The organism is uncultured Mobiluncus sp., from assembly GCF_963511525.1.
GTDB lineage: Bacteria > Actinomycetota > Actinomycetes > Actinomycetales > Actinomycetaceae > Mobiluncus.
The window spans coordinates 1-53,123 of the sequence record NZ_CAUPIY010000014.1; the positions used below are offsets into that span (position 1 = coordinate 1).

A 53,123-nucleotide genomic window follows, 5' to 3' on the forward strand; every position below is an offset into this window, starting at 1 on the left:
AAACTATATGAGGCACCACATCACCTACGCGCTCAAAATACATAAGGTACGCCGTGTGGTTGCACATGTCGGCTAAAAGCGTACAATTGCAACGTGATCTATTCGAATCACATAGCAGCCCTCAACGAGCTTTCCGCCTCGGAGGGCGTCTTCACCACGGCCCAAGCCGCACGGCTCGGAATCACGCGCAATGCCCTGTCCCAAGCCGTGACCTCCGGCCGAGCCGAGCGAATAGCGCACGGCGCATACCGGCTTGCCGGATCACAAGGCGATTTCACAGACGAGCTAGCGGCTGTCTGGAAGCTGACCAATCCAGCCGCATTCACCCACGAGCGCATAGAGGTCGGCGCCTGGGACGGAATCGCCATCGGCGGTTCGACTGCGGCATGTCTGCAGAACCTCGGCGACTTTTATCTGTCACCGTATCGCATTTACGCACCGCGTAGAATTAACTCCCGCATGAAATCAGCGAGTTTCGCCATCAGAAGAGTCGACCCGGACGACGTGAGCTGGATCAAGGGGCTGCCTGTGACGCGACCCGAGAGAACGCTCGTCGACCTTTGCCTGGACAACGAAGAATGGTCTTTGGTGGAAGACTCCTTCAACTCCGCGGGCAATCTCGACTACGACCGCCTGGTGAAGATAATCGCCGACCAGTCGGAGAGGAAGAGCGTGCAGGAATCGCTATCGGTGATTCGCGGACTCATGGAACGGCACCTCGAAAAGGAGTGCGCCAGATGAGATACCAGACTCCAGCGGCACTCGAGATGGCTGCAAAGGCGGCAACCAGACAATCGGCGCTCGACACGGGTCGAGCCATGACCGGGTTCTATTTCCACAGGCTCCTTTGCCGTATTTTCAGCGACCCGCATCACGCTTTCGTGCTTAAAGGCGGTCAGAGTATGCTCGCCAGAACCGTGGACGCGCGTGCGACGAAGGATATCGATCTGCTCTGCAAGGAGCGTTCTCTGGAGCGTGCCCTCGAAGAGCTGAAGAGGCTTGCCTCTGCGGACCTTGGCGATTACATGCGGTTCACGTTTGCATCCGCTGACCCGATAAAGGTTGAGGACAAATATCGGAGCGGATTGCGCGTTGTTTTCCAGCCCATGCTCGGCGCGAAGAGCCTGCAGCCCATTGCCATCGACCTCGTTGTCGATGAGGTTCCCATAGAACGTGCGGAGCTCATCACCCCTGCGGACAGGATTGAGGTCGAAGGGCTGCCGGTATGCGACTATCTGGTCTATCCCGTCGAGAGCGCGTTGGCGGATAAGCTCTGTGCACTGGTTGAAAGGCACGACAGGAGAGCCTCCTCCCGTGTGAAGGATCTTGTTGATATTGCAATCTACGCGGTGACATGCTCCATAGAAGGAGAAAAGCTGCGGGAGCGTGTGCTGCAGGAAGGCGCCGTGCGCGGCATCGCCCTGCCTGAGACGTTCTGCATCCCAGATGAATGGGGCGCGCCTCATGAGCGGCAGTACGAAAGGCTGTGCTCCCAGACCGGCCTGCCCCATTCGCTTCGGAGCATTGAAGCGGCAGTCGAACTCGCAAGCAGACTCTTCAATCCTGTGCATGTCGGTTTTGCAGATGGTATGACATGGAATCCGGTAACGTGCGAATGGGAGTAAGCATCCACGTCCTCAAATGGGCAGTGTTTGAATGTCGTTGCCCGTGGCGCGCAGCGTCTCGTCCAGCTCGTCTTTCCTGACACGTAGAAGTCTCCCGATCCTTATTGCGGGGATCTTCTGCCGTTCGATGAGCTTGTAGACCGATGACCGTGAAATGCGCAGGTACTCGGCAACCTGAGAGACGTCGAGCAGGGTGTCTACCTGGTCGCTCGCGTCTGAGGTTGAGAAGGCAGCAAATCCCCGATTCTCCGCCTCGGCATTCTCGCGGTTTACGCAACCATTGTTGGACAAGTCGGTATTCGCGGCATCAGCCTCTTGCACTGTGGTCCGCTCCAGTTTGAAAATCTCGTCTGCCATGCGTCACCTCTCGTTTGGCATTTACTCGAATCAAATGCTCTTTCATGCCAAGGAGACCTTTTCCTTGGACGGTATTGAGAGGTGTACTAGCTCTGGATTGCCAGTGCAAATTGATATGCGGCACTAAGCCGCCGTAAGCCACCCTAAGACCCAAATGGCGAAACCCTGTTGTAAGCTTGACCGGGTTGGGCCAATCTGCCCGACTGTTCGCTGTCGCCCGAGTGACTATAATGATTCCAAGCAACCCGCCGGTGCCTTTGGCAAGCGTCGGCACGAGAAAGGCCCCAGTGCATGAGGAACTAGCGATGTTCATATCCACCCGAAAGCCAAGCGACATCGCTGGTGGCCATGCCTGCGGGTGCAGCATCGCATGCTCGAGCATCGTTCCAAAGCCACATACCCAAACTGGCAAAGCGCAGAGCTGCCCCCATGGTCTCCCGCAGGACTGGAGGCGACATGCAGCTCAACCTCTCCAACATCGAATACACCTATCCGTCGACGGCAGAGCCCGCCCTACGCGCCGTGACCGCTACGTTTCCCCGTGGGTGGACCGGCATCATCGGCGACAACGGCGGGGGGCAAAACCACGTTGGCGCTGATGGCTTGCGGGCTTTTGCGGCCCGACGCTGGCACGGTCTCTCCATCCCTCTTCTCCGCCTACTGCGCCCAAGATGCGAAGGAGCCGCCGGAAAACGCGGTCGATTTCGCACTTGCCCATGACGGCCTAGCCGTGAGGCTCCGTCGCGAGCTCGCCATCGAGGACGACTGGCCCTGGCGCTATGCCACGCTCTCGGGCGGGCAGCAGAAGCGACTACAGGTGGCCTGCGCCCTGTGGGCCGCTCCGGACGTCCTTGCCATGGACGAGCCCACCAACCACGTCGATGCGTCGACCCGCCGCGCCATATCCGATGCGCTGTCGCGCTTCGATGGGATCGGCCTTCTCGTCTCGCACGACCGGGAGCTGCTCGACGCCCTCTGCGCGCAGTGCCTGTTCGTCTCTAGGGGTGCCGCCGTCATGAGGCCAGGCGGATACTCGCGGGCATCCTCGCAGGCGGCCCTGGAGCGCTCGGGCGCCGTCCACGCTCGCGACGAGGCCCGCAAGGAGAAGGCCCGCATCGAGCGGGAGGCTCGACGACGTCGCGAGGAGGCGTCGCGTGCCGCTGGCAAGAGGAGCCTTAGGGGCATAGACAAGCACGATGCGGACGCGCGTCGCAGGGTGCGCGTCGCGGTGGTGACCGGCAAGGACGGGCAGGCGGGCAGGCTCTCGTCACGCATGGCCGGAAGGCTGGAGGACGCGGAGGCGGGGCTTGCGGCGACGCGGGTCGAGAAGCGCTACGAGGCGGACGTGTGGCTCGATGCCGAGCCCAGCAGGCGCAGGCTCCTTTTCAGGATGGGGCCCGGCAGCATCCCCTTCGGTGACGTCTCCCTGGTCGTTCCCGCCCTGCACATCGGGAACACCGATCATATCGGGCTCGTCGGGGACAACGGTTCCGGCAAGACGACCCTTGTCAGGCGAATCGTGGAGGGCCTTGCCGAAGCGACGAGATTTCTCTACATCCCCCAGGAGCCCGATCGGGCTCAGGAGCGGGCTGCCTTGGGTGTATTGCACGATCTTCCGGCCAGCCGGCGCGGCCGCGTCCTCTCCGTCGTGGCGCAGCTCAACTCCGATCCGAACCGCATGCTCGAGGGAGATGCCGTCAGTCCGGGGGAGATGCGTAAGCTCATGCTGGCCCTCGGGATTGTCGAACGGCCTCAGCTCGTCATCATGGACTAGCCCACTAACCATCTCGACATAGGATCCATCGAGGCCCTGGAGCGCGTGCTGGCCGCCTATCCCGGCGCGCTCCTCTTGGTCTCACATGACGCGGCTATGGTGGAGGCGGCCACCAGTGTGGTTTGGAAGACAAGGCCTGTGGCGGGCGGCTATGAGCTCGTGGTAGGCTAGATGCCCTTTCTTATCAACGCCCAGCGGCTATTCCATGCAATACTGGCTCAGTTTGAACTTGGCTGCATGAAGAATATGCATGCCTTCGCAAATTGGGTTATTTGTCTTCCGACGATCTGGGTCCATTCCCCACTGTTGCATGCTAAACTGGAATTCAGTGCCGAGTTCCAGCTGAGCTCTAGCTTTGAGACGATTTAGCGCTGCCGAGAATAAACATACACACAGTCCAGTATGTACGTTGAGTTCATTCAATCTCGAATACTGGCGGTTAGGCGGGAATGGAAGAGCTTCTGAACTAGACTTTACAGAGTTCCATCCACCGCTATCTATTACCATTCCGTTTGTCCGACAAATTCAAATTTGCGAGGGTGCTGAAATATGATGTTTCATGAATTCGGCGATAAAAACCTCCCCCATATACTGTTGATACACGGTGGGGGTAATTCCTGGTGGAACTACCTCCGGCAAGCCCGCATGCTCTCGGATGCATACCATGTAATCTTGCCGACGCTTGATGGCCATGGAGAAGAATGTCAAAAAGATTATATTTCAACCGAGGATTCCGCACAGCAGATCATGGGCTATGTAAAAAGCAATTGCGACGGGAAACTGTTTGCTGTAGGCGGCGTTTCCCTGGGTGGTCAAATTGCAATCGAGTTATTATCGCTGGATAGCGGTATAGCCGAAAAAGCAATAATCGATGGGAGCATCTGCATTCCTCAGCCCAAACTGGCACGAATCAGTGCAATCACTGTAAAGCTATTTGGGAAGCTTATGTTTAGCAGATCGGCTAGCAGGATTCAGTTAAGCCTAATGAAGAAAATGTATCCCAACATGGCTTATCCCGCAGAAATAGAAAACTACTATATGGAAGATATGCCAAAGCTTCCTATCAAAACACTAGTGACGATGTATCGAACATATATGGGAGAGTACAGGCTCAAAGACGCTATCACAGAAAGCAAAGCGCAGGTTTTATATATCTATGGTGAAAGGGAAATGGGCTGCGTCAAGGAATCGGCCAGGCTGTTTCAAAAAATGCATCCTGATTGCACCCTCCATGAAGCTAAAGGGTACAACCACGGATATCTGTCTGCTTACCTGCCTTTAGAGTGGATGGATCTGGTTAATCCGTTTTTGGAAAACTGCGTTTGACTTGACAGTAAGTTGAACTATAGAGTTATCGAACGAGTCAAGGTTTATCTGCATAAATGATAGCTCGATAAACGATTGGCGTAATTACTTGCCTGTACACTCGCATTAAAATCGTAAGCCTTTTCATAGAAGGCTAATTGTGAAACTCAGTCATGTGTCGCAATCCGGTATATTCACAGGTCAGGCTCACTCCTCATTAGGTTGCGCTTATTTTCCACTATCAAGTGTTAGAGTCGAACTCAGTCCTGAGTTCCGGTTGAGTACTAGTTTTGAGATGATTTCGCATACTGGAAAATAAATAAATCCGCTAGTCAAGTTAGTCATTGAGTTCAAGTCCCTCTGTTTTGCAATCATAGAGTGGGAATAACCGTGTGACCCTCCCGATGCGGATTACCATGTCAAGCCGTACGATGGTTTAGGGGTGGTTTGGAATGCAACGGTTTGAAAACAACGTCTTTGACACAGCTTTATTGTTTGAAGGCGGAGCCATGCGCGGCAGTTACAGCGGGGGAGCAGTAAACGCCCTGTTGGAGGCCGAAGTTTATGTGGACTATGTGACAGGGATTTCCGCGGGGGCAACCTGCTTGGTGAACTATCTGGCTCGGTTGCCGCAACGCTCCCGGCGCTGTTTTATTGATGTTTCTACCGATCCGGCTTTTGGCGGCTGGAAGACTGCCATCAAAGGTAAAGGGATTTTTGACACTCACCACATGTACTACGACATGACTGAGCCAGGGGGAATGCTGGAACTGGATTATGAACGGTTTGCGGCCAATCCGGCGCGGTGGCGTGTTGGAGTGTACAACGCTGAGCGTGGCAAAAATGTCTATTTCAGTTCAGACCAGGTGGACACGGTACAAAAGCTGACCCATGTGTGCAAGGCTTCGGGATCCATGCCGATTGCCACCCCGGTCACCTACATCGCCGGGGAGGCCTGCATGGACGGTGCCATAGGCCCCAGCGGCGGGATTCCCCTGGACGTGGCGCAGGCAGATGGTTACGAAAAGTTCCTGGTCATCCTGACGCGACCGCGGGATTATGTGAAGGAAAACCGTCTGCCCGATTGGACTTATCGGTCTTTGCTGGCACGCTATCCGCGGGCCGCCCAGGCCTTGGTAGACCGTCCCGCGAACTACAACCGGACCCGGGCGGAACTGGAGCGCTTGGAGGCTGAGGGCAAGGCCTACGTGTTTTATCCCGAACATATGGGGGTTGCGAATTTCGAAGATGATCCCGCCAAACTGGAAGAAAATTTTGCGGCCGGATACGAACAGATGCAACGTGAACTCCCAAAGGTCAAAGAGTTCTTAGGGCTGTAAAGCCGTTGGTAGATTGCGTGAACTGCCAGAATCCCAACACGCGGTTATGATTGGGGAGTGAAAGATAGCTGGCGGGTGTTCACCCGTGATGTGAAGCGGATTATTGCGGTTCCGCGGTCCCTGATTATTATCATCGGCATCTTAGTCACCCCAGCCCTCTACACTTGGCTGAATATTGCGGCCTTTTGGAACCCCTATAAGGCGACGGAAAACCTGCCCATAGCGGTGGTGAATAACGATGTGGGGGCGGCATCTGCACTGACTGGTCAGCTCAATATTGGCGACCTCATAGTCGAGCAACTGTCAGGGAATAAACAGCTCGGCTGGCAGTTCACGGACCAGGACACGGCCAACCACAAGATCAGAGCCGGGGAAGTCTATGCGACTTTCGTTATCCCCAAGAACTTTAGTAAAGATTTGGTCGATATCTTCAGCGGTCAACGCCACCAGCCGACCATCGAATACTATGTGAACGAAAAGAAAGGCGCTATTGCGCCAAAAATTACCGATGCGGGAGCAAATGAACTTGATATTCAAATCACATCTACTTTCCGAGGCCAGGTCGGCGAGGTCATCGCGCAGGCTTTGCGCGATGGTGGGTTAGAGATTGACGCGAATGTTGTCGGTGCTCAGGGTAGTGCTTTAGATGCTTTGGGCGGTATCAACCGGGACCTGGCTGATACGCAAGTCGCCTTGGATTCCGCCAGTGCGTCTCTGAAGGGTTCCTTACAGACTATGAAAAAAGTCCGGGCTGCGCTGGCTGCAGCTGACCCGGCATTGGCTGATGTTTCCGCGGCTTTGAGCGATTCCCAAGACATTTTAGTAACGGTCGTTTCTGATGCTTCCGAATTCGCGGCCACGGCGGGGCAAGCCAGTATTGACGCCCAAAAAGCGCTCAATGAGTCCTCGGCGGCCGCGGGTTCGGCGGTATCGAACGCGACGAGCAAACTCACCGAAATGAACTTGCAGCTGCAATCCGGTATTCAGCGGGCGAATGCTTCGACTACGAAAATGCGCGAGCAGATTGGGGTTTTGAAAGGTTACCCGCAGACCCAAAAGCTCGCTGCGAAGTTGAATTCCCAGTTGAACGACATGCAGAATCTGCTCGCTAAGGTCGGGAAAACCGGATCGGATGCGGAAAAGGCCAGCGAGGATTTGCAGGCGCTAATGAAAGCCTTTGATCAGGCTCAGACCGATGCGCAAAGAGTTACCACTGGTCTGCGTGAACAGTCCAATCAGACAGCATCCACGTTAAACGCCCGAGTGACGCAGCTGTCGGCACAGCTGGGAGCCATCAAATCCGCGGTGGGCGTTGCAAGAATCTCCCTTACGGAAATTTCAGCACTGACCCGCGGAATTGATGACCAGATTGTGGACATGCAAAACGTGCTTGGCCAGGTGCAGGGCAACCTGAATGGGCTGGCCAGTACGGCTCGCGGGGCGCAAACCGATGTGGCGACTCTGGCCACCGCGCTACGGACGGGACCCTTGGAAAAAGTCATTGGCTTGGACCCGACCAATATCGGAAGCTATCTGACCTCACCTGTGGAATTTGACCAGCAAACGCTCTTTCCCATCAACTCTTATGGTTCGGGAATGGCGGCCATGTTTATCAATCTTTCCCTGTGGATTGGTGCGCTTATCCTGGTCATTATTTTCCGGGTGGAAGTCGATAAAGAGGGATTTGGCTGGTTGAGTTTGCGCTCGGCTTATCTGGGACGATTTATGCTCTCCGGTGTGCTGTCTATAGGGCAGGGGTTGATTGTCAGCGTGGGCAGCTTGCTGATGGGAGTTCAGGCGGTCAATGCTCCCGCTTTCATTGCTACATCCATGCTGATTGGGCCGTGTTATTTGGCAATTATCTATGCCTTAGCGGCCGCTCTCAGTCACGTGGGTCGAGCCCTGGCAATCTTACTGGTGGTGTTGCAGATTCCCGGCGCCTCGGGCATCTATCCGATTGAGCTCATGCCCGGATTTTTCCGCCAGCTTTCCCCGATACTCCCGTTTTCCTACGGCATTGACGCGATGCGAGAAACTATCGGCGGGTTCTATGACGGGCGTTTCTGGCATGTTATGGCGGTTTTATTGATTATGAGCGTCACGGTGTTCCTGCTGGGGTTTGTGGGGAGGCGTCGCTTGGGTTACTCCACCCAGCTGTTCTATGACGATCTGGCCCGCACTGAACTGGTCGTGAATGAAGACGTGCAGCTGCAAAGCCCCAGTTACCGATTGAGTAACATCATTGCGCTGCTGGGCAACCGGAAAGAATTTTCCACCCGCATCAGTCGACGTCAAGAAAAGTTCAATACCCGTTATCACGCTTTGATTAATGGACTGAGCAGCGTAGGGATTTTGGGACTGGTTGTGCTGGGGATGATTTCCCGGCTCACCTCCGCCAGTAAGCCAGTGCTCCTGGGCATAGTAGCGATTTGGGGACTGGTCATTATTGGGGCGCTGGTTAACGTGGTCGTGCTAAAGAGCTCACTAGAACGGGCCGAAAGGCTGTCGCATCTGACGGAAGATGAACTTTTCGAGAGCCTCGCCCGCCAGCGAGAAGCAAAAGCAACCAAAACCACTAACCGGTCGGAGAGCCTGAACAGCGGACATAACTCGAGCCGCAGTGAACGCCGCCTTATTACCGCGTCAGAGCAGGAAGACGACGCGGTGGAAAGTGCCGCAGTGGAATCCGTTCTGGGGACTGCCGTCGAAACATTGGAAGAACCCCGGGACGAAAATGCGGGGAACAACCCCGAGGATACTCAGAAGGAAACCGTGGACCAATCGGCTGATGAAATCCCGGCCGAACCCCAGGATCTAGACAGAACCGACGCCGCGGATCAAAGCACCGAGAAGCCTACGGGCGAAACCGATGCCTCAGCAACCGGGGAGGCAGCACGATGAACAAAGTACTTTTTATCACTCGTGACGACTTTCGCCAGATTCGCAGCAGCGTCATGGTTCGGATTTTCATGGTTCTATTGATTGCCGTGCCCTTGTTTTTCACCTGGTTCAACGTACTGGCGACCTGGGATCCCTTCTCGAATTCGGGACGGTTGCAGATTGCCGTGGCCAGCACCGATGAGGGCTACACCAGCAAGCTCCTGAACGTCAAAGTCAATGTGGGGGATACGGTACTCAAGGAACTGGCCGTGAATGACCAGTTCGATTGGGTGCTGACCAGCAAAGATCAGGCTTTGGAAGGTGCGCGCTCAGGGGAGTATTACGCGGCAATCGTGTTGCCGGAGGATTTTTCGCAGTCCATGTTCACGTTCTATGCCGGCGGGGCTGCTCCGGCGGATATCACGCTGTACACCAACGAAAAGAAGAACCCGCTGTCCGCCAATCTCACCACGCAAGGCGCTCAGGGTGTCACCGCGCAAATCAACACGACTTTTTCGCGAACCTTGGCCGAAGTCGCCGTGGGTATTGCCGAGGACGTGTCCTCCTACCTGGACACTGCCGACACTCAGGCGGCCCTGGATCGGCTGAGCAACCGCCTCGAATCCCTCTGTGCACAACTGAATTCCGGGGCGAATACAGTCAGTTCTCTGTCTACCGTGATAGGTTCGGCGGTGCCGCTGGCCACAGGGGCAAAACAGCTGGCTGCGGGGGTGCAGGACTCTTTCGATGGGGCTGTTGGCGACGCATTTGGTTCCGGGGTCAAAAGTCCGGGGGGGACAGATAATCCTTTCGCGGCCGTTTCCTCTGGGCTCGATGATGCTGTGAGCCTGGCCGCAGGCAATATTTCCAACCTTCAAAATCAGTTGGACAATTTGCTGGATTCGGCCAACAGCACCACCCAAAGCAGTGCTGCCGCAGTCGAACAGCTGCAGACATTGTTGGACAAACAAATCATTGGCTTCCAAAAGACTCGGGACGAAATCGAGCAGTCATTGGGCTCGGACGGGGCGGATTTGCTGGGGAAGGATCCGACCGTAGACCGGTTCCTGGCCGATATGGATGCGGCGATTGCTCGCCAACAAAGCCTGTCAGAGCGACTGGGCAGTATCGCTGCTGACCTGCACCGGGGGGTATCTCTCGATTCTGACCTGAGGGAGTCGGCCCACCTTGCCATGGCGGACGCGCAACAGGCTATTGACACAGCCCGGTCCAACTACGAGAAAAACTTGCAGCCAAAGATTGAAAGCCTGCGCGAAAACCTGGATTCAGCCGGCAAGAATGTGGAAGTTTTCCGTTCATATCTGGAGGCGATGCAAGCCGACCTGTCGGAAAGTTCAGGCGGGATGATTGAGAGTATGCGCCGCTCCCAAAAGACCCTGGCCGATACCGCGCAAAAGATGCGTGACGGGGCTAGCCGCCTAGACCGGGCTCGTGAACAGATAACGTCCACTCGGGGGGAAGTGGACTTGGACCAAATCGCAACGACGTTGGGAGCTGACCCCAAGGGATTTGCTCGCCTGATTTCTTCCCCCGTAGCAGTACAACGTAATGCTGTGTTCCCAGTCGCTACTTTCGGGGTGGGCATGGCTCCGCTTTTCACCGTCATAGCCCTGTGGGTGGGGGCGCTCCTGGCGGGGGTTTTCCTGCGCACTGACGTTTCTCCGAATGTGGGCCAACGCTACCTGGACAGCGTTGCAGCCCGCAAACATCCTGATGTAGCTGCTGCGGCGGATACGAACGCCGCGGAATCGTCTCGGTCAGGTGAACCAGGCACGAAACCTGGCGAAACAGCACCGACTCCAGCTGCGAAATCAGCCGTGAAAGCCGCAGAGAAAAAGCCTGTCTTCACCGGGGCTCAGGAGTACCTGGGACGTTACTTCATGTTCTGGGCAATTGGGATGGCTCAATCCACATTGCTGATGGTCGGGCTGATTGTGTTCGTGGAGATTGAACCGGCTCACCCCTTCCTGCTGATTTTGGCGGGATGGGTCATTTCCACGGTCTTTACCAATATCGTTTATACGCTGGTCGTGGCGCTTTCGAATGCGGGCAAAGCCTTAGCGGTGGTGTTGCTGGTGCTACAGATTTCTGCCGCTGGCGGGGCCTATCCGCTGGAACTGCTACCGCAGTGGTTCCAAAACATCAGTCCTTGGCTGCCGGCCACGTATGCGATTAACTTGATGCGTTCGGCTATTGCCGGGATTTATGCGGGGGACTTTGCTTATAACCTGGTGATAATCCTGGTGTTCCTGATTCCGAACCTGGTGCTCGGGCTGGTTTTGCGGCATACGATTGCCGGGCGGATTCACGATATGACCAAAGCGATTGAAAAAACGAAGGTCATGTAGTCGGGACTAACTAAACTGCGGTGAACCAGGTGTCATTGCGCATCGCGATCGGAGAACATCGGGAAATGAAAAACCGCATCGAATGCAATTGCTTTCGCCCATTGGATGTGGTTTTTTACAGTGATGCAGTTCCTTGCCGGCCAGTGAGCCAGTCAATGACGTGGAGTACGCGGATGCCGTCGGGGCGGATTCCGGTATGTAAATAATCAGTGGTCAACAGTAATTTGGGAAAAGCATCTTCAATAGCCTGTAGTGGTGTGAGCTCCCGGATCATGACTTTTTCGTTGCTAACGTCATCGGCTACTTGGAAATAAACGCGTTCGCCATTCTTTTCCGCCACGAAGTCCACTTCCCCTTTGGGCAGCGCACCCACGGTGACAGTGAAGCCACGGCGGCGCAGCTCTAGATAAACCAGGTTTTCTAACTGGTAGCCGACATCAGTCGGAGCGAAACCGGTGGTCAGGTTCCGTAATCCCGTGTCGACGGGATAGAACTTGCGTAACGGTCGCAGAATTTCTTTGCCGCGCAGCCCAATCTGTTCGACCGGATATATCAATAGCGCTCGGGATAGGGCATCAAGATAGGAGTCGAGGGTAACCCCAGATACGCGATAGCCCGAGCTTTTCAGCGTGTTCACGATGGAACGAGTGGAAAACAGGGACCCGGAAGTGGAAAACACATAACGGACCAACTTTTCTAAGACGTTTAATTCGCGCACCTGGAGTCGGGCTGCCACGTCGCGCAGGATTACGGAATCAAAAATGGTTGTGAGCTCTCTAGTCACGGTTTCCGTGTCTAATCCGGGAAGTTGGAACAGCCCTGGCATGCCTCCAAAGCGCAGGTAATCGGCAAACAGGGCTTCTTCACTGCGGGAGGTTTCCTGGCTGGTGGCTACGAAATCTAGATATTCCTGGAAAGACAGTGGGTAAATCTCAAGGATTACATAGCGTCCACTGAGTAGAGTTGCTAAATCACCGCTCAAAACATAAGCGTTGGAGCCGGTGAGATACACGTCCACTCCGGGACGGGTATGTAATCCACGGACGATTTTTTCCCAACCAGTAACATCTTGGACTTCATCTAGCAGCACGTAGAAGGGCTTGTTGGGGTCGGCGGCATCGAAAGCTTGCCGTAAATCTGCTTGCAGCCATTGTGCATTCAAATCAAGCGGCAGGGAAAAATCGTCAAAACTCCGCAGGTAAATGTGGCTTTCCGGTACTCCGGAATGCAGCAGTTCCTGTTTCCACAGTCGCAGCAGAGTCGACTTTCCGCAGCGACGCACTCCAGAGAGTACCTTTATCGATTCGGTATCACGGTAGCGTCGCAGCAGGTCAAGGTATTGAGGGCGTGCCAAGTCGCGAGAATACGAATGCGGTATGGTGGAATTGCTAATCATACTTTACATTTTAGCTTTTTTACACATAAATGAAAAGTATAATTTGCATTTGAAAGGGTCTGGCAGGAAGCCCTTTATGCTTGCTCGTGGACTTGACTTCTCATTGTTGTAGGTCAAGCATCAAACAAGTTCAGTCTTCGCTCGCGTCAGATAGTCGTCGTCCTCCAGCCTGCCCGTCTTTGTTGTCTAAAGGAGGTTTTTCAAAAGGGATTTAGTTCACCAATGCCGGGGTGGTGGTGTTTTCTGCAGTAGTGCCCGACATCGGGTTTGTTGTGTCCGTTACGGTGTTCGCCGGGGTTTGGCTCGCAGCTTGGCGAGCGGCTTCGCGTTCAGCCAGGCGGCGGTAGATGACCGAGAGCAGCGCTCCGGACAGGTTGTGCCAGATGGAGAAGATGGCACCGGGAAGTGCGGTTTCAGGGGTCATAGCAAAGTGGGTCTTGGCCAGGGTGGCGGCCATACCAGAGTTCTGCATTCCGACTTCAATCGAAACCGTGCGAGCCACCCGGTTATCCGCCCTAAGCAACTTCGAGAAGCCGTACCCCACGCCGTAACCCAGGATATTGTGCAGGATAACCGCGACCAAAACCATCAGACCTGCTGCCTTGATAGCGTCTACGGACGCACTGACAACTCCGGCTACCACCCCGGAAATGCCGAGGGTAGAAACCCAGGGGAGGGCCGGAAGAATCCGGTTGATGAATTTGGGGAAAGCCAGGCGCAACACCAAGCCCGCTACGACGGGGACCAGCACCATCTTGACGATGCTCAGCGCCATCGCCCCGCCGTCCAGCGGCATGTACTTACCGGCCAGCCACTGGGTCAGCATTGGGGTCATCAAGGGGGCGAGGAGGGTAGAAATCGCGGTCATAGTGACGGACAGCGCCACATCGGCCTTGGCCAGATACGAAATCACGTTCGAAGACGTGCCGCCGGGGGCGCAGCCGACCAGAATCACGCCCACGGCTACGGCGTCCGAGAGGTGTAAAACGTTGACAATCAGCACCGCCAGCCCTGGCATGATGACGTATTGGGCGACGACACCCAGCAAGATGGGCCACGGCCTTGTGAATACCAGACGAAAATCCGGCAACGTTAGGGTCAGACCCATGCCGAACATAATGACACCCAAAAGGATAGCAACGTGCGGAGTGAGCGTCCCAGCCGTAGCGGGGGAAAAGAATCCCCACAGGGCGGCCGCGATAATGAGAACCGGGAAAATCGTCACAGCCCGCAGGGCACTGCGATCTTCGGGGGTAAGCGCCTTCGGCGCTGGTGAATTGTTGTCTGTTTTTGTATCAGTTGTTTGTGCAGCCATGCCCCGACTATAGTCGTTTTGTCCACATACCGGATAATCGTTTCAGATTATGAGACTAAAATGGTGTTACCAGTCCAAATACAGGCTTGAATTTGATTAAATGGCGTTCCTTAGCTCGTTGGCCGCGTCAGGCTGCGACTATATCGTCAAAGAAGTCGATAATGCCCCAGGCCACCTTTTCTTTGATATCCGTGTAGTTGTGGATTTCGTGGCGATATCCGAAATAGAGCTGCGCCTGGGTGTGGTGACCCGTATCTTCCAGCCAGTTCACGACCTCCATGAACCCGGTGCCGTACATGCCGATGGGATCCTCAGAGCCGGCAATCAGGTAAACAGGCAGGTCTTGGGGGACCGCCTCGGCCCACTGGGGACCTTCGACCTGTTTCAGCATTTGTGCAAAGTCGAGCAGACTGCGGTTCGTCGTGGGCTTGGTAAATGCATCAAAAGGATCCTCGGCATGGTCCTTTTGCACGTAAGGATCCTCACAAATCCACTCGTTGCCAATCTTTACGCCCTCGGGAATGCGCGAAAATGCAAATCCCAGCAGCTGTTGCAGATACTGAGGGTCGCTGTCCTCACCCCGACCTGCATCGACTACGCCACGCAGCTGCTCAATGACCTGATCGGTTTCGGGGAAACGCCCCGTCACGCCGCACAGGGTGATTCCTGCGAGTTCGTCGCCGTATTTCACCATGTAGTCTCGGCCAATCATCGACCCCATCGAGTGGCCGAAAAAGAACAGGGGCAGGTCCGGGTATTTTTCTTTCACAAGTACGGATAGGCGGTGTTCGTCCTCCATCATCGTGTGTGGGCCCTTATCGCCCCAGTCGCCCCAACGGTCGTTTTCGACAGCGGTTTTCCCGTGACCAACGTGGTCGTCAGCAGCCACGATGTAGCCTGCCTCCAGCAGATTGACGATGAGGTGCAAATAGCGGCGGGAATGTTCGCCGAAACCGTGAACAAGCTGGACAATGCCTTTCGGCTGCGCCGCCGGAACGTAAATCCAGCCGTAAACAGTGTCTCGTTCGTTGAAAGAGGGGAAGGTGATTTCGTGCAGCATGGCGCGTCCTTTCGTGGGTTCCGTATCGGGTGGACGCTTCCATCCTCACACATTTCGGGTCGGTCTACGCCGGGTTTGCGGGCATTCGATACCGCAGTGAGAACAATCCTCGCAAAAAATAGCGTTACTTAACTGGGCCGCGTGAACTACTGTGAGTAGTATTTAGAAACCTCTGATTACCTGCGGTAATGCGCGAAATACTACTTAAATACTGATTTTTCTAAAATTAGTATTTAGCGTTGCGGACCAGTCCGACCTTTGTACCCAAACCCGAAGGAGCCGTGGTATCGGCCTTCGGAAAGGGACAAAAGTTAGGGGAGTTCCACCATCTTGTGCAGGGAGCGGGCCGCCTCCGTAATGGTGCCGGAGATAGAGGGGTAAATCGTGAAAGTATTGGCAAACTGATCGACCGTCAGGCGGTTCTTGACCGCGAGGGTCAAGGGGAAAATGAACTCCCCGGCGTATTGCAGGCAAATGACCGCTCCGGCTATGGTCCGGGTGCGCCGGCGGGCAAACAGTTTCACGAAGCCCTCGTCAATGCCGCGCATCCGGGCGCGAGCGTTGCGGGCAATCGGGAGGGTCACGCTGACGCAATCGACCTCACCGGAATCGACTTGCTTCTGGGTCACTCCCACGGCCGCAATCTCGGGGTTAGTGAAAATATTGGATGATACCTGGTCCAGGTTCAGCGGCTCGACCGCATCGCCCAAAGTGTGCGCAATCGCAATCCGCCCTTGTGCAGAAGCCACCGAAGCCAGCAAGAACACGCCGGTGCAGTCCCCGGCGGCATAGATGCGGTTCGCAGTCGTGCGCGAGACTCGGTCAATCTTAACGAAGCCGCGCTCGTCGAGCTCCACGCCGGCTTCCTCCAGCCCCATCTTGTCCGTGTTTGGAATCGCTCCGACCGCCATCAACACGTGAGAACCTTCCAGTTCCCTGCCATCGCTCAACGTGACGACTACTCCGTCACCGACCACGCGGGCAGCTTCGGCTCGTGAGTTGGCGCAGATATTGACCCCGTTCTTGGCGAAGACTTCCTCAATGAGCCGCGCCGCATCCGGGTCGTCATTGGGCAGCACGTGCTCACGAGAACTCACCAAGGTGACTTTTACGCCTACAGAGTTGAACGCTGAGGCAAACTCGGCGCCGGTAACGCCCGAACCGACCACGATGAGGTGCGACGGAACGGTATTAAGAGAATAAATCTGTTTCCAAGTCAGGATGCGTTTGCCGTCCGGCATGGCTTTGGGAAGTTTACGCGGGCGCGCCCCGGTAGAAACAATGACCGCGTCGGCTTCGAAGCTACGTTCGCCCACCGTTACGATTCGCCGTCCATTCTCGGCGGTTTCCGGCAAGATAGAGCCACGTCCGCGAATCAGCTCCACCCCGGATTCGCTCAGGCGGTGAGTAATTTCGGCACTTTGCGCACCCGCCATGCGTCCCACCCGGTCAAAAATGCCCAGCACGTCAGCTGTGTAGGAACTTCCTTCCTCTACAATGTTGAGCTGTCCGGCACGTCTGATGTTATCCATCCACACCGAGGAGGCAATCAATGTTTTCGAAGGGATCACATCGGTGAGAACCGCGGAACCACCGGGGCCCTGCTCCTCAATGAGAATCGTGCGAGCCCCGTGAACACGAGCCTGAGCTGCTGCTTCGTAGCCGCCAGGGCCGCCGCCAATGATAACTACTGTTTGATCTTTACTGGACATGGTTTCATTGTCTCAAAAAATAGGTGTTTGGCACTAGCCCGGGAGGCAAGAGTTTAGGGGACACCAGGGTTTGCCCCATTGGCCTTAGCGATTTCTACTAATCAGTTCGATTATTTTCGGGTCACCGTATTTCCGCGGGTGAGTGATGCCTTGACGGAAAATTTCAAAGTCCGCAAACATAGGCATTATTGCCGTTTGCAGCCAGTTCATATACAGCCCAGAGTTTTTCAAGATGATGTCTAAAGCAACGAGGATTTTAAACACGGACATTTCTTCAAAAGCGCCCCATTGCTGCTTGGCCCGCCGGGACGTGTTACGCAGCAGACCAGGGGTATCCAAGACGGAGTGATTCCAAAGCCTGGCTTGATGAGCAATCCGATTGCGTAGGTACACAAACGAACGAACTTGGCTGGGCAAGACGCGCGGAGAAACGTCCAGCGACTCAGCCACCGCTTGCGCTGTTCCAGATTTGGTAGATGCCGCCAAAAATCGCGACAGCGTGCCAAAAGAAAATGCTTCAACCGCCACCCATATTGGCATTTCGCTAAACAATTCAGCAGGGTACGCACCCTCTACTCGCGAGCCGGGCTTTCGGTAGTGTTTCACGAAAGCTTCCTTGCTTCGTGATAAATCCATCAAAATGTGATTCTGTACGTAGGTGCGCGGGTTTGCTTCCATGTCTAAGCCAATTCCCTCAGCAAAACCACCTTTTTCTGTGACGAGCGAGCCATAAGCGTGCGCTATTCGTGTCCGCAGCATGACTTCAACTCGGCGTAAAGCGTCTGCGCACGTTTCGCTAAGCTCCTGTTCCTCCAGATAAACGTGCTTAACTTCGTCAAAGTTTGCACCGGGCAAAAACCGATTATCGCCAGCAATCGGTGCAACTTGCCAATATCGGAAATAGCCCGAAAAACGGTAATAGTTCACTACGCTCAGAAAATGCTCACAATCATCTGGATTGTCAACACGCAACCCACGTTGTTTTAACAGAACCACTTGATCACGGTAATCAACCCACCGCTTCTCCAAGCCAATTCCTTACCTTAATGAGGGAAAGTCCCCGGCCATTTGTGCATAACCCGAAAGTCAGAGGCCCGGCCGGGGCACTATCAATTTAAGTGTAACCTATTTCGTTGCTGACATCTCACTTGTAAACACATATCTGCGGCTTGTTGCCGTGGCTATTCTCAGAGCCCGGGTGCTAGAGAGTCAGGGTGCTTGCAACCCGCCGTTTCACGGCGGCTTGTTGCCGTGGTTATTCTCAGAGCCCGGGTGATAGAAAAGTCTGGGTGCTTGCAACCCGCCGTTTCACGGCGGCTTGCGCACCCTTCTCACGTTTTGTCACTAGGTCCGGGTGCTTGCAACCCGCCGTTTTCACGGCGGCTTGCGCACCCCTTAGCCGAAGCGGCAAATGCCTTGCGGCTTTTTCGTGGCGGGCTTTGCCCGCCACGCGCCTCTCTCAACAAGCCGCTTACGTAAGCAAGCTTACGACGCGCTTGTTGACAGAGGCTCCGCCTGCTGCGCAGGCACGAAAAAGCTGGTCAAGGCGCATGCCTTGACCAGCTTTGGGGTGGCTGACGAGATTCGAACTCGCGACATCCTGAACCACAATCAGGTGCTCTACCACTGAACTACAGCCACCATCGCTTGCGAAAAGCAACCCCACTATCCTACCGGATTTTGGTGTCTAGGCGAAACTCGTGGCCCGCCCGCTGAGGAACCCGCCATTGCCGATAACCTCACCGAACGCGCTTGTGCACAAACATCATGGGTTTACTTGAAAGGCGAAGTCTGCACAATCCGGGCGGCCGCCTCCTGCAGTTCCTCCGTGCTGGGACCCTCACCAGCTGGCATCAACACCGCACGGTAATAGCGCAGCTCGTTTAGGGAATCGATGATGTCTCCCAAAGCCCGGTGATTGCCGGTTTTTTCCGGAGCCAGACCGTAAACCTTCGGATACCAGCGCATCGCCAGTTCTTTCAAGGTAGACACGTCAATAATCCGGTAGTGCAGCCAGTTGGTGAGTTCCGGCATCTGTTTGGCCAGGAACGCTTTATCAGAATGCACCGAGTTGCCTGCCAGCTGGGCTTTTCCAGGTTCGGGGACCAAGCGCTTCACGTACTCCAAGACCTGACGGCCGGCTTCCTCCACGCTCAAACCGCTGTCGAGTTCGGCCAGCAGCCCTGACTTGGTGTGCATTTCACGCACGAATTCCCCCATGTGATTCATCGCGGCCGCGCTGGGCTTTATCAGCAAATCAATACCGGAATCCAGCGGGTTCAGTTCGGCGTCGGTGACAATCACGGCGACCTCAATCAGCTCATCAACGCTCAAATCGAGCCCGGTCATCTCGCAGTCAATCCACACCATAGGGTCGGTTTTTTTGTTTCCCATACTGTAATAATCTCCCATTCAGTAGTCGTATCCGGCGGCGAATTTTTCACTCACCGGCTCAGGGCTCAGTTGCTTTCGTCAGATAAGAATCGCTGCAAAATCGCGTCCAGATCCACCATCGAAACCGCTTTCGCCATGGCTCCGCGCAGGGGGGCGGACGAACCCAGGGCGCTCAAATGCAAGGTGGCATCGGCTGCGCAATCGGGTAGGGCGATTTCGTTAATGGTCTCACGGACCTGGTTTAGGAAAGCTTCGCCCGCATAAGACAGTTCGCCACCGATAACAATCATCTTTGGGTTTAAGATGTTGCACACTTGCGCCAGGACGTAACCAATAGCGCGGGCGGCCTCGTGAATGCGCCGAGTGGCGCGCACGTCGCCTTCCTCAATGAGGCGATACAGGTCACTCAAGGTATGCACCGGCATCCCCAAGCTGCGCAGCGAAGCCATAATCGCGCTGACCGAGGCCGTCATCTCCAGACACCCGCTGCCCCCGCACTTGCACAACTCATGGTGGTTCGGAATTGGGAGGTGCCCAATTTCGCCTGAAATCCCGCCGGTTCCGTACAGGATTTTGCCATCTGCCATAATGCCCGCGCCGATGCCGGAAGAGGCTTCGATATAGACAAAATCGTCGACGTCCTTTGCCGCTCCCCACATATGCTCAGCCAAAGCGCCGGCATTCGCATCGTTTTCAGTCAGAATCGGGAAGGGGGAAACCTCTTGGGCGATGTCCTCCAGGTTGATTCCGTTCAGTCCCGGAATCATGGCGGTGTAGTTGGACAAACGGCCATCCGAACGCACCGCGTCGGCAACGACGATGCAGCCAGCCACAATCTGCGCGTTTTTCAGCCCTTTGGCGGCCATCATCGAGTCAAACAGGTCAACCGCCATTTCCTTGTTAACGTTGGCGGTAGACTCCGGCGGCAGCGGTATAACTCGCGTATCCACAATCTCGTGATCCAGAGTAACAATCCCGACACGTACCTGTTCACGTTCCAAAGACACGCCCATGGCGTAACCAATGTCGGGGGCGAACGCAATGGTGTTGCCGCGCCGGCCTGACGCGGCTTCCGCCAGACGTAAGATTTCAGCCTCGGTCAGTTCGCGAACGATGTTAGACACGGTCGCAGGAGCTAGCCCAGTGCGGCGGCTAATCTCGGCCTGAGAAATCCCACCGGCATCGATAATGGCAGCTAAAACACGTTTTTGGTTCGCTACGCGCAGGGATGAGGGGGAGCCGGGGCCTACAAGATTTTCCATAGTCACGTACCCCATTTTAGTAATTTTTTTCCTATAAAAGGTAAGCCTGCCCCGGCAAATGTCGCCATCGGTGTCGTTCGCGTGTGTCCTTGCGCCCTCGGTGGGACTCGAACCCACAACCTACGGATTAGAAGGCCGTTGCTCTATCCATTGAGCTACGAAGGCTAGTCGGTTAACCAAAATCAGTTAACTCGACCAGTTTAGCTTATTTCCGGGATTCTTGCCCCTGTGAATAAACAAGTTATCCACAGGTAAAAAAATCTGGTCTTGGACCATTCGAGTCTTTGCGAAACCCTCGTACTGAGAGCTGTTTGTTCGGCAGCTATCGACAGTAACGAGCGCAGGGGCGTTCGGGAAAGGAAAACAAAATGAGCTCCATGACAGTAACAGTAAGTGGATATTTGGGAAATACTCCATTTTTGCGCAAGACCTCCGCCGGCACCCACTGGGTCCGGTTCTCTCTGGCGTGCAACGCCAGTTATCGCGATGCTAGCGGCAACTGGACCAGCGGGGAAACCACGTGGTTTAACTGCAAAGCCTGGGGGACTTTCGCCGTCAACATTGCTCAGTCACTGCACAAGGGCGATCCGGTGGTTGCTCAGGGACGTTTAGTGCCCGGTACTTACGAACACACCGATAAGACGACCGGCGTCGTCGAAAAACGTCCGGAACTGGCTTTGCACCTGACCCATATCGGGGTTGACCTGGTGCGCGCCGCTTCGATAAACGTCAAGAATGTCAAGGAAATCGGCAGTGAGGAAAACTCCACAAAACCGAGCAAATTCGATATTTCCGCGGATTCTCTGAACACCGTGAAGGGCGCCGAGTTCGCGCAGACGGAGTCGGACCTCGCCGAGAGCGCAGAGATCCTCGAGGAACTAGACGTTGAAATCGAAGCCAACGATGAGACGTCTTTGGTCGGCGCCGGAGCGGACGGGGTCCCGTTCTGAAAAAGATTCGCGATTTCCGTTAGCATATTGGGGGTGCGGGTTTTTGGCCCCACCCCCAATAGTCCTGCGAGCCAGATGTCGCTCGGCTCCCCGAAACTGTAAGGAAGTTGCATGTCAGAGTACATTTATTCAATGCTGAAGGCCCGCAAGAAGGTCGGCGATAAGCTCATTTTGGATGACGTTACGATGGCTTTCCTGCCGGGAGCCAAGATTGGCATGGTGGGCCCCAACGGAGCGGGCAAGTCGACAATCCTGAAAATCATGGCTGGTTTGGATGAGCCCAGCAACGGTGAAGCTATCCTCAGCCCGGGGTATTCGGTCGGTATCCTGTTGCAGGAGCCACCCCTGAACGAGGACAAAGACGTGTTGGGCAACGTCGAGGAAGGCGTGTGGGAAATCAAGTCCAAGCTGGACCGATACAACGAGATTTCAGCCCAGATGGCCGACCCGGATGCGGATTTCGATGCCCTGATGGAAGAGATGGGTCAACTCCAGGAGGCCATTGATGCGGCCGATGCCTGGGACCTGGACAATCAGTTGGAACAAGCGATGGACGCGTTGCGCTGCCCGCCCGCGGACGCCGACGTGAAAACGCTTTCCGGAGGGGAGCGCCGCCGAGTCGCCTTGTGCAAGCTGTTGCTGGAAGCCCCGGATTTGCTGCTGCTTGACGAGCCGACCAACCACCTGGACGCCGAGTCGGTGCTGTGGCTGGAGCAGCATTTGAGCCAGTACAAGGGGGCAGTCATTGCCGTCACCCACGACCGTTATTTCCTCGACCACGTGGCGGGGTGGATTGCTGAGGTCGACCGCGGTCACCTGTACCCCTATGAGGGCAACTACTCCACCTACCTGGAAAAGAAGCAGGAACGTTTGGAAGTCCAGGGACGCAAAGACGCCAAACTCCAAAAACGGTTGAAGGAAGAGCTGGAGTGGGTGCGCCAATCCGCGAAGGGCCGTCAAGCCAAGTCGAAGGCCCGTTTGCAGGCCTATGAAGCGATGGCCGCGGAGGCTGAGAAGTCTCGGAAACTTGATTTTGAAGAGATCCAGATTCCGCCGGGGCCGCGGTTGGGCACTTTGGTGCTGGAGGCAAAGGACTTAAAGAAAGGTTTTGGGGACCGTACCCTGATTGACGGGTTGAGCTTTAGCTTGCCGCGAAACGGTATCGTGGGCGTTATCGGGCCTAACGGGGTGGGGAAAACGACCCTGTTTAAGACCATTGTGGGGTTGGAACCCCTCGACGGCGGCGAGCTGAAAATCGGGGAAACCGTGAAAATTTCTTATGTCGACCAGGCTCGCGCGGGCATTGACCCGGACAAGACGCTGTGGGAGGTTGTCTCCGACGGGGCGGACTATATCGAGGTCGGCAAGGTGCAGATGCCGTCGCGCGCTTACGTGTCTGCTTTCGGGTTTAAGGGCGCTGACCAGCAGAAGCCTGCGGGCGTTCTGTCCGGTGGGGAACGCAACCGCCTCAACCTGGCTCTGACCTTGAAAGAGGGCGGAAACCTGCTGCTGCTCGACGAACCGACGAACGATTTGGACGTGGAGACCCTGGGATCGCTGGAAAACGCCCTGTTGCAGTTCCCCGGCTGTGCCGTGGTCGTCACCCACGACCGCTGGTTCCTCGACCGGGTGGCGACCCACATCTTGGCTTATGAGGGAACCGAGGAAGAACCGGCTAAGTGGTTCTGGTTTGAAGGCAACTTTGAAGGCTACGAAGCCAATAAGGTAGAGCGACTCGGGCCGGAAGCGGCCCGCCCGCACCGGGTGGTTTACCGGAAACTGACTCGCGGGTGAGGCCAACCATACTTGGGAGAGACAAAAAACCGTTATAACACCCGTGTACTTGCCCACTACCGGGCCTGAGCGGTTAGAATTCATTAATGTAAACCGTCCAGCGTCGTACCGGGTAGTGGTTTCGGCGCGCGATGAAAAGCAAACGGATTGTTGAGGATTCGATAAAGTGGCCGAAACAACTCACTATCTTGAAGGTTATTTGCCCCAAGTCCAGGACTTAGCCCGTCGGCTGGGGGTGGATACAGACTATTGGGATTTTGCGGGCAACTATCACGAGGTGCCGCAGTCGACTTTGGTTCGGGTCATTGACGCTCTCGGTTTCACGTTGCAAAGCAGCGATGATATTGGGCGTGCCTACGAGTCGTTGGACCGGGAATACTGGTTTTCCGTCCTCCCGAAAGGGCTGGTGATACGCCAGTCCCATGGGGCGAATATCCCGGTTCACGTGCCTGATGGCACCAGCTTGGAAGTCTGGTTGGAAACCGAGAACGGTGATACTAGGCCGTTGGAACAGCTCGATATCTGGGTCCAGCCCCGCGATTTTGGTCCCGATGGCCGGCGCGGCGAGGCAACATTCCGGCTTCCGGAAGGCACCGAGTGGGGCTACCATACCCTGCATGCCAAGACGGTGGAGGGCGAGTTTGCCCAGCAGGTTGCGGTGGTTCCTGACCGGCTGCCGCTGGGGGATTTAGAGCATTCCCGCTCCTGGGGTGTGATGACGCAACTGTATTCGGTGTCCTCCCGCGGTTCTTGGGGAATGGGAGACTTCCACGATTTGGGCCACATCGCCGAGATTTTTGGACGCCAGGGCGCTGACTTCGTGCTGACCAATCCGTTGCACGCGGGTGAGCCCAACGTGCCTATCACGCCGTCTCCTTACCTGCCCGTGTCTAGGCGTTTTCTGAGCCCGCTGTACATTCGCCCTGACGACATCGCGGAATATCGCCAGTTGGATTCCACGTCTGAATCACTGGTGAAAGTCGCTTTCGCCCAGGCCTCCAATGAACTTTTCCCGGTTGACGCAGTGAAACACGTCGACCGGGATCGTTCCTGGAAGGCCAAACGAGAAGCCTTGGAAGTCATTTTTAAGGTAAAACGCAGTCCCTCCCGCGAAGCCGAGTTCAGCGACTTTATGGCGGAACGCGGCCAGGACTTGCAAAACTTTGCCCTGTGGTGCGCCCTGTATGATCGATTCGGTCAAGGGCCTTGGGAAGACGACGTTGCCGATGTCTCCAGTCCTCGCGTGGCGGCGCTGCGGGAGGAACTCGCCGAACAGGTGGAATTCTATTGCTGGCTGCAATGGATTGCCTCCACCCAGCTTCACGCCGCCCAGGAGTCCGCGACGAATGCCGGCATGACGATTGGTATCATGAATGACCTGGCGGTAGGGGTGCACAAGTACGGTGCCGACGTGTGGTCTATCCCGGACGCTTTCGTGAGGACCATGAGCGTGGGGGCGCCGCCGGATATGTACAACCAGCTGGGACAAGACTGGACCCAGCCGCCGATGAATCCGCGCTATATGGCCACCCACGATTGGGAACCTCTGCGGGGAATTATTCACCGCGCTTTGGCTAACTGCGGTGCTTTGCGTATCGATCATGTGATGGGACTGATTCGCCTGTGGTGGATTCCGCGGGGAGCTGCCCCCAACGAGGGTACCTACGTTCGTTACAACCACGAGGCCACCGTGGGCATCATGCTGTTGGAAGCTGCCAGAGCCCACGCCGTAGTGGTCGGGGAGGACTTGGGCACAGTCGAGGACTGGGTTCGCGATTACCTGAAAGACCGCGGTATTCTGGGCACTTCCGTGCTGTGGTTTGAACGCAACGGTAGTGATTTCAGGCCTCCGGACCAATACCGCGAAATGTGCATGGCCGCGGTGAACACGCACGATTTGCCCCCTACCTTGGGATTCCTCCGCGCGGTACACCTGGAAGTCCAAGATCGCTTGGGAATCTTGCCCCAGCCTTTGGAACAGGCCAAGGACGCGTTGTATGACGACATCGCGAAGCTGGTGGAACAACTACGCAACATGGGGCTGTTGGAAAACGATTATCCGACCGAGTCCGAACTGATTCTGGCGCTGCACCGTTTTATCGGCAAGACTCCGGCAAAGCTGTCCGTGGTCAGCTTGGTTGACGCGGTGGGGGACCTGCGGATGCAAAATCAGCCCGGCACTGATAACGAATACCCCAACTGGCGCATTCCGCTGTCGGACTCCTTGGGACGCTCGGTCAAAGTGGAAGAATTGGAATACTACGTGGGCGTGGGCGAAATCTGCGAAGCGATGCGCGAACTGGTGAATCCGCAGTGCCCTGAAGGCGATGAAATTTAGTATTCCCTTAGGAAACTTGCTGTGAGAGCCGCCGTATATTTCCGAGGATAGCCGCCGGGGTTTTCGCCCTGGGGGAGTCCTTTATTAGCACGTCGAAAGCCGTTTTTCACGCAGAGTTTGTGGCAAAATTGAAGGTGGTTTTGGCAGCGGTATCCGCGACTAAAATCTGACCTAAGGATGCTGAGGAAAGGAAGTGCCGGCGTGGCGGGCAAAGGCAAGACAGCCAAAGCGGTGGACAATCCTGAATCGGGTCGTGTCTCCGCTGCTGAGAGCCGTGCGGGCAAAGCAAAGAAAAAAGCCGAAAAACCCCCTGCGGCGAAAAAACCGGCCAAGCGCACCAAGGGCGCAAAAGTTCCTCGTGCTGCCGTAAAGCAGCAACGTTTCGCCCGCTTCCTGGCGCCGGGATGGTACGAACGGTTCCTGCAGTATCTGTTTGTCGCGATTTTGATACTGTGCGCGGCCGAGTTGTCCCTGCGTTTGGGGCAGGGTCATATCCTTGGTGACCAGGGCTTTGGTAAAGTATTTCCGGGGATTTTGCCGATTGCGGACATTTTGTACTACGTCGGCACCACGGTGGAATCGTATTTCCCCTTGATCGTGGCATTTATGTTGGCTTTCGCGGCGGCGAAGCGCCCCAATGCGGCCATCGGATTAGCGGCGCTGGCCGGTTGGGTTGGTTACCTGGGTGCCACGATGGCTCTGTCTCGCTACAGTACCGCCTCTTCACAAGGGGAGGTTTCCGGCGTTGACTTAGGGCTGATGGGTGGAATCTTGGTGGGGTTCCTGGTAGCTGGTTGCTGGAGCGAGTTCCGGTTTCGCAAAGTCGCCCCTTGGGCTCGGATGGTCAGCGGGATTCCCTTGGTCGTGATGATTTGCGCGACTGGCGGAGTGGTCCTCGGCATTGTTGTTGGTGTGTTTTATCAGCTGTTATACCTGATTATCACCGTGGCTGCCGGCACGGCAATGATGGTTGCTCCGGGCCCCTTAGGGGCGGCGCTCTACGGTTTTCTGCACCCCATTGCGGAGGTTACTGGGTTCAGTGCTCTGCTCAATATCGCTCCGTATAATCTCTACGGCAGTTGCCAAACCACCCAAGGCGACACCCTCAACGGTTCCTATCGTTGTTTTGTGTATGGCGGTACCCAGATGGAAGGTCAGCAGGCCCTGTTCCTCGCCGGGGGATATCCGGTGGTTGCGTTCGGGCTGGCAGCGCTGTTCCTGGTGCTGTTGCTGCAGCTGAAGGGCGGCAACCGCCAATACTGGCGCATTATGTATTGGTTCCTGATTGCCGGTACGTTCTTAGTTGGAGCCGAGAAACCGGCGCTGTATCTGCTGTTTTTCGCGGCTCCTGCCCTGTTGATGGTTCACGCGGTCGCCTCGGCGTTTTCTTACGCTATCACCGCGGCTTTGGGCGTCACGATCGGCTGGGCGGGCGGTCCCGGCTTGGTGGATTTGATGCGCTGGATGGGAACCGGAGAAGGCATCCTGGTGCTGCTCATCCTAGGGGTGCTGTTTGCTGCCATTTACGTCATGGTTGCTATTTTCACCATTAAAGTGAAAGGGCAGCGGTTGAACTTGGGTGGATTTGGTGTGCCCTACATTACGAAACCGTTCATGGGCATTCCCAACTCCTCCGGGGAAACGAAGCCCGCCCCTGCCGTCACGATTCCGAAACCGGCCGCTGTTAAGGACGCTTCCGAGACTGGTGTCTCGGCTTCGGTTCGCGAGGAGACCCCCGTAACCTCTCCCGCTCCGACCCGGCCCCGCCCTTCTGAGCCCGTTGTTGAAACAACTGTTGCGGTTCCGCCGACTCCGGCTCAGCCTGTTGCCACCCAGCCGGCTATGGAGCCACCCGTGATTGCTGAACCCGTTGCGCTGGAGCCCGAATCAAGCCCGGAGGTGCCGCTGGGAGAAATTGAGCCGGTCGAGCCGGTTGAACAGCCCCTGCCTGCGGAAGCTTACCCGGAGGCTTATACTGAGACCTCCGCCGCTGTGAACCCTGCTTATCCGCAGCAAGGCTACGTCCAAAATCCCTACGGTTACCAGGCGCCGGGATATCCCGAAACATACCCGGCATATCCCGCGGAGTACGGCGGCGGATACAATTCCCAACTCTATGGCTACCAGGGAACGCCCTACGGATATCCCGCGGCTTATAACCCTGCGGCTATGCCGCAGGCCACCTCGCCAGCTCAGAATTTTTCCGCACCCCAGACCCAACCGCAGGCACCGGCAGCTCCGCCGGAGAATCCCTCCAAGCCTGACTATCGACCGCGTCCACAGTAGGCGTTCGCAGCGTTCAGAGCCATCGCCACCGCCCTCCACAGCGGGAACAGATGATAAAAACCACAGGGTAAGCCGCTGCTGGGTTACCCGCGCTCGGGGTCATCCCTAGTTGTTCCGACACATGCCGTGAACCCGCGAGGCTATCCCTCACGGTCGCACTGTTGAGCCTTCGCGATACGTTCGGCTCCGGACTGGTTCTCGCGCATCATCCGCAGCAGAGCCGCGGGAGCGTCCGTATGGTTCGAGAGCCATTCCCGAGTCAGTGCCAATACGTCGACACCGCTGGATTCCCAGCCCACCAGCGCGGAGGGATACATACCCTCGATGAGCTGTTCGCCAATTTCGTGGGTGCGTTCATCATAGGTTTCCCGCAGCATCTCAAAGTAACGCGGGGCAAAAGGAGCCAACAACAGCGGGTCTTGAGCCCTGTTGAAGCCGGCAATGATGGACGCTAGCTGGTCGTTTGTCAGGGTGGTGTCGCTGTAGGCACGGTCAAAGAACTCGGCTTTTATCTCAGGGTCAGGTAGCGAAGCTGTGGCCTGCAGGACACGTTCGCGCCCATTTACGGTGTCATCATTACTGAGCTCAGCTTCGATGGCGGCGCGATCCACGTGTCCCACCGCCGCCAAAGAGGTCAGCAGGTTCCACCGCAGTTCCGTGTCAATGCGCAGACCCGTGAGGGTTTCACTGCCATCCAAAAGGGCGGCGCTGGCGGCGATGTCTTCGGGATTGTGCGCCCGGCGAGCGGCAGCGCGAACCAGCTGCAGCTGCGTATCAGAATCGGCTTTGGCCAGGCGAGACAGCATCCGCAGGCGCGAAGAGACGTTTCGGGCGACCGTTTCGCGGTTTTCCACCGCCAGGTAGCTTTCGATACAGGTGTCAAGGTTGCGCAAAGTCACCGACACGACCATGGGGTGGGTCTCTACCATGAGAGCCTGCAGGGCGGTATCGACATAGTGGGAGGCTCCGACCTCGCCGTCACGCACCATATCCCACAGGATAGACAGAATCTGGGACCGAGTCAGCGAATCGGTGAAGGCGTCGATGTGTTCGCAAGCTGTTTTTAGCGACTGTTCGTCTAACCGAACTTTGCCGTAAGCCATGTCTCCGTCGTTGACCAAAATTACATCGGGACGCGGCCCATAGAAACCGGGGAGGATGTATTCCTCGGCCTCCATGTCGAATTCCTCGCGGTGACCGGGAACGAACACGGTATTGCTATCGCGTTGTTCCAGGTTGTAGGCGCACACCGCCATGTGTTGGGGTCGCGGGGTAGCATCAGCATTGAAATGCTCTTGGACGATGCGCAGGAAAGTAATGGCCCCGCTGTCGTCCGTTTGGATTTCGGGACGCAGCCACGTCATCCCAGCTTCTTCCAGCCATTTGCGTGACCACGCTTTCAGGTCCTTGCCGGAGGTGGCCTCCAGCTCGGTCAACAGATCCGTCAAAGTGGCGTTGGACCACTCGTGTTTGGCAAAGTATCCCTTAATTCCCAAGCGGAAGTTGTCCCACCCCACGTACGTCACCAGCTGGGACAGTACGCAGGCGCCTTTTGCGTAGGTGATGCCGTCAAAGTTGACTTGGACATCTTCCAAGTCGTTGATGGTGGCCACTACCGGGTGAGTGGAAGGCAGTTGATCCTGGCCGTAGGCCCAAATCTTTTCCGAACAAGAGAAGGTCGTCCAGATGTCTTTCCACTCAGTCGCTTCCGCTGTGGCTTTGGTGGACACAAACTCGGCAAAGGATTCGTTCAACCACAAGTCGTTCCACCATTTCATCGTGACGAGGTCGCCGAACCACATGTGAGCCAGTTCGTGCAGAATGGTCACGACACGGCGTTCCACCCGGGTTTGCAGGGGACGGGACCGGAACACATATTCGTCACGGAACGTCACGCAGCCCACGTTTTCCATGGCTCCGGCGTTATATTCGGGAACAAAAATTTGGTCATATTTGCGGAACGGGTAGGGGTGCTCAAAGGCGGTTTCATAGAATTCGAAGCCGGCGCGGGTGATGTCCATGATTTCGGCGGCATCCAAGTGTTTCACCATGGAGGCGCGGCAATAGACCCCGAGGGGAATTCGTCTGCCATCGCACGAGGTCACTTCGCCGGTTTCTCCCACGTAGGGGCCGGCGATGACGGCGGTCAGGTAGGACGAGATTTTTTCGGTGGGGCTGAAGCGGTATGTGCGCACGCCGTCAGCGGCGATTTCAGGTTCCGGGGTGGGCGAGTTGGAAAACGCGTTCCACTCGGGGGGAACTACGAAAGTAAAGGTGAAGTCCGCTTTGATGTCGGGCTGCTCAAAGACGGCGTAGACGCGGCGGGAATCCGGTACCTCGAACTGAGAGTACACGTAGGACTTGCCGTCTTCGGGATCTGTGAAACGGTGTAGTCCCTCGCCGGTGTGCATATAGACGCAATCAGCCGTCACCCGCAGATTGTTGTGTTCCTGCAACTCCGGCAGGAAAATTCGGGAATCGGCGTAATTCGAGAGGTCTAGCTCTGTCCCGTTCAAAGTCACTTCTGTGACGGAATCGGCGATGAGGTCGATGAAAGTTGAGGCGCCGGGCTGGGCAGTAAAGTCTAGTTCCGTTACGGAATGAAAAATACGCTCTCCCTGAGTCATGTCGAGATGCACGCGATAGTGAACATCGCTGACGATTTCCGAACGTTGCTCGGCTTCGATGCGGGTGAGGTTAGTTCCTGGCATTTACACTCCTTTGAGTTTGTAATCGGTATATATTCTTCCATGTCTGACCCCTTTTCGATGAAGTTTCAGCGTAAAGATTGCAGTTAAACTAAACTTGAGTTATGTTTCTTGCGCTCACAGCGAGGGGAGGTATCTGCGTTGAGACGGAAGACCACTCGGGGCTTGGGTTCCCAAATGTCAGCCTCTAGACTTCGCCGGGTGCGCCGTGTCCTCGCAGTAATCCTCTTAGGGGCCGTGGCGCTGAGCGGATTGAGTGCCTGCGCAAAGGAAAAAACCAAGACCCCCACTCAGTGGAACGCTACCATCATGACTACACCGGCCCCGGAGGGCTGGATTAACGGTAAAGACGGGGCTTTTCGGGTGCAGATTCCGTCGTCTTACTTAGATGCCTACGATGCTATCAGCGGTGCCAAGCTGCCCGATGCGCAGGTGGTGTTGTCCCTCCCTGCTGACAAAGCGTTGAACGGCTACGTTCCGGTCATGGTCATTGATCACGCGAAAGCGACCTCTGACCCTGATGAAGTGGAAAGGAACCTGAAACAGGACCCTATCTATAAAGGCTACAAGAAGTTCACGGTGCTGAACCCGACTCAGGTTGAGGGCTTGAACGTGCTCGAGATGAAGTGGAGTTACGTCTATCAAGAGGTCGAGATGACGGCCTTTATGACTTTGGTTTCGGGGAACAATCACGCCTACGCCCTGAAACAGGATGTGCCGGACTATGCGCTGGAAACCTACCAGCCGATTATTGATTCCGTGCTGAAAACTTGGACTTGGAACGAGCCGGTGAAAGGGACCAAGCCGAAGCCAAGCCCTTCACCTACCAAATCCTGACTCTCTGATCCGGTTCCAGCCACAGGGCATCTCCCGGCTTGGTTTGGAAAGTTTCGGCGAACAGGTCGAGGTTCGCGACCACGCCGTTGCAGCGGAACTCTGCCGGAGAGTGGGGGTCGATAGAAATGAGCTGTTTAGCCATTTCCGGGCGCACCTTCGTCTGCCAGGACAGTGCCCAGGACAGGAAGAACCGCTCGGCCGCAGTGAGCCCCTCGATGACCGGGGCGTCTGCCGGGTCATCGATGCCCTGTTGTTTGAGCTCCAACAGGTAGGCTTTCCAGGCGATGTCGAGTCCGCCCAGGTCGCCGATGTTTTCCCCGATGGTCAGTGCGCCGTTGACGTGGAATTCTGCGGGCAGTCCCTGGGGGACGAACGCATTGTACTGGTCGATAAGCGCGTGGGTGCGTTTTTCGAACTCGGCTAGGTCCTGGTCGGTCCACCAGTTTTCGACTTTGCCGGTGCCGTCAAACTTGGCGCCCTGGTCGTCAAAACCGTGCCCGATTTCATGCCCGATAACCGCCCCGATGGAACCGTAGTTCACAGCCGCATCCGCGTCCTTGTCAAAGAATGGGGGCTGCAGGATAGCGGCGGGAAACACGATTTCGTTTTCGGTCGGGTTGTAATAGGCATTCACGGTCTGCGGGGTCATGTGCCAAATCGTGTGATCAACCGGGCCGCCCAGCTTGTCAATCCAATAGTTAGTGCCAAAAACGCTGGCGTTGTGAACCTTGTCAACCAGTGTTCCGTCTCCGAGCTGGAGTTTCTCATAATCGCGCCACTTGTCTGGGTAGCCGATTTTGGGGGTAAACTGGCGCATTTTTTCTAACGCTTTGTCTCGTGTTTCCGGTCCCATCCAATCCAGAACCGCGATGGAATCCTGGTAAGCCTGAATCAGGTTCTCTACCAAGTGGCTCATCGCCGCCTTGGCTTCGGCGGGGAAGTGGCGCTGTACGTAAAGTTTGCCCAGGGCCTCGCCCATCACTGAGGACGCCAGGGAAACCCCGCGCTTCCAACGTTCCCGCAGCTGCTCCTTGCCCGCCAGTTTTTGTCCGTAAAAGTCAAAGTCCGCATTCACGATTTCGCTGGATAGCAGGGAGGTATGCCCGTTTAGGGCGTGCCACAACATCCACCACTTGAGAGTCTCAAAGTCGGTGGAATCCCACAGCTGATCCATGTTTTCGAGGAAATCCGGTTCGCCTACGTTGACTTCCGTAAACATTTTGTCGGGCAATCCCGAAGCCTTGCGCCAGGCTCCCAGGTCAAAACGTGTCAGCTTAGAGGCCAGTTCGTCCCAGGTCATCGGGTTGTTCGTCGCGTCCGTGTCGCGAGTTTTCACGTTATCCCAATGCAGCTTGGCTATCTCGGTCTCGAAGTCAACAATTTTACCGGCCACGTCCGGGGCTGCGGACTGCGAAGCGTATCCGGCCAGGATCAGCATCCGGGCAAGGTGCTGGCGATACTGTTCCAACAGGTTCGCGTGTTTTTCTTCCAGATAGTAGGCGCGTTCGGGCAGTCCCAAACCGTCCTGGCCGAAGTAGTTGACGTAGCGTTCGGGATTGTTCACATCGATGTCGATACCGGTATCGAAAAATCCCTCGTAGGTGCCTTCGGCAAAAGTCCGGGCCCACAGGTCGCGCAGATCCCCTTTTGTGGTGGCCTGATCCAGGGGAGCCTGCAACTGCCGCAGGCTCGGGCCACTGTCCGCTTCTACCGTGGCTTCGTCCATGAAAGAGCCGTAGAGGGAGGCGACTTTGCCCGCCAGGCTGCTCAGCTCCCCGGTGATTCGACCCGCGACACAATCTTCGATGATGGTGCGCACCTGTTTTTCCGCTTCTTCGGCCAAGAGGTGAAATGACCCGTAGCTGGCCTTGTCAGCAGGAATTTCGGTGCGGGCCAGCCACTTGCCGTTTACGTAACGGTAAAGGTCGTCCTGTGGGCGGATAGTTTCATCAAAGTCAGCGGGATCCAGCATCCCCAACAGTGGGTTCTTTGTCATGGGTTCAACCCTACCGTGCTGCACCAAAAATTTCCGAGCGACCCTGACGGCGCAACCAAACCCCCTTGTGACAGGGGTCCCGCTGGGTTTAGCGCGTGGAAAACCCCAGGGCGTCGTAGAGCTGCATCGCCTCGGGGGCGGCGGATATATCCAGTTGCAGGGTCAGGGCCTCGCGGCCCAACGCGTCCACGGCTCGTGAAGCGTTAATGACCAACCCCGAACCGATACCTTGACGGCGATAGTCGGGATCCACAAACAGGTCAGCAATGTAGGGCTGGTCGCTGTTGCCGTCCGTGATGCACCATTCATCGGGAGCCTGGTCCAACACGATAACCACACCGACCAGTTTGTCCTCGTGCCACGCTCCGAGAGTCGCCTCGGACAACAGCGGACCGTAGGCGCCGTCCCAGAACAAATTCAGCTGGCTGGCAGCACTCGACCCGGCATCGCGATAAGCAACCGCGTGCAACTGGGACATCTGGACCACGTCATCGCGGGTAATCGGACGGTAGGTAATCTTGATTTCCGGGTCTGGCTCTGCTTCCGTCAACGCATTGGTCGACGGGGCCTCTAAGGACAGCTTGGACATACCTCGATTGTCCCATGATTCGTGCCTGCTGGGAAGCCTTTGAAAGTTATTGAATCGAAATAAGTCTGCTGGTTGGGTCTGTTAAATGATGAGTCACTATTGATTTCGGAATGGAACAGAGCGAGACCAGACCTTCTATTCTGTGCGAGTTTGCCAGGGTCGGTAACATGGTGGGGTGGAAAACAAGCATGAGGACGCACATCGGAATCAACCTGCTCATGAGCATCAACTTCCAGCGGTGACCCCCGAAGATTTGTCGGTAGACCCGGATTTGATTCCCTACCTGTTCGCGGCCCGAACCCCCGCCGAGCCGGAGGACAACGACAATCCGACCGGGGAACCTTTGGACCCAGAAAACCCCGCCGACTCCCGGAAAGGTCCCGTTGACCGCTTCGGCACACCGTTGAGTCCCGAACAGCGCGAACTCGTGGACGAAGTGCGTGAACGGCAACGCCCCACCTCGACCTTGGGCCCTTCCACGATGGAGGACCCGAAAGCTCGAGCCATCTATGAGACGCTGCTGACGCGCCGCGCCGAACACCAGATTGAGCCCAGCTTGGAACCGGTGCGGGGCGTGCTGGACTACCTGGGCAATCCCCAAGAGCTGTTCCACTCCATCCACATTACGGGTACGAACGGAAAGACTTCAATAGCCCGGATGATTGAGGCGCTGCTGGCGGAACTGGGGTATCGGACCGGGCGTTTTACATCGCCGCACCTGGTAGACGTGCGTGAACGCATCTCAGTGGACCAAGCCCCCGTCACCACCGAACAGTTTGTCCAGGCTTATGAGGACGTGGAAGCCCAACTTGCGCTGTGGGAAAACGCTCACCCCGGACACCGGCTGTCGTTCTTTGAGGTCATGACCGTCATGGCATACGCCCTGTTCGCAGATGTGCCGGTGGATGTGGCGGTGGTCGAGGTCGGTATGGGCGGACGCTGGGACGCCACCAATGTCATCGATGCAGACACGGCCGTTATTGGGCCCATCAGCCGGGAACACGAACAGTGGCTGGGCCGGGGATTGGCCAACATTGCGCGGGAAAAAGCGGGGATTATGCGTCCCCAGCGAGTGGCGGTGGTAGCTAAACAGCCCGACGAGGCTCTCGCGGTCATTCGTGACGCTGCTCATGCCGAGGACGTGACCCTGCGTTATGAGGGGGATGATTTCGCGGTGCTGCGGCGAGTCCCGGCAGTCGGGGGGCAAGTCATCGATATTCGCACGCCTGCGGCTATCTACCGGGATATTTACCTGCCCTTGTATGGGGAATTTCAGGCCGAGAATGCAGCGCTGGCGCTCACGGTGGTGGAGGCGCAGCTGGGTGGAACGGCGCTGCACGGGGAATCTGTGGAGCGTGCCTTTGGCGGGGTTCGTTCTCCCGGACGCCTGGAAGTGCTGCACGCCACCCCGATGATTGTGGCTGACGCGGGGCATAATCCGGGTGCGGTCGAGGCCCTGCGCCGGGCAATAGAAGACGATTTTCGTTTTCAACACACGGTGGGGATTTATTCCGCCATGGCCGATAAAGACATTGAAACCGTGCTGGGAATTGTGGAGCCGACCATTGATGAGTTGATTGTGACCCAGATGCCCGGTGAACGCGCGGCGAAGATGGAAGATATCCAGGCCGTGGCCGCGGAGGTGTTCGGTGACGATCGCGTCTACGCTATCGACTCCCTGCCCGAAGCGATTGCAAAAGCCGGGGAAATCGATGATTTGCAGGGGGGAGTTCCCGGATCCACCGGAGTCGTGATTTTCGGTTCCGTGGTACTCGCCGGAATGGCACAGGACGTGCTGGGCAAAGACAAACTACAATGAGCACAACCGGCCTCACACGGCAAGACCTCGGCCGGATTCGACCGCGAAAGTTTAGGGCAGTCAGAAAGGAGCAGCTGTGAGTTTGAATACACAATGGGTGCTGCGCTGGATGGATGGCTGCGCTCGAGTACTGGAACAAAACCGCGAAATGTTGGAAAGTTTGGATGAGGTCATCGGGGACGGGGACCACGGGGACAACATTTCACGAGGCTTCTCTGCCGTGGACCAGCGGTTATCCGGGATTGTGGTGGAGAGTCCGAAACAGGCGCTGCGGGTAGCGGCAAATACTTTGCTGGCGGCAGTAGGCGGGGCCTCGGGGTCTTTGTATGGCACGGCATTTTTGCGGGCGGCGCGTTCGGTGAACGTGGAGAGTCTAGAGTCGCAGGATGTGGCGATGCTACTGGTAAAGGCGGCCGAGGGAATCGCGGAACGCGGCGGAGCCCAGCCGGGGAATAAAACCATGCTGGACGCGTGGTATCCGGCCGCCACCAACGCCGCTGCTGCCGTGGCGAAAGGTGCTGACCCGGAAGAAGTCTTGCGTGTTGCTGCTGACGCGGCCGCAAAAGGGGCGGAAGATACGGTTTCGATGAGCGCCGCAAAAGGGCGTGCGTCGCTGTTGGGGGAGCGTTCCATCGGCCATAAGGACCCCGGTGCCGCCTCCAGTGCACTCATTTTGGCTGAGGCAGCAAAAGCTGCTGAGTATTGAGTACTACTTCGGAAAACCTTGGTGAAATCCGGTAGGATGCACAAGTATTTACAAAACTTGGAGTTGCGCTCGGTGTCGAGCGAAACTTTTGGCGAAAGGAAAGTCAATGGCTGACTGCCACATCCCCTACGATCCGCAAGAAGAACACACCCTGGTCATTATCAAGCCTGACGGCTACCGGCGCGGACTCATCGGTGAAGTCATTAGCCGGATTGAACGCCGCGGATTTAAGATTGTGGGTCTGCAAACCAAGACTGCGACCCGGGAAGAACTGGAAGAACACTATTTCGAGCACAAAGACAAGCACTTCTTTGAAGGGCTGGTCGAATACATGATGAGCGGCCCCATCGTGCTGATGGTTATCGAAGGCTCTCGGGTCATTCAGGCTTTCCGTAACATGATGGGAGATACCAACCCCGCGGTGGCTATGCCCGGGACGATTCGTGGAGATTTGGCTCGGGATTGGGGTCCGGACGCGCAGATTCAAAACATCGTTCACGGTTCGGACTCGGCACAGAGCGCCGACCGGGAAATCGCGCTGTGGTTCCCCTACATGATTGACTAAAGGCCGGTAGCGAGGCGTTTCTCCTGGCGTTGTTTCTCTGCGTTGCCCAAGGCTGGGAAGGCTGTTTTTTAGGGTTCGGGGGGTTGCGCTAGGGTAAGTGTGTGTATTTAAAGTCCCTGACCCTGAAAGGCTTTAAGTCTTTCGCGAACACGGTCCACATGAGCCTAGAACCGGGGGTGACCTGTGTCGTTGGCCCTAACGGTTCGGGCAAATCGAACGTGGTCGATGCGCTGGCTTGGGTGATGGGCGAGCAGGGTGCCAAAAATCTGCGCGGCTCACAGATGTCGGATGTCATTTTTGCCGGCACCAAAACGAGGGCTCCGCTGGGACGTGCGGAAGTCCAATTGACCATTGATAACACCGATGGTGCGCTGCCTATCGAATACTCTGAGGTGACGATTTCGCGCACCATGTTTCGGGCGGGCGGTTCCGAGTATGCCATCAACGGAACCCCGGTGCGCCTGTTAGATATTCAAGAACTGCTTTCCGACACCGGGATGGGTCGGGAAATGCACGTCATTGTGGGGCAGGGGCAACTCGATCGGATTTTGAGTGCTTCCGAACTGGAACGGCGCGCTTTCATCGAGGAAGCTGCTGGAGTGCTTAAGCACCGGCAGCGTAAAGATCGAGCGTTGAAAAAACTGGACAATTTGGCGGTCAACCTTTCCCGCGTCCAGGACCTCACTAATGAAGTCTCGAAACGGTTGGGTCCCCTGGGTAAACAGGCCGAGGCGGCCCGGAAAGCCGCCCGAGTCCAAGCCGAACTCGCTGACGCGACTGCCCGTTTGATTGCAGACGCGGTGGCGCAAAACAAAGAAAAAGCTGGGTCGCAAACCGCCTCCAAGGAACAAATTTCGGCAAAAATCGCGGATTTGGAAACCCGTCTGCAAGAGGTAAACACGAAGCTGAATGTGGCGAAATCGAGTTTCGACGAGGTTAGCCCGGAGCTGGAGAAACTCACCCAGACCTGGGCTGAGCTGAGCACCTTGGCGGAACGTTTGGAATCTTTGGCGAACCAGGCCCGAGAACGCGCCAATGCTTTGGAAGAAACTGCGGAACTGACCCGGACTGCCGACACCACCGAGCTGGAAAAACGGCTCGAAAAAACTCGTGAGGAGATTACCGAAAAACAAGCCGCCGTAGCGAAAGCCGACGATGCGGTCACCCAGACCAAAGCAGCCGAAGTGCGAGCCAAAGAGCGCGAATTCGCGGTGCGCTCCCAGATTGAAAAAGTGCAGCGTGCCCGGGCGGACAAGAGAGAAACTCTGGAGCGGCTGCGCGGAGCGGTCACTACCGCCGCCTCGCTGGCAGAGGAAGCGGCGGGGAACCTCAGCCGGATGGAAGAAGCCCTCCAGGCCGCTGCGCAACGCGAAACAGCTTGCGCCCAGGAACTCAGCAAGGTTGAGGCAGAGCTTCCTCCCGGGGTGGCAGACGGAACTTTGGCAGCTCAAGAGGAAAAACTCGCTACGACTGTGGCGACAATCCAAGAGAAAGTCTCGCAACTGAACAAAGAACTCGGCGAAGCCCGGGAAGAGGCCGCTTTTTGGGAGGCGAAACGCGAGGTTTTGGCGAAAACCTTGCAACCCGAAGACGCCGCCGGGGCAGTAGTGAAAGCGGGGCTGAACGGTGTCAACGCGGCGCTTTTGGAAACAATCTTGGTTGAGGCTGGATGGGAAGACGCGATAGGGGCCGTGTTTGGACAGTGGTCTAAAGCGCTGCTGACCTCGGGGGTCGAATCAGCCGCGGACGCACTGCGTTTTGTCCGTCAGCAGTCCGCGGGTCAGGTTCACCTGCTGGTCGCGGACGGTTCAGAAACTCCATTCGGAGCTCAAGGTTCGGATAGTCTGGAGAAAGCGAAACTTCCAGCCGGGGTGTGCTGGGCTAGGGAGTTGGTCAATGCCCGGAAAGGGAACACTTTGCCCCCGGTGGTGGCGACTCTCTTGGCGGGGGTGGCGGCCTGTCCGGATTTGTCAGAAGCCCGCGATTTGGTGTTGACCGGGAAGGTTGCCGCGGCGGTGACTCAGGCAGGGGATTTTCTTTCGTCTACCCGGATTGTCGGCGGCGGGGATCCCGATGCGGGGATTTTGCGGCGCGCCTCGGAATACGATGAGGCGGCGGCACAGGCTGAAGCGGCGGCTGTGGCGGCTGATCAGGCCGATGGTCAGTTGGCTCGGGCGACGACCGAACTGGCTGCGGCGCGGGAGGAATACGATGCGGTGGCGGCACAGCTCAAAGCTCAAGATGCGGCGGCAGCAGCAGCAGCTGCAGCGGTAGCGGCTGCCAAAGCGAAGCGTGGGGCGGCCCAGGCAGAAGTCGAACGTGCCGGGAAACACCTGGAACAGGCTCGTGCGGAAACAGAGAAACGCCAGGAGGCTCTCAAGCAAGCACAGGAAACTTTGGACGCCAGCCTGAAAGCCCAGGACGAAGCTGGGGAGGATGAGCCGGACTTTTCCGCCGAACTGCAAGCCGCAATCGAAGCGGTATCGGAGGCTCAAACCGCGAAGTCGGACGCTCATATCGCGGCGCATGTGGCTCGTCAAGAACTGGAATCACTAGAATCGCGCGCCGCCTCGCTGCAGCGTAACATTGCGGCAGAACAAGCCGCCGCTCAAGCAGCAGCCAGCCGGGCGTTGGTGCGGGAACGGCGCCGGAAACGGTCTGTCTACGTGATGGAACAGGCTGAAGCTGCCCAGCGGTTGGCTCACGTGGCGGCGGCCAGCGCTCAAGCCCAGCGTCAGGCCAGTACCGCCAGCCGGGAACAGCTGCAAACTGAGATGGAGACGCTGCGCGCCGCCGTGGACGACCTGAGTCGTCAGCGTACCGACCTCAAGGATGCTTCCATTCGCGATGAGGTTGCTTTGGCGGAGGTTAACTCCAAGTTGGCACGATTGCTGGAACAAGCCCAGCAGGAGTGCGGTCTGGATGAGCCCACTTTGCTGGCCGAGTACGGTCCGCACAATCTGGTTCCCGTATTCGACGAGTCTGGTGAAACCATCGAGCACGTTCCCTTTGTTCGAGAGGAACAGGTAGAACGCAAAGCCCAGGCACAAACCGAATTGAAACGGATTGGCAAAGTGAACCCCTTGGCGTTGCAAGAACACGAAGCCTTGGTGGCGCGACACAAATTCTTGGCTGACCAGCTGGCTGACCTGAAAAAGTCTCGTGACGACCTGATGAATGTGGTGGCGGAAGTTGATCGCCAAGTCGAGGAAGTATTCGGCAAAGCGTTCGCAGACGTCTGTGCCGCTTTCAAAGATATTTTCCAAGTCCTGTTCCCCGGTGGGGAAGGCAAGCTGACCTTGAGCGACCCGAAAGACCTGTTGAATACCGGCATCGAGATTGAAGCGCGTCCTGCGGGCAAGAACGTGAAACGCATGTCCCTGCTCTCGGGCGGGGAACGTTCCCTAGCAGCGTTGGCTTTTCTGTTCGCGATTTTCCAAGCCCGACCCTCACCGTTCTATGTGCTCGATGAGGTCGAGGCCGCTTTGGACGACGTAAACCTGTCTCGGCTGCTGGGGGTTTTCGAAATTTTGCGTGAAAACTCGCAGTTAATCATCATTACTCACCACAAACGTACGATGGAAATTGCGGACGCACTGTACGGGGTAACGATGAAGGAGGGAACCACGGCGGTCATTTCGCAGCGCCTGGTGAAAAACCCCGGCGCCAACGAGTGACAAATCCTGCGAGATGCAGCCGTGAATTAGGTAAACCTACCGAAGTTAGAGATAGGATAGCACCGAATGTTCAAGCGGATGAGAGACGTTTTTACGCGGTGCTACGAGAGACGTTTTGGATGGAATCAATGAATATCCTTAGTACGACACTAAATAATTCACAGGGTCTGGAAGGCTACACTGATCCGCTCATTTTTATGATTCCGTTGGCTATTGCTTTCGTGGTTATCGTTATCGTTGCCAGCGCCTCTCAAATTGACTCGAAGCAACGCAAGATTCGCAACGAGGATCGCCTGTTGGACACGTTGGAGCGGATTCGCGATGACAGCAGTAAGGACGGAGAAAGCTCTGACGACGCACCGCCCATCCAGCTGCAACAAGGTGAAAAAGAGCTGAGAAATATCGTCGAAAAGACCATTCGAGCCAATGGTCACAGCGATGATGAATCCCCTGATGATGACGTAGAACTCGAGCCGACCACCTCTGAGACTGATCATTTTGCGGATGCGGGCGCGGATCACGTTGGCCCGGAAGACGAAGACGACTTGGATGAGGCGCAAGGTGACTGGGGCGAGGAAGATGATGACTTCGATGCGGAAGAAGTCATCATAAAACCTGATGGGGTCTATTGCGACCCGGACGGGCTGTGCTTCAAACCGCTTCCCGGTCAGAGCGTAGAAGAAGCCCGCGCCGCAGCTCGAGCCGCTATGGAAGCGGCGGAAGCGGCAATGACAGCGGACGCAGCACAGGAGGATGCCACTTCGGAAACGGAGTCGGAGCCGGAATCTGCAGCGGCAGTCTCTGAGGAATCAGAACACTCCGAGACACCGGAGGACGCCGCGGATTCCGAGACTGCAGAGGAACCCGAGCCAGACGCACAGACTGAGCAGTCAGTTTCTGACACTGCCGAGCAGACCGAACCCGAAGTTGAGGAAATCGAAAAACCGGAATCCAAGACCTCCCGAATGCGCCGCTTGAAGGAGCGCTTGGCCGGTAAGGGCAAATTCGGGCGGGCCATCCTCAATGTGTTGTCCAGCGCTGATCTGGAAGACTCTGATTGGGAAGCGATTGAAGATGAACTGTTGGCTGCCGACATGGGCGTTGAGCCGACCGTGGAACTCATTGGCAAACTCAAGGTAAAACAAAAGGTCGCGGGCGAAAAAGACGCTACACAGGTGCGGCGTATGGCCAAGCGGATGCTCACCGATATGCTCGACCGGAAAGCCGAACGTAGCCTCAACCTGGAAGTTCCCGAAGGCTCTCCCACCAAGACCGCCGGTATCTTAATGGTTGGCGTTAACGGCGGAGGTAAGACGACCACCGTGGGCAAACTCGCGCGCCTGCTGGTGGCTGACCGCAAGACCGTAGTATTGGGCGCGGCCGATACGTTCCGTGCTGCTGCCGGGGAACAGCTGCAAACTTGGGGCGACCGAGTCGGCGTGCCGGTGGTGCGCGCCGAAAAGGACCAGGCTGACCCTGCCTCCGTGGCTTTCGATGCGGCGAAGACCGCTCGTGAGGCCGGCAGTGACGTGGTTTTGATTGACACCGCCGGACGCTTGCAAAACAAAGTCGGTTTGATGGACGAACTGGGCAAAATCAAGCGCGTAGCTGAAAAGCAGGTTCCCATCACCGAAGTCCTGCTGGTTATCGATGCCACTACCGGGCAAAACGCTTTGAGCCAGGCAAAAATCTTTACCGAAGCGGTGGGTGTGACCGGTATCGTTTTGACTAAACTGGACGGTTCTGCCAAAGGCGGGGTCATCGTGCCTTTACAGCGGGAACTGGGGATTCCGGTGAAGCTCGTTGGTTTGGGTGAAGGTCCCGACGATTTGGCGCCCTTCGTGCCCGGCGATTTCGCTGACGCCCTGCTGGATGCCTAGATTCGCCTAGCGGTTTCCGGTTCTTTCGGGAGATAACGGCGTATACCGCCGGTCTTTTGTGCCAACACGTGTTGCGTGGCGCGCCCCACCCCCCACTTTTGCCCGAAATCTTGCCTCACTATAAAATCGACGTGTGTTCAATAATCTGCAAGACCGCCTGACAGAATCGTTTAAGAACCTTCGCAAGAAGGGCAAGCTGAAGGAATCCGACGTTGACGCCACCGTTAGTGATATCCGCCGCGCCCTGATTGAGGCTGATGTGGCCTTGGAGGTCGTCAAGGATTTCACCGCTACCGTAAAGGAAAAGGCTTATGGGGCGGCTCGGTCTGAGGCTTTGAACCCGGCCCAACAGATTGTGAAAATCGTCAATGACGAGTTGATTAACATTCTGGGCGGTGAGGACCGGGAACTGCATTTCGCTAAGCCCGGCAAAGGCCCGACCGTATTCATGTTGGCCGGCCTGCAAGGCGCCGGTAAAACGACTCTGGCCGGGAAACTCGGCAAATGGCTGGCGAAAGACGACCGGAAAGTCTTGCTGGTGGCGGCGGACTTGCAGCGTCCCAACGCGGTCAACCAGTTGCAGATTGTGGGCGAACAAGCGGGGGTCACTGTTTTCGCCCCCGAACCCGGTAACGGGGTGGGCGACCCGGTCGATGTGGCGCGGCGCGCTTTGGCACTGGCCTCCGGTTCGGGCTATGACGTGATGATTGTCGATACCGCCGGACGACTGGGCGTAGATGAGGAACTCATGGCCCAAGCCCGTTCTATTCGCGACGAGGTGCAACCCGATGAGGTCTTGTTCGTTCTGGACGCCATGATTGGCCAGGACGCGGTGCGAACCGCGCGGGCTTTCCAAGAGGGCGTGGATTTCACCGGTGTGGTCCTGACCAAGCTGGATGGCGATGCCCGCGGCGGTGCGGCCCTGTCTGTCCGGGGTGTCACCGGGGTTCCGGTGCTGTTCGCCTCGACCGGGGAGGGCTTGGACGACTTTGAGCGGTTCCACGCCGACCGGATGGCGTCGCGGATTTTGGATATGGGCGACCTGCTGAGCCTCATCGAAAAGGCTCAGGAAACCTTCGATATGGAGCAGGCCGAAAAGCTGGCCGGCAAGATTCAACAGGGTCAGTTGACTTTGGAAGACTTCCTCAACCAGCTGCAACAGATTCGCAAACTCGGTTCGATGAAGAAACTGCTGGGCATGATGCCGGGGGCGGGCAAAATCCGGGAACAGCTGGATCAATTTGATGAGCGCGAAGTCGACCGGATTGAAGCTATCGTCCGTTCGATGACTCCCGCGGAACGCCAGGACGTAAAGATTCTCAACGGCTCGCGCCGCGCGCGGATTGCCGCCGGGTCTGGCACCACGGTCGCGGACGTGAACGGTTTGGTCGACAGGTTCCAGATGGCGCAAAAGATGATGAGCGGCGGCGGCATTCCCGGTATGGGCGGCGGCGCAGACGGAATGGGAATGATGCCCGGATTCGGCCGAATGCCGGGCATGGGTAAGCATTCGAAAGCGAAGCAGACGGCAAAATCTGGCAAGAAATCCAAAGCCCAGCGCAAGGCAAAATCTGGCAATCCCGCCAAGGCAGCCCGTCAAGCCCGAGAAGCCTTGGAAGGAATTTCCGCCACCCCCATGAGCGGGACCGGTGCAATGCCCAACCTGCCCGGTTCTCTGCCCGCCGGTCTGGGCGGGCTCAAAGGCATGGGTGGTCTCGGCGGGTCGCCGCAGAAGTCCGCGCCGGCCACCCCCGCTCTGACCCCTGACGATCTACCTGATGACATCAAACGGATGCTGGGCGGTCTGTGATGAGATCCCGGGGGGCGACAAACCCGGATAACCTGCACTTTACCGGGGCTTTTCTGTGGTCGGAACACCCCAGCGTAGAGGGAGAATACACCGGTCAGGCGACGACAGCATCTTGTGAATCCCAGTGGGTACACGGCGACCTGTATATTCACGACGGCATCGTGAGCCGAACGGCGAAACCCGCGCTGACTTACCGAAAGGTCAGCGGCTTCGCGATTCCCGGACTGGTGGACGTACATTGCCACGTTGGTGTGACCCACGCGGGTAGCGTACCGGTCGAAACCCAGCGGGAACAGGCCGAACTTGCATTGAGTAAAGGCACACTGCTGATTCGTGACTGCGGGGTGCCCTCCGATACCCGCTGGATTGACCAGGTGCCTGAGTTGCCGAAAATCATTCGCTGCGGCCAGCACCTGGTGCGACCCAAACGCTATATGCGCTACTACGGGCTGGAGCTGGAAAAAGAATCCGATTTGCCCGCGGCGGTTGCCCAACAGGCCCAACGCGGCGACGGTTGGGTGAAAATCGTGGGGGACTGGATTGACCGATCCGATGGGGCCGAATCTGATTTGCAGCCGCTGTGGTCCACCGCGGTGCTGCGTGACGCGGTGGCGGCCGCGCACCAGAACGGGGCGCGGATGACCGTACACACTTTCGCCCACCGCACGATAGAGGGCCTGTTAGATGCCGGGGTGGACGGTATCGAACATGGCACCGGCATGGATTCGGACGAAATCCTCGAAGCGCAGCGCCGCGGTATCCGCGTGACTCCGACCATGCTGCAAATCGCGCGGTTTTCCGATTTTGCCGCCCAGGCGGGGACAAAATATCCGGTGTATGCCGCCACGATGACCGCTTTGGATCAGTCTCGGGTGGCCCATCAAGCCGCGCTGTATGAAGCGGGGGTCCAGCTGTTGCCGGGCACCGACGCCGGTGGCTACCAGCGCCACGACGCCCTGCCTCAAGAGCTACGGCAGTGGTTGGACTTAGGTGTTTCGGCACCCGAGATTATTGACCTGGCCACCTGGAAGGCTCGGGACTACTTGGGTGCCCCCTCGCTGTGGGAGGGTGCCCCCGCTGACCTGGTGTGGTACGACTCTGACCCGCGCGCAGACCTCAACGTTTTGGAACAGCCCGCCGGAGTGGTTCTGCGCGGAGCTCTCGTGGCCGGGGCGGTTAGAGAGGCCGCGCACCGTGCCTGAAGGTCATTCTATTCACCGGCTGGCCGCCCAGTTTACCCAGGTCATGAGCGGTGAGGTCGTTGCGGCCTCCTCTCCGCAGGGGCGTTTCGCTGAGGGCGCCGCAGTGCTAGACGGCCAGCGTTTGGTTGACGGGCAAGCCTACGGGAAACATATGTTTCTCGGTTTTACTCCGCGTCAGACCGACTCCGCCGCGACCGTTGCCGAGTCCAAACCGCCCCTGACCTGGCTGCATATTCACTTGGGGATTTACGGTTCCTGGCGATTTTACGGGGATTCTCAGTTCATCGCCCCGCATGCCGGTCCGGCGCTGAACTTTGCTGAAAATGCGGAGCCTAACGCGGAAATCGTAGAGATTCCGGTGCATACTCACCATGATGACTCCGCTTTTGCACCCCACGAACATTTCGCGGATCGCTGGTTTTGGACCCCCGCGCCTTTCACGCCGCCCCAGCCCTACGGGACGGTACGTCTGCGCCTGGTCACCACGCACGGGGCGGCGGACCTGTCCGGGCCAAACACTTGTGAACTGCTGGACGAGGAGGGCGTTGCCGCGGTCTTGGCGCGGCTGGGACCCGACCCGCTGCGTCCTGACAGCGACTTTAGTGAGTTCGTGAAACGCTGTGCCACTCGTCAGAAGGGTATTGGGGAGGCTCTCATGGACCAATCCGTTATCGCCGGAGTGGGCAACATTTATCGCGCCGAAGTGCTGTACGCGGCACGTCTGAACCCGTTTACGCCCGCCCGTGAGGTGACTGCGCGAAAACTGCGCCGAATCTGGAACTGGCTGGAAGAATACCTACCCCTCGGCGTGGAATCGGGACGGATCACCACCGCAGATCCTGACGATTACGCCGCTTTCGTTGAACGCGAGTTGGCCGCGGGACGCGAGCCCCAAGCTATCGACTCCCGATATTATGTCTACCAGCGCCAAGACCGACCCTGCCTGCGCTGCCGCGCCAGCATCAGACTCAAAGTAGCGGGGGGACGAAAACTCTACTGGTGTCCACGCTGCCAACGCTGAGGGCACGGAAAACCGCAACCCCGGCGACCCTGCCGGGGAATCCCGCCTGGTGCGAGTGTCACGCAAAGGTGGAATAATCGAAACCGTGAGTGAAGTAAACCTGGGGATGCCCACCAAGTCTCTGTCCGCCCGCGAACCGTTGGCGCCGCGCCATCAGACCCGCAAAATCCAGGTCGGCAGCGTCGCCGTGGGGGGAGATGCTCCGGTGAGCGTCCAGTCCATGACCACCACCCTGACTTCTGACGTAGAGGCGACCTTGCAGCAAATTGCCGAACTGACGGCTGCGGGCTGCGACATTATCCGGGTGGCGTGTCCTTCCGCGGACGATGCCGCGGCGCTGCCCGAAATCTGTAAACGTGCCACCATCCCGGTGGTGGCAGACATTCACTTTCAGCCCAAGTACGTGTTCCAAGCTATCGAGGCCGGCTGCGGGGCGGTGCGGGTGAACCCCGGCAACATCCGGGCTTTTGACGACCAGGTGCGCGAAATCGCCCGAGCCGCCTCCGACCACGGCACCGCACTGCGCATCGGGGTCAATGCGGGGTCTTTGGACAAGCGGTTGTACGAAAAGTTCGGGGGAGCCACCGCTGAGGCGCTCGCCGAGTCCGCCATGTGGGAGGCATCGCTGTTCGAGGACGTGGATTTCCATGACTTTGCCATCTCGGTGAAACACCACAACCCGGTGACGATGATTCAGGCCTACCGCCTGTTGGCCCAGCACGGGGACTGGCCGCTGCACCTGGGCGTGACGGAGGCCGGCCCGACTTTCCAAGGCACCATCAAATCCGCAACCGCTTTCGGGGCGTTGCTCTCCGAAGGGATTGGCGACACGATTCGGGTTTCGCTTTCGGCTCCTCCGGTCGAGGAAGTCAAGGTCGGGTTAGAGATTTTGCGTTCTCTGGGCTTGCGGAAACGCAACTTTGAAATCGTGTCCTGCCCGTCCTGCGGACGTTCCCAAGTCGACGTTTACACGCTGGCCAATGAGGTTACCGCCGGGCTGAAAGACATCACCTACCCGCTGCGGGTCGCGGTGATGGGCTGCATTGTCAACGGTCCGGGTGAAGCGCGGGAAGCCGATTTGGGCGTGGCCTCCGGCAACGGCAAAGGCCAGATTTTCATTAAAGGCCAGGTCATCAAGACCGTCCCGGAAGCGGAGATTGTGCCAACCCTGATAGCTGAAGCGAACCGGTTGGGTCGGGAGCTGGGCTTGGAAGCGGGTGAACCCCAGGTGAACGTAGCCGGTTGAGGACCCACGGCGAGGTGCCGGTATCGTGGGGGTTTCCGGCGTTTTGCTTTGGCAAGCGCAGTCGGCTGGTTATCCGCGGAGGTTGTGTAGCTCGGGGCACTAGGCCGGTCGGGCGGGGTTCCCGGTTTGGTGCAACCGGGAGGTGGCGAGAGGCTAGGATAAGAGTTACTGCTTAGATTTACCGAGGAGTTATGGAAAATGTCTGAAACCGCGTTGCAAAAAGCTACTATTCCTTTCGATGGCCGAGTGCAGTCCGGGGTGGAACAGCCTCCGCAGGCGCATCTGGAAGTTTTGGGGATGAACCTGGAACCTAGCCTGGACCAGGCGGCGTTCATTGAGCTGCTCAAGGACCTGACTGCCACAGCCCGCGAGTTGACCCAGGGCAACCCGATTCCGAACTTCCTAGCTCCGGAAATGGTCGCGGTCACCGCTAACCTTACCATCACCTGCGGTTTTGGAGAGCGGATTTTTGATTTCTTGGGTAAGCCGGAACTAAAACCCGAGGGCTTGCATGACATTCCCGCTTTCAAACTCGACCAGCTGCAGGAACGCTGGGGTCAGACCGATTTAGTGTTCCAGATTTGCTGCGACGACCCGGGCACCCTGTTCGCGGCCGGTCGCCTGATCCTGGCCAAGTGCGAAGGCAAAGCCACGTTGCAATGGATGCAAAAGGGCTTCACTTACGCCTACGGTTCAGCCCCGCGCGGCACGACCCCGCGAAATCCGTTCGGTCAGGTTGACGGCACCGTGAACCCGTCCACCGCGGAGGAATTCTCCGAGCAGGTGTGGTTGGACGGCTCTGGCGACCAGGCCTACCTGGACGGTTCCACCATTATGGTGCTGCGCCGGATTCAAAACTTCCTCGATCCGTGGGAATTACTGGACCGTCCCGCCCGGGAGCGCGTCATCGGCCGCAAACTTTCCGATGGCGGTCCGTTGAGCGGTGGTGGCGAGTTCGATGAGGAGGACATGGACGCGGTAGACGAAGCCGGTAACTTCATCATTGATCGGCGCTCTCACCTGGCGCTGTCCCGCGAACATACCGAAGACGGTTCCGATAAGCTGCGTCGCCGCGCTTTTGCCTACGACGATGCCCCGGAACCGGGACAGTCTGACCTGACCAACAGCGGTTTGGTGTGGATTTCTTTCCAGCGCAACCCGGATTATCAGTTCACGGCCATTCAAAAGCGCCTGGATATGCACGACTTGTTGAACAAGTTTATTTCCCACATCGGTTCGGCAGTTTACTGGATTGTTCCGGGAACCAGCGCGGAAACCTATTGGGGACAGGGTTTGCTGGAAAAATAGGCCAGAGCGTTTACGAGTTCGCGTCCGTACCCAGGGGCAAATTTTCGGTCCCGGTGGCGATGGACTGACGAATGGCGCGCAGCAGCCCGCGTTGAGAGGCTTCGAGTTCCTGCGCTAAGCCGTGTAGGCGCCGCAGGGTTTCCGCGTTATCGGTGTCCGTCAGTGTTTCCGGTGTGGGATTTTTCCCCAAGGACTCCAGGAAAGCCATTTCGCCAGCCCATTCGCGCCGCTTGTCACGCCACTGCTGCAGCGGTGCTACCAGGTTCGGATCCTTCGGGATGTAGCGCACTGCCTCAATGACTTGGTTATCCCGCACGATGACACGGTCCGCCGCAGAGAGGGTCTCTTCATAAATGAGTTTGATTTCGTCGTGCCGGGGGACTGCGTCTGGAATGACGGTGTCGCCGTGGAAGTGACGAATCAGCCACACGACACCCAAGGTCAGAGCGATAGTGCCCACCACTATCAGGAAATAGACCAGGTTTTGCGTAGCTGTCCACTTGTCTTGAGGAATGACCTGAGCGGGTATCATCATTCCCCAATACGGCGCCGACAACGAACTCATGACTGGATTTTAACAAACTTTCGCCCCCTTGCGGTGCCGGCGGACCCGGTTTGCCCAGGAAACCCCAGTTTTCGCCCGAACCACCGGAATTGCGAGGTGTGGGGGGAGATAAATTTTTTGGTAACCTTGTAAAGGCAGCGACTGGCGATGCCTACCAGACCCCGGATTGTTTCGCGGGGACAGTGGGCAGGAGGAATAACCCTCCGGGGAGCGCATTTACACAATCGGACGCCTGGGTTGTGCTCGCAAAACTATGGAGGAACTATGACTGAAGTCATGAACCAGCCCCTTTCTGAGGTTGATCCGGAAATCCAGGCCGTGCTGGATGCTGAACTGAATCGTCAGCGCGACACCCTGGAAATGATTGCGTCGGAAAACTTTGTGCCCCGCGCCGTATTGCAATGCCAGGGCAGCGTTTTGACTAACAAATACGCCGAAGGCTATCCGGGCAAACGCTATTACGGCGGCTGCGAAAACGTTGACGTCGCTGAGACCCTGGCCATTGAGCGGGCCAAAAAGCTGTTCGGAGCCGATTTCGCGAACGTGCAGCCCCACTCTGGCGCCCAGGCGAACGCGGCGGTGCTTTCCGCGCTCATCAAGCCCGGAGACAAGATCATGGGCCTGAGCTTGGCGCACGGCGGTCACCTCACCCACGGCATGAAGATTAACTTTAGTGGTCGTCTCTACCAGGTCGCAGCCTACGGAGTGGAACCGGATACCAAGCGTATCGACATGGATCGGGTGCGGGAACTCGCGTTGGCCGAGCGCCCTGACGTGATTATTTCCGGCTGGTCCGCCTATCCGCGGCACCTGGATTTTGCGGCTTTCCGTTCTATCGCGGACGAGGTCGGGGCCTATCTGTGGACCGATATGGCACACTTTGCGGGTCTGGTCGCCGCTGGTTTGCACCCCTCCCCGGTGCCTTACGCGGACGTGGTTTCCACGACCATTCACAAGACCATTGGCGGGCCGCGTTCGGGTCTGATTCTGTCCCGTGATGGGGAAAAGTTCGGCAAGAAGATCAACAGTTCCGTTTTCCCCGGTCAGCAGGGTGGTCCCCTGATGCACGTGGTCGCGGCGAAAGCAGTGGCGCTCAAGATTGCCGGCACGCCTGAGTTTAAAGAGCGGATGCAGCGCGTCATCCAAGGCGCCCAAATTTTGGCCGAACGCCTGATGGCGCCCGATTGCCAGGCGGCGGGCATCGACCTGTTGACCGGCGGCACCGATGTTCACTTGGTGCTGGTGGACCTGGTTAACTCCAACCTGGACGGGCAACAGGCCGAGAACCTGCTGCATGAAGCGGGCATTACCGTGAACCGTAACGCAGTGCCGTTCGACCCGCGTCCCCCGGCGGTCACTTCCGGTCTGCGTATCGGCACCCCGGCTCTGGCTACTCGCGGCTTTGGCGAGGCGGAGTTCCGCGAGGTTGCCGACATCATCGCTTCTGTGCTGGTGGACGGTGCCGCGGGCGAATCCGCGGTGGACGTGGCCAAGTATCGGGCTCGGGTGGCGAAACTGACCGAAGCCTTCCCGCTCTATCCGGGACTGGTGCAATGAGGGCGCCCTGGGAGGGGCCAGCTCAGGTCCTGGACGGCAAAGCCACCGCTGGTGCTATCAAAGCCGAGTTGCAGGCGCGTGTCGCCGCGGTACGTGAGCGCGGGGTTATTCCCGGGCTGGGCACTATCCTGGTCGGCGAGGATCCCGGTTCCGTAACCTACGTGGCTGGTAAACATCGGGACTGCGCGGAGGTCGGCATCGAGTCCATTCGGGTCGATTTGCCTGCCACCGCCAGCCAAGACGAAGTCATGGCGGCGGTGCAACGGTTGAACCAAGACCCGGCCTGTACGGGATATATCGTGCAGCTACCGTTACCTAAGGGTATGGACACGAACCGGATTTTGGAAGCTATCGACCCGGATAAAGATGCCGATGGCCTGCATCCCATGAACCTGGGCCGTCTGGTGTTGCGGGTGTCAGAGCCGATAACTTCGCCTTTGCCCTGCACTCCCCGGGCCGTCATCGAACTGGGTCGTCGTTTCGGTCTGGATTTCAACGGTAAAGACGTGTGCGTGGTGGGGCGCGGCACTACGGTGGGTCGTTCCATCGGGCTGCTGCTGGGACGTAAAGATGTCAACGCCACCGTGACTTCGTGCCATACCGGCACCCAGGATCTGGCTGCGAAATGTCGCCAAGCGGACGTCATCGTGGCTGCCTCCGGGGTCGCGGGCATTATCACCGCGGACATGGTCAAGCCCGGCGCTGCTGTGTTTGACGTGGGAGTGTCTCGGGTTATCGACCCGGATACCGGCAAGTCTCGATTGCACGGTGACGTGGCGGACGGGGTCGACCGGGTGGCCGCCTGGTTGACGCCGAATCCCGGCGGGGTTGGGCCGATGACCCGGGCGTTGCTGCTGGTCAACGTGGTCGAAGCCGCGGAACGCGCGGCCGGGATTTAAATCTTAATCTCCCTAACGGCGGTGACAGGCTGATTTTTTCGGGCTGTCACCGCAGCAGGTTTCTTTTAACGAAACAAAGTTGCGTATTCGCGTGTTCGGCAAGCTCAACAGATGGCCGAATCTCAGATTCCCTTCCAAAAGACCCTTTCCGAACATCAGAGGGCAGATTTGTCAGTAATTTCGCATAGAGTGCGGATTGAGACCATGGTGCCTGCTGAAATCCTTCTCAAGCTCAAAAATGCAAAAGACGACGTTATCGCCGTTTAGGGTCGGATAGCGCCCTGTCGACTCGAGTTATTTACCCGGCTTAGACCGGATATAGGAGGGTTTATTTTTCAATTTTGCTCACAATAAGGGCCACATCCCCTGTGCTCAGTGACATGGCCGAGGTAACATCATTCTTGTTTCGAGGGGCTGTTAAACCTACGCACAAAAGACGTGCTTGGGAGGAATGCGGAATTTTTGGACAATCCAGAAAGCTCCTTCCCCCGAATCTGGATAATTACCTAGTTATGGAAGGGATAATCATGACTGATTTTCACGGTCGTCACTTTTTGAAAGAACTCGATTTTACTCCTGCT

At 57.2% G+C, this 53,123-nt stretch carries 38 protein-coding genes and 2 tRNA genes; 25 read left to right on the forward strand and 15 right to left on the reverse strand.

Annotation, left to right across the window (positions count from 1 at the left end; all coding sequences use genetic code 11):
- Window positions 1–93 precede the first annotated feature (93 nt).
- Window positions 94–741 (forward strand): type IV toxin-antitoxin system AbiEi family antitoxin domain-containing protein, encoded by a 648-nt coding sequence (locus tag RQ935_RS08945; protein ID WP_004010386.1) that lies wholly within the window; start codon window positions 94–96, stop codon window positions 739–741.
- Window positions 738–1,625: a nucleotidyl transferase AbiEii/AbiGii toxin family protein gene (locus tag RQ935_RS08950; RefSeq protein ID WP_004010388.1), complete on the forward strand. Its 888-nt coding sequence runs from the start codon at window positions 738–740 to the stop codon at window positions 1,623–1,625. The genes RQ935_RS08945 and RQ935_RS08950 overlap by 4 nt, the downstream gene beginning before the upstream one ends.
- Window positions 1,626–1,637: 12 nt before the next feature.
- Here RQ935_RS08950 and RQ935_RS08955 read toward each other — a convergent pair whose 3' ends face one another.
- The gene (locus RQ935_RS08955) at window positions 1,638–1,982 is read right to left on the reverse strand and encodes a helix-turn-helix domain-containing protein (protein WP_311498088.1); all 345 of its coding nucleotides are present in this window, start codon (window positions 1,980–1,982) and stop codon (window positions 1,638–1,640) included.
- Window positions 1,983–2,281: 299 nt separating this feature from the next.
- Window positions 2,282–2,440 carry a hypothetical protein gene (locus tag RQ935_RS08960; protein WP_311498089.1) on the reverse strand — a complete coding sequence of 53 codons (159 nt, stop codon included), beginning with the start codon at window positions 2,438–2,440 and terminating at the stop codon, window positions 2,282–2,284.
- Window positions 2,441–2,580: 140 nt separating this feature from the next.
- Between RQ935_RS08960 and RQ935_RS08965 the strand changes: the two genes are divergently transcribed.
- From RQ935_RS08965 to RQ935_RS08985, 5 genes are all read left to right on the forward strand, one after another.
- On the forward strand, window positions 2,581–3,756 hold the full coding sequence (locus RQ935_RS08965) for an ATP-binding cassette domain-containing protein (protein WP_399532380.1): 1,176 nt from the start codon (window positions 2,581–2,583) through the stop codon (window positions 3,754–3,756).
- A gap of 549 nt (window positions 3,757–4,305) precedes the next feature.
- Window positions 4,306–5,082 carry an alpha/beta hydrolase gene (locus RQ935_RS08970; RefSeq protein WP_311498091.1) on the forward strand — a complete coding sequence of 259 codons (777 nt, stop codon included), beginning with the start codon at window positions 4,306–4,308 and terminating at the stop codon, window positions 5,080–5,082.
- 431 nt (window positions 5,083–5,513) lie between these two features.
- A complete protein-coding gene (locus RQ935_RS08975) occupies window positions 5,514–6,401 on the forward strand; it encodes a patatin family protein (protein WP_311498092.1) in 888 nt (295 codons plus the stop codon).
- 57 nt (window positions 6,402–6,458) lie between these two features.
- The gene (locus RQ935_RS08980) at window positions 6,459–9,302 is read left to right on the forward strand and encodes a YhgE/Pip domain-containing protein (RefSeq protein WP_311498093.1); all 2,844 of its coding nucleotides are present in this window, start codon (window positions 6,459–6,461) and stop codon (window positions 9,300–9,302) included.
- Window positions 9,299–11,650 (forward strand): YhgE/Pip domain-containing protein, encoded by a 2,352-nt coding sequence (locus RQ935_RS08985; protein WP_311498094.1) that lies wholly within the window; start codon window positions 9,299–9,301, stop codon window positions 11,648–11,650. The genes RQ935_RS08980 and RQ935_RS08985 overlap by 4 nt, the downstream gene beginning before the upstream one ends.
- 115 nt (window positions 11,651–11,765) lie before the next feature.
- On the opposite strand, the gene RQ935_RS08990 is transcribed toward RQ935_RS08985, so the two are convergent.
- The 9 genes from RQ935_RS08990 to RQ935_RS09030 all read right to left on the reverse strand — a co-directional run bounded on the left by RQ935_RS08990 (window position 11,766) and on the right by RQ935_RS09030 (window position 20,954).
- Window positions 11,766–13,046: an ATP-binding protein gene (locus RQ935_RS08990; protein ID WP_311498095.1), complete on the reverse strand. Its 1,281-nt coding sequence runs from the start codon at window positions 13,044–13,046 to the stop codon at window positions 11,766–11,768.
- Window positions 13,047–13,257: 211 nt separating this feature from the next.
- Window positions 13,258–14,361 (reverse strand): bile acid:sodium symporter family protein, encoded by a 1,104-nt coding sequence (locus RQ935_RS08995; protein ID WP_311498096.1) that lies wholly within the window; start codon window positions 14,359–14,361, stop codon window positions 13,258–13,260.
- 127 nt (window positions 14,362–14,488) lie between these two features.
- Window positions 14,489–15,421, reverse strand: a complete 933-nt coding sequence (locus tag RQ935_RS09000) for an alpha/beta fold hydrolase (RefSeq protein WP_311498097.1) — start codon at window positions 15,419–15,421, stop codon at window positions 14,489–14,491.
- A gap of 311 nt (window positions 15,422–15,732) precedes the next feature.
- The gene (locus RQ935_RS09005; protein ID WP_311498098.1) at window positions 15,733–17,133 is read right to left on the reverse strand and encodes an NAD(P)H-quinone dehydrogenase; all 1,401 of its coding nucleotides are present in this window, start codon (window positions 17,131–17,133) and stop codon (window positions 15,733–15,735) included.
- Between the two features lie 84 nt (window positions 17,134–17,217).
- The gene (locus tag RQ935_RS09010; protein ID WP_311498099.1) at window positions 17,218–18,162 is read right to left on the reverse strand and encodes an Abi family protein; all 945 of its coding nucleotides are present in this window, start codon (window positions 18,160–18,162) and stop codon (window positions 17,218–17,220) included.
- A 537-nt stretch (window positions 18,163–18,699) separates the two neighbouring features.
- Window positions 18,700–18,774, reverse strand: a tRNA-His gene (locus RQ935_RS09015).
- Window positions 18,775–18,906: 132 nt separating this feature from the next.
- Window positions 18,907–19,545 (reverse strand): oligoribonuclease, encoded by a 639-nt coding sequence (gene orn / locus RQ935_RS09020; RefSeq protein WP_311498100.1) that lies wholly within the window; start codon window positions 19,543–19,545, stop codon window positions 18,907–18,909.
- Window positions 19,546–19,592: 47 nt separating this feature from the next.
- A complete protein-coding gene (locus tag RQ935_RS09025) occupies window positions 19,593–20,804 on the reverse strand; it encodes an ROK family transcriptional regulator (protein ID WP_311498101.1) in 1,212 nt (403 codons plus the stop codon).
- Between the two features lie 77 nt (window positions 20,805–20,881).
- A tRNA-Arg gene (locus RQ935_RS09030) sits at window positions 20,882–20,954 on the reverse strand.
- Between the two features lie 203 nt (window positions 20,955–21,157).
- On the opposite strand from RQ935_RS09030, the gene RQ935_RS09035 reads away from it, so the two are divergent.
- From RQ935_RS09035 to RQ935_RS09050, 4 genes are all read left to right on the forward strand, one after another.
- Window positions 21,158–21,739: a single-stranded DNA-binding protein gene (locus RQ935_RS09035; protein ID WP_311498102.1), complete on the forward strand. Its 582-nt coding sequence runs from the start codon at window positions 21,158–21,160 to the stop codon at window positions 21,737–21,739.
- Window positions 21,740–21,850: 111 nt separating this feature from the next.
- The gene (ettA, locus tag RQ935_RS09040; protein ID WP_311498103.1) at window positions 21,851–23,533 is read left to right on the forward strand and encodes an energy-dependent translational throttle protein EttA; all 1,683 of its coding nucleotides are present in this window, start codon (window positions 21,851–21,853) and stop codon (window positions 23,531–23,533) included.
- Window positions 23,534–23,699: 166 nt separating this feature from the next.
- Window positions 23,700–25,871 (forward strand): 4-alpha-glucanotransferase, encoded by a 2,172-nt coding sequence (gene malQ / locus RQ935_RS09045; RefSeq protein WP_311498104.1) that lies wholly within the window; start codon window positions 23,700–23,702, stop codon window positions 25,869–25,871.
- A 177-nt stretch (window positions 25,872–26,048) separates the two neighbouring features.
- Entirely contained in the window at window positions 26,049–28,157 is a 2,109-nt protein-coding gene (locus RQ935_RS09050; RefSeq protein WP_311498105.1) for a PTS transporter subunit EIIC, read from the forward strand.
- 140 nt (window positions 28,158–28,297) lie between these two features.
- On the opposite strand, the gene pepN is transcribed toward RQ935_RS09050, so the two are convergent.
- Complete coding sequence (gene pepN / locus RQ935_RS09055) at window positions 28,298–30,868, reverse strand: aminopeptidase N (protein WP_311498106.1); 2,571 nt, start codon at window positions 30,866–30,868, stop codon at window positions 28,298–28,300.
- A gap of 174 nt (window positions 30,869–31,042) precedes the next feature.
- Here pepN and RQ935_RS09060 point away from each other — a divergent pair, with 174 nt between their 5' ends.
- On the forward strand, window positions 31,043–31,702 hold the full coding sequence (locus RQ935_RS09060; RefSeq protein WP_311498107.1) for a hypothetical protein: 660 nt from the start codon (window positions 31,043–31,045) through the stop codon (window positions 31,700–31,702).
- Here the strand turns inward: RQ935_RS09060 and RQ935_RS09065 are convergent.
- On the reverse strand, window positions 31,689–33,698 hold the full coding sequence (locus RQ935_RS09065; RefSeq protein ID WP_311498108.1) for a M13-type metalloendopeptidase: 2,010 nt from the start codon (window positions 33,696–33,698) through the stop codon (window positions 31,689–31,691). The genes RQ935_RS09060 and RQ935_RS09065 overlap by 14 nt on opposite strands.
- 88 nt (window positions 33,699–33,786) lie before the next feature.
- Window positions 33,787–34,287 carry a GNAT family N-acetyltransferase gene (locus RQ935_RS09070; RefSeq protein ID WP_295027229.1) on the reverse strand — a complete coding sequence of 167 codons (501 nt, stop codon included), beginning with the start codon at window positions 34,285–34,287 and terminating at the stop codon, window positions 33,787–33,789.
- Between the two features lie 175 nt (window positions 34,288–34,462).
- Here RQ935_RS09070 and RQ935_RS09075 point away from each other — a divergent pair, with 175 nt between their 5' ends.
- The 10 genes from RQ935_RS09075 to RQ935_RS09120 all read left to right on the forward strand — a co-directional run bounded on the left by RQ935_RS09075 (window position 34,463) and on the right by RQ935_RS09120 (window position 49,521).
- Window positions 34,463–36,106 carry a folylpolyglutamate synthase/dihydrofolate synthase family protein gene (locus RQ935_RS09075; protein WP_311498109.1) on the forward strand — a complete coding sequence of 548 codons (1,644 nt, stop codon included), beginning with the start codon at window positions 34,463–34,465 and terminating at the stop codon, window positions 36,104–36,106.
- A 76-nt stretch (window positions 36,107–36,182) separates the two neighbouring features.
- Entirely contained in the window at window positions 36,183–36,812 is a 630-nt protein-coding gene (gene dhaL, locus RQ935_RS09080; RefSeq protein ID WP_297345865.1) for a dihydroxyacetone kinase subunit DhaL, read from the forward strand.
- 106 nt (window positions 36,813–36,918) lie between these two features.
- Window positions 36,919–37,377, forward strand: coding sequence for a nucleoside-diphosphate kinase (gene ndk, locus RQ935_RS09085; protein WP_295027223.1), 459 nt, complete (start codon window positions 36,919–36,921; stop codon window positions 37,375–37,377).
- A gap of 101 nt (window positions 37,378–37,478) precedes the next feature.
- Window positions 37,479–41,054 carry a chromosome segregation protein SMC gene (gene smc / locus RQ935_RS09090; RefSeq protein WP_311498110.1) on the forward strand — a complete coding sequence of 1,192 codons (3,576 nt, stop codon included), beginning with the start codon at window positions 37,479–37,481 and terminating at the stop codon, window positions 41,052–41,054.
- A gap of 119 nt (window positions 41,055–41,173) precedes the next feature.
- Window positions 41,174–42,934, forward strand: a complete 1,761-nt coding sequence (gene ftsY, locus RQ935_RS09095) for a signal recognition particle-docking protein FtsY (RefSeq protein WP_311498111.1) — start codon at window positions 41,174–41,176, stop codon at window positions 42,932–42,934.
- Window positions 42,935–43,067: 133 nt separating this feature from the next.
- A complete protein-coding gene (ffh, locus tag RQ935_RS09100) occupies window positions 43,068–44,744 on the forward strand; it encodes a signal recognition particle protein (protein ID WP_311498112.1) in 1,677 nt (558 codons plus the stop codon).
- The gene (locus RQ935_RS09105) at window positions 44,744–45,946 is read left to right on the forward strand and encodes an amidohydrolase family protein (protein WP_311498116.1); all 1,203 of its coding nucleotides are present in this window, start codon (window positions 44,744–44,746) and stop codon (window positions 45,944–45,946) included. Before ffh ends, RQ935_RS09105 begins: the two co-directional genes overlap by 1 nt.
- Complete coding sequence (locus tag RQ935_RS09110; RefSeq protein ID WP_311498113.1) at window positions 45,939–46,967, forward strand: zinc finger domain-containing protein; 1,029 nt, start codon at window positions 45,939–45,941, stop codon at window positions 46,965–46,967. The genes RQ935_RS09105 and RQ935_RS09110 overlap by 8 nt, the downstream gene beginning before the upstream one ends.
- 85 nt (window positions 46,968–47,052) lie before the next feature.
- Window positions 47,053–48,213: a flavodoxin-dependent (E)-4-hydroxy-3-methylbut-2-enyl-diphosphate synthase gene (gene ispG / locus RQ935_RS09115; protein ID WP_399532376.1), complete on the forward strand. Its 1,161-nt coding sequence runs from the start codon at window positions 47,053–47,055 to the stop codon at window positions 48,211–48,213.
- A gap of 198 nt (window positions 48,214–48,411) precedes the next feature.
- On the forward strand, window positions 48,412–49,521 hold the full coding sequence (locus RQ935_RS09120) for a Dyp-type peroxidase (protein WP_311498114.1): 1,110 nt from the start codon (window positions 48,412–48,414) through the stop codon (window positions 49,519–49,521).
- A 10-nt stretch (window positions 49,522–49,531) separates the two neighbouring features.
- Here RQ935_RS09120 and RQ935_RS09125 read toward each other — a convergent pair whose 3' ends face one another.
- On the reverse strand, window positions 49,532–50,086 hold the full coding sequence (locus RQ935_RS09125; protein ID WP_295027209.1) for a hypothetical protein: 555 nt from the start codon (window positions 50,084–50,086) through the stop codon (window positions 49,532–49,534).
- 264 nt (window positions 50,087–50,350) lie between these two features.
- Here RQ935_RS09125 and glyA point away from each other — a divergent pair, with 264 nt between their 5' ends.
- The 3 genes from glyA to RQ935_RS09140 form a co-directional block, all read left to right on the forward strand.
- A complete protein-coding gene (glyA, locus tag RQ935_RS09130) occupies window positions 50,351–51,643 on the forward strand; it encodes a serine hydroxymethyltransferase (protein WP_311498115.1) in 1,293 nt (430 codons plus the stop codon).
- Window positions 51,640–52,542 carry a bifunctional methylenetetrahydrofolate dehydrogenase/methenyltetrahydrofolate cyclohydrolase gene (locus RQ935_RS09135; RefSeq protein ID WP_297346860.1) on the forward strand — a complete coding sequence of 301 codons (903 nt, stop codon included), beginning with the start codon at window positions 51,640–51,642 and terminating at the stop codon, window positions 52,540–52,542. Before glyA ends, RQ935_RS09135 begins: the two co-directional genes overlap by 4 nt.
- 380 nt (window positions 52,543–52,922) lie before the next feature.
- Window positions 52,923–53,123, forward strand: a 201-nt coding sequence (locus RQ935_RS09140; protein WP_295027204.1) for a hypothetical protein, incomplete at its 3' end; no start/stop codon positions are given.

Coding starts and splice junctions, on each gene's coding strand:
- RQ935_RS08950 (WP_004010388.1), top strand. CDS start 738: ATGAGATACCAGACTCCAGCGGCACTCGAGATGGCTGCAAAGGCGGCA.
- RQ935_RS08955 (WP_311498088.1), bottom strand. CDS start 1,982: ATGGCAGACGAGATTTTCAAACTGGAGCGGACCACAGTGCAAGAGGCT.
- RQ935_RS08960 (WP_311498089.1), bottom strand. CDS start 2,440: ATGTCGCCTCCAGTCCTGCGGGAGACCATGGGGGCAGCTCTGCGCTTT.
- RQ935_RS08965 (WP_399532380.1), top strand. CDS start 2,581: ATGGCTTGCGGGCTTTTGCGGCCCGACGCTGGCACGGTCTCTCCATCC.
- RQ935_RS08970 (WP_311498091.1), top strand. CDS start 4,306: ATGATGTTTCATGAATTCGGCGATAAAAACCTCCCCCATATACTGTTG.
- RQ935_RS08975 (WP_311498092.1), top strand. CDS start 5,514: ATGCAACGGTTTGAAAACAACGTCTTTGACACAGCTTTATTGTTTGAA.
- RQ935_RS08985 (WP_311498094.1), top strand. CDS start 9,299: ATGAACAAAGTACTTTTTATCACTCGTGACGACTTTCGCCAGATTCGC.
- RQ935_RS08990 (WP_311498095.1), bottom strand. CDS start 13,046: ATGATTAGCAATTCCACCATACCGCATTCGTATTCTCGCGACTTGGCA.
- RQ935_RS08995 (WP_311498096.1), bottom strand. CDS start 14,361: ATGGCTGCACAAACAACTGATACAAAAACAGACAACAATTCACCAGCG.
- RQ935_RS09000 (WP_311498097.1), bottom strand. CDS start 15,421: ATGCTGCACGAAATCACCTTCCCCTCTTTCAACGAACGAGACACTGTT.
- RQ935_RS09005 (WP_311498098.1), bottom strand. CDS start 17,133: ATGTCCAGTAAAGATCAAACAGTAGTTATCATTGGCGGCGGCCCTGGC.
- orn (WP_311498100.1), bottom strand. CDS start 19,545: ATGGGAGATTATTACAGTATGGGAAACAAAAAAACCGACCCTATGGTG.
- RQ935_RS09025 (WP_311498101.1), bottom strand. CDS start 20,804: ATGGGGTACGTGACTATGGAAAATCTTGTAGGCCCCGGCTCCCCCTCA.
- RQ935_RS09035 (WP_311498102.1), top strand. CDS start 21,158: ATGAGCTCCATGACAGTAACAGTAAGTGGATATTTGGGAAATACTCCA.
- ettA (WP_311498103.1), top strand. CDS start 21,851: ATGTCAGAGTACATTTATTCAATGCTGAAGGCCCGCAAGAAGGTCGGC.
- RQ935_RS09050 (WP_311498105.1), top strand. CDS start 26,049: ATGCTGAGGAAAGGAAGTGCCGGCGTGGCGGGCAAAGGCAAGACAGCC.
- pepN (WP_311498106.1), bottom strand. CDS start 30,868: ATGCCAGGAACTAACCTCACCCGCATCGAAGCCGAGCAACGTTCGGAA.
- RQ935_RS09060 (WP_311498107.1), top strand. CDS start 31,043: ATGTCAGCCTCTAGACTTCGCCGGGTGCGCCGTGTCCTCGCAGTAATC.
- RQ935_RS09065 (WP_311498108.1), bottom strand. CDS start 33,698: ATGACAAAGAACCCACTGTTGGGGATGCTGGATCCCGCTGACTTTGAT.
- RQ935_RS09070 (WP_295027229.1), bottom strand. CDS start 34,287: ATGTCCAAGCTGTCCTTAGAGGCCCCGTCGACCAATGCGTTGACGGAA.
- ndk (WP_295027223.1), top strand. CDS start 36,919: ATGGCTGACTGCCACATCCCCTACGATCCGCAAGAAGAACACACCCTG.
- ftsY (WP_311498111.1), top strand. CDS start 41,174: ATGGAATCAATGAATATCCTTAGTACGACACTAAATAATTCACAGGGT.
- RQ935_RS09105 (WP_311498116.1), top strand. CDS start 44,744: ATGAGATCCCGGGGGGCGACAAACCCGGATAACCTGCACTTTACCGGG.
- RQ935_RS09120 (WP_311498114.1), top strand. CDS start 48,412: ATGTCTGAAACCGCGTTGCAAAAAGCTACTATTCCTTTCGATGGCCGA.
- RQ935_RS09125 (WP_295027209.1), bottom strand. CDS start 50,086: ATGAGTTCGTTGTCGGCGCCGTATTGGGGAATGATGATACCCGCTCAG.
- glyA (WP_311498115.1), top strand. CDS start 50,351: ATGACTGAAGTCATGAACCAGCCCCTTTCTGAGGTTGATCCGGAAATC.
- RQ935_RS09135 (WP_297346860.1), top strand. CDS start 51,640: ATGAGGGCGCCCTGGGAGGGGCCAGCTCAGGTCCTGGACGGCAAAGCC.